55 protein-coding genes, 2 tRNA genes and 1 other RNA gene (1 of these 58 cut by a window edge) are annotated in these 54,619 nt (G+C 74.4%); 27 read left to right on the plus strand and 31 right to left on the minus strand.

What is annotated here, in order from left to right:
• Positions 1-285 precede the first annotated feature (285 nt).
• Positions 286-729, plus strand: coding sequence for an iron chaperone (locus tag ABD345_RS00005; RefSeq protein ID WP_344549529.1), 444 nt, complete (start codon positions 286-288; stop codon positions 727-729).
• 39 nt (positions 730-768) lie between these two features.
• Here the strand turns inward: ABD345_RS00005 and ABD345_RS00010 are convergent, their stop codons facing one another.
• Entirely contained in the window at positions 769-1,620 is an 852-nt protein-coding gene (locus ABD345_RS00010) for an isocitrate lyase/phosphoenolpyruvate mutase family protein (protein WP_344549530.1), read from the minus strand.
• A gap of 112 nt (positions 1,621-1,732) precedes the next feature.
• Between ABD345_RS00010 and ABD345_RS00015 the strand changes: the two genes are divergently transcribed.
• On the plus strand, positions 1,733-2,722 hold the full coding sequence (locus ABD345_RS00015) for an ArsR/SmtB family transcription factor (RefSeq protein ID WP_344549531.1): 990 nt from the start codon (positions 1,733-1,735) through the stop codon (positions 2,720-2,722).
• 3 nt (positions 2,723-2,725) lie between these two features.
• On the opposite strand, the gene ABD345_RS00020 is transcribed toward ABD345_RS00015, so the two are convergent.
• Complete coding sequence (locus ABD345_RS00020) at positions 2,726-3,637, minus strand: hypothetical protein (protein ID WP_344549532.1); 912 nt, start codon at positions 3,635-3,637, stop codon at positions 2,726-2,728.
• A 126-nt stretch (positions 3,638-3,763) separates the two neighbouring features.
• Here ABD345_RS00020 and ABD345_RS00025 point away from each other — a divergent pair, with 126 nt between their 5' ends.
• Both ABD345_RS00025 and ABD345_RS00030 read left to right on the plus strand, forming a co-directional pair.
• Positions 3,764-3,979 carry a DUF4287 domain-containing protein gene (locus ABD345_RS00025; protein WP_344549533.1) on the plus strand — a complete coding sequence of 72 codons (216 nt, stop codon included), beginning with the start codon at positions 3,764-3,766 and terminating at the stop codon, positions 3,977-3,979.
• 26 nt (positions 3,980-4,005) lie between these two features.
• The gene (locus ABD345_RS00030; protein ID WP_344549534.1) at positions 4,006-4,803 is read left to right on the plus strand and encodes an alpha/beta fold hydrolase; all 798 of its coding nucleotides are present in this window, start codon (positions 4,006-4,008) and stop codon (positions 4,801-4,803) included.
• A 54-nt stretch (positions 4,804-4,857) separates the two neighbouring features.
• On the opposite strand, the gene ABD345_RS00035 is transcribed toward ABD345_RS00030, so the two are convergent.
• Positions 4,858-5,313, minus strand: a complete 456-nt coding sequence (locus tag ABD345_RS00035; RefSeq protein WP_344549535.1) for a MarR family winged helix-turn-helix transcriptional regulator — start codon at positions 5,311-5,313, stop codon at positions 4,858-4,860.
• 61 nt (positions 5,314-5,374) lie between these two features.
• Entirely contained in the window at positions 5,375-5,797 is a 423-nt protein-coding gene (locus tag ABD345_RS00040; RefSeq protein WP_344549536.1) for an SRPBCC family protein, read from the minus strand.
• Positions 5,798-6,005: 208 nt separating this feature from the next.
• Between ABD345_RS00040 and serS the strand changes: the two genes are divergently transcribed.
• On the plus strand, positions 6,006-7,301 hold the full coding sequence (gene serS / locus ABD345_RS00045) for a serine--tRNA ligase (RefSeq protein WP_344549537.1): 1,296 nt from the start codon (positions 6,006-6,008) through the stop codon (positions 7,299-7,301).
• Positions 7,302-7,353: 52 nt separating this feature from the next.
• Here the strand turns inward: serS and ABD345_RS00050 are convergent, their stop codons facing one another.
• Positions 7,354-8,436, minus strand: coding sequence for a sensor histidine kinase (locus ABD345_RS00050; RefSeq protein WP_344549538.1), 1,083 nt, complete (start codon positions 8,434-8,436; stop codon positions 7,354-7,356).
• Complete coding sequence (locus ABD345_RS00055) at positions 8,433-9,089, minus strand: response regulator (protein ID WP_344549539.1); 657 nt, start codon at positions 9,087-9,089, stop codon at positions 8,433-8,435. Before ABD345_RS00055 ends, ABD345_RS00050 begins: the two co-directional genes overlap by 4 nt.
• Positions 9,090-9,157: 68 nt before the next feature.
• On the opposite strand from ABD345_RS00055, the gene ABD345_RS00060 reads away from it, so the two are divergent.
• Complete coding sequence (locus ABD345_RS00060; RefSeq protein WP_344549540.1) at positions 9,158-10,498, plus strand: diacylglycerol/lipid kinase family protein; 1,341 nt, start codon at positions 9,158-9,160, stop codon at positions 10,496-10,498.
• A gap of 17 nt (positions 10,499-10,515) precedes the next feature.
• Positions 10,516-11,073 carry a phosphatase PAP2 family protein gene (locus ABD345_RS00065; protein WP_380273867.1) on the plus strand — a complete coding sequence of 186 codons (558 nt, stop codon included), beginning with the start codon at positions 10,516-10,518 and terminating at the stop codon, positions 11,071-11,073.
• 238 nt (positions 11,074-11,311) lie between these two features.
• On the opposite strand, the gene ABD345_RS00070 is transcribed toward ABD345_RS00065, so the two are convergent.
• Positions 11,312-12,154, minus strand: coding sequence for an NAD-dependent protein deacetylase (locus ABD345_RS00070; protein WP_344549542.1), 843 nt, complete (start codon positions 12,152-12,154; stop codon positions 11,312-11,314).
• A gap of 411 nt (positions 12,155-12,565) precedes the next feature.
• Between ABD345_RS00070 and ABD345_RS00075 the strand changes: the two genes are divergently transcribed.
• Positions 12,566-13,759, plus strand: coding sequence for an amidohydrolase (locus ABD345_RS00075; RefSeq protein ID WP_344549543.1), 1,194 nt, complete (start codon positions 12,566-12,568; stop codon positions 13,757-13,759).
• Between the two features lie 63 nt (positions 13,760-13,822).
• On the opposite strand, the gene ABD345_RS00080 is transcribed toward ABD345_RS00075, so the two are convergent.
• Positions 13,823-15,310: an APC family permease gene (locus ABD345_RS00080; RefSeq protein WP_344549544.1), complete on the minus strand. Its 1,488-nt coding sequence runs from the start codon at positions 15,308-15,310 to the stop codon at positions 13,823-13,825.
• A 52-nt stretch (positions 15,311-15,362) separates the two neighbouring features.
• The gene (locus ABD345_RS00085) at positions 15,363-16,583 is read right to left on the minus strand and encodes an amidohydrolase family protein (protein WP_344549545.1); all 1,221 of its coding nucleotides are present in this window, start codon (positions 16,581-16,583) and stop codon (positions 15,363-15,365) included.
• A 144-nt stretch (positions 16,584-16,727) separates the two neighbouring features.
• On the opposite strand from ABD345_RS00085, the gene ABD345_RS00090 reads away from it, so the two are divergent.
• Both ABD345_RS00090 and ABD345_RS00095 read left to right on the plus strand, forming a co-directional pair.
• A complete protein-coding gene (locus ABD345_RS00090; RefSeq protein WP_344549546.1) occupies positions 16,728-17,384 on the plus strand; it encodes a GntR family transcriptional regulator in 657 nt (218 codons plus the stop codon).
• Positions 17,385-17,530: 146 nt separating this feature from the next.
• Positions 17,531-18,205: a Crp/Fnr family transcriptional regulator gene (locus ABD345_RS00095; protein WP_033220149.1), complete on the plus strand. Its 675-nt coding sequence runs from the start codon at positions 17,531-17,533 to the stop codon at positions 18,203-18,205.
• 172 nt (positions 18,206-18,377) lie between these two features.
• On the opposite strand, the gene ABD345_RS00100 is transcribed toward ABD345_RS00095, so the two are convergent.
• The 5 genes from ABD345_RS00100 to sp36 all read right to left on the minus strand — a co-directional run bounded on the left by ABD345_RS00100 (position 18,378) and on the right by sp36 (position 21,152).
• Complete coding sequence (locus ABD345_RS00100; RefSeq protein ID WP_344549547.1) at positions 18,378-19,208, minus strand: MBL fold metallo-hydrolase; 831 nt, start codon at positions 19,206-19,208, stop codon at positions 18,378-18,380.
• A 28-nt stretch (positions 19,209-19,236) separates the two neighbouring features.
• Positions 19,237-19,425, minus strand: a complete 189-nt coding sequence (locus tag ABD345_RS00105) for a hypothetical protein (RefSeq protein WP_344549548.1) — start codon at positions 19,423-19,425, stop codon at positions 19,237-19,239.
• Positions 19,426-19,547: 122 nt separating this feature from the next.
• Positions 19,548-20,390: an NUDIX hydrolase gene (locus ABD345_RS00110; protein WP_344549549.1), complete on the minus strand. Its 843-nt coding sequence runs from the start codon at positions 20,388-20,390 to the stop codon at positions 19,548-19,550.
• A gap of 138 nt (positions 20,391-20,528) precedes the next feature.
• Positions 20,529-20,993 (minus strand): RidA family protein, encoded by a 465-nt coding sequence (locus tag ABD345_RS00115; RefSeq protein ID WP_344549550.1) that lies wholly within the window; start codon positions 20,991-20,993, stop codon positions 20,529-20,531.
• 3 nt (positions 20,994-20,996) lie between these two features.
• A complete protein-coding gene (sp36, locus tag ABD345_RS00120) occupies positions 20,997-21,152 on the minus strand; it encodes a Sp36 family protein (RefSeq protein ID WP_014136749.1) in 156 nt (51 codons plus the stop codon).
• Positions 21,153-21,328: 176 nt separating this feature from the next.
• On the opposite strand from sp36, the gene bagA reads away from it, so the two are divergent.
• On the plus strand, positions 21,329-22,414 hold the full coding sequence (bagA, locus tag ABD345_RS00125) for an ATPase BagA (RefSeq protein WP_486327085.1): 1,086 nt from the start codon (positions 21,329-21,331) through the stop codon (positions 22,412-22,414).
• Between the two features lie 171 nt (positions 22,415-22,585).
• Positions 22,586-23,755, plus strand: coding sequence for an ATPase BagB (bagB, locus tag ABD345_RS00130; protein ID WP_344549551.1), 1,170 nt, complete (start codon positions 22,586-22,588; stop codon positions 23,753-23,755).
• A gap of 13 nt (positions 23,756-23,768) precedes the next feature.
• Here the strand turns inward: bagB and ABD345_RS00135 are convergent, their stop codons facing one another.
• Entirely contained in the window at positions 23,769-24,092 is a 324-nt protein-coding gene (locus tag ABD345_RS00135; protein ID WP_030919726.1) for a WhiB family transcriptional regulator, read from the minus strand.
• 429 nt (positions 24,093-24,521) lie between these two features.
• Here ABD345_RS00135 and ABD345_RS00140 point away from each other — a divergent pair, with 429 nt between their 5' ends.
• A complete protein-coding gene (locus ABD345_RS00140; RefSeq protein WP_344549552.1) occupies positions 24,522-26,756 on the plus strand; it encodes a transglycosylase domain-containing protein in 2,235 nt (744 codons plus the stop codon).
• A gap of 131 nt (positions 26,757-26,887) precedes the next feature.
• Here ABD345_RS00140 and ABD345_RS00145 read toward each other — a convergent pair whose 3' ends face one another.
• Positions 26,888-27,343, minus strand: a complete 456-nt coding sequence (locus ABD345_RS00145; RefSeq protein ID WP_344549553.1) for a GatB/YqeY domain-containing protein — start codon at positions 27,341-27,343, stop codon at positions 26,888-26,890.
• Positions 27,344-27,474: 131 nt separating this feature from the next.
• On the opposite strand from ABD345_RS00145, the gene ABD345_RS00150 reads away from it, so the two are divergent.
• From ABD345_RS00150 to ABD345_RS00180, 7 genes are all read left to right on the plus strand, one after another.
• Positions 27,475-28,419 (plus strand): metallophosphoesterase, encoded by a 945-nt coding sequence (locus ABD345_RS00150; RefSeq protein ID WP_344549554.1) that lies wholly within the window; start codon positions 27,475-27,477, stop codon positions 28,417-28,419.
• Between the two features lie 87 nt (positions 28,420-28,506).
• Positions 28,507-28,580, plus strand: a tRNA-Pro gene (locus tag ABD345_RS00155).
• Between the two features lie 131 nt (positions 28,581-28,711).
• Positions 28,712-30,097: a YDG/SRA domain-containing protein gene (locus ABD345_RS00160; protein ID WP_344549555.1), complete on the plus strand. Its 1,386-nt coding sequence runs from the start codon at positions 28,712-28,714 to the stop codon at positions 30,095-30,097.
• A 270-nt stretch (positions 30,098-30,367) separates the two neighbouring features.
• Positions 30,368-31,843, plus strand: a complete 1,476-nt coding sequence (gene gadC / locus ABD345_RS00165; protein ID WP_344549557.1) for a glutamate/gamma-aminobutyrate antiporter GadC — start codon at positions 30,368-30,370, stop codon at positions 31,841-31,843.
• A gap of 82 nt (positions 31,844-31,925) precedes the next feature.
• Entirely contained in the window at positions 31,926-32,360 is a 435-nt protein-coding gene (locus tag ABD345_RS00170; protein ID WP_344549558.1) for a hypothetical protein, read from the plus strand.
• A gap of 17 nt (positions 32,361-32,377) precedes the next feature.
• Positions 32,378-33,736 (plus strand): dipeptidase, encoded by a 1,359-nt coding sequence (locus ABD345_RS00175; RefSeq protein WP_344549559.1) that lies wholly within the window; start codon positions 32,378-32,380, stop codon positions 33,734-33,736.
• 15 nt (positions 33,737-33,751) lie between these two features.
• Positions 33,752-34,870 (plus strand): aminopeptidase P family protein, encoded by a 1,119-nt coding sequence (locus ABD345_RS00180; RefSeq protein WP_344549560.1) that lies wholly within the window; start codon positions 33,752-33,754, stop codon positions 34,868-34,870.
• A 48-nt stretch (positions 34,871-34,918) separates the two neighbouring features.
• On the opposite strand, the gene ABD345_RS00185 is transcribed toward ABD345_RS00180, so the two are convergent.
• Positions 34,919-35,800, minus strand: coding sequence for a LysR family transcriptional regulator (locus ABD345_RS00185; protein WP_344549561.1), 882 nt, complete (start codon positions 35,798-35,800; stop codon positions 34,919-34,921).
• Between the two features lie 98 nt (positions 35,801-35,898).
• Between ABD345_RS00185 and ABD345_RS00190 the strand changes: the two genes are divergently transcribed.
• Positions 35,899-36,270, plus strand: a complete 372-nt coding sequence (locus ABD345_RS00190) for a YybH family protein (RefSeq protein ID WP_344549562.1) — start codon at positions 35,899-35,901, stop codon at positions 36,268-36,270.
• Between the two features lie 223 nt (positions 36,271-36,493).
• On the plus strand, positions 36,494-37,705 hold the full coding sequence (locus tag ABD345_RS00195; protein WP_344549563.1) for a L,D-transpeptidase: 1,212 nt from the start codon (positions 36,494-36,496) through the stop codon (positions 37,703-37,705).
• A 27-nt stretch (positions 37,706-37,732) separates the two neighbouring features.
• Here the strand turns inward: ABD345_RS00195 and ABD345_RS00200 are convergent, their stop codons facing one another.
• The 3 genes from ABD345_RS00200 to ABD345_RS00210 form a co-directional block, all read right to left on the minus strand.
• Entirely contained in the window at positions 37,733-38,662 is a 930-nt protein-coding gene (locus ABD345_RS00200) for a GlxA family transcriptional regulator (protein WP_344549564.1), read from the minus strand.
• A 61-nt stretch (positions 38,663-38,723) separates the two neighbouring features.
• Positions 38,724-39,275 (minus strand): GNAT family N-acetyltransferase, encoded by a 552-nt coding sequence (locus ABD345_RS00205; protein WP_344549565.1) that lies wholly within the window; start codon positions 39,273-39,275, stop codon positions 38,724-38,726.
• Positions 39,272-39,847 (minus strand): helix-turn-helix domain-containing protein, encoded by a 576-nt coding sequence (locus ABD345_RS00210; RefSeq protein ID WP_344549567.1) that lies wholly within the window; start codon positions 39,845-39,847, stop codon positions 39,272-39,274. Before ABD345_RS00210 ends, ABD345_RS00205 begins: the two co-directional genes overlap by 4 nt.
• A gap of 91 nt (positions 39,848-39,938) precedes the next feature.
• Here ABD345_RS00210 and ABD345_RS00215 point away from each other — a divergent pair, with 91 nt between their 5' ends.
• On the plus strand, positions 39,939-40,721 hold the full coding sequence (locus tag ABD345_RS00215; protein WP_344549568.1) for an SURF1 family protein: 783 nt from the start codon (positions 39,939-39,941) through the stop codon (positions 40,719-40,721).
• 33 nt (positions 40,722-40,754) lie between these two features.
• On the opposite strand, the gene ABD345_RS00220 is transcribed toward ABD345_RS00215, so the two are convergent.
• Both ABD345_RS00220 and ABD345_RS00225 read right to left on the minus strand, forming a co-directional pair.
• The gene (locus ABD345_RS00220; RefSeq protein ID WP_344549569.1) at positions 40,755-41,477 is read right to left on the minus strand and encodes a hypothetical protein; all 723 of its coding nucleotides are present in this window, start codon (positions 41,475-41,477) and stop codon (positions 40,755-40,757) included.
• Between the two features lie 34 nt (positions 41,478-41,511).
• Complete coding sequence (locus tag ABD345_RS00225; RefSeq protein ID WP_344549570.1) at positions 41,512-43,335, minus strand: S9 family peptidase; 1,824 nt, start codon at positions 43,333-43,335, stop codon at positions 41,512-41,514.
• A 163-nt stretch (positions 43,336-43,498) separates the two neighbouring features.
• Between ABD345_RS00225 and ABD345_RS00230 the strand changes: the two genes are divergently transcribed.
• Complete coding sequence (locus ABD345_RS00230; RefSeq protein WP_344549571.1) at positions 43,499-44,044, plus strand: DUF6197 family protein; 546 nt, start codon at positions 43,499-43,501, stop codon at positions 44,042-44,044.
• Between the two features lie 25 nt (positions 44,045-44,069).
• On the opposite strand, the gene ABD345_RS00235 is transcribed toward ABD345_RS00230, so the two are convergent.
• Positions 44,070-44,885: a helix-turn-helix transcriptional regulator gene (locus ABD345_RS00235; protein ID WP_344549572.1), complete on the minus strand. Its 816-nt coding sequence runs from the start codon at positions 44,883-44,885 to the stop codon at positions 44,070-44,072.
• A gap of 144 nt (positions 44,886-45,029) precedes the next feature.
• Here ABD345_RS00235 and ABD345_RS00240 point away from each other — a divergent pair, with 144 nt between their 5' ends.
• Entirely contained in the window at positions 45,030-45,788 is a 759-nt protein-coding gene (locus ABD345_RS00240; protein ID WP_344549573.1) for an SDR family oxidoreductase, read from the plus strand.
• A 71-nt stretch (positions 45,789-45,859) separates the two neighbouring features.
• On the opposite strand, the gene ABD345_RS00245 is transcribed toward ABD345_RS00240, so the two are convergent.
• The 8 genes from ABD345_RS00245 to ffs all read right to left on the minus strand — a co-directional run bounded on the left by ABD345_RS00245 (position 45,860) and on the right by ffs (position 53,933).
• The gene (locus ABD345_RS00245; RefSeq protein ID WP_344549574.1) at positions 45,860-47,065 is read right to left on the minus strand and encodes a hypothetical protein; all 1,206 of its coding nucleotides are present in this window, start codon (positions 47,063-47,065) and stop codon (positions 45,860-45,862) included.
• Positions 47,058-47,585, minus strand: a complete 528-nt coding sequence (locus ABD345_RS00250) for a SigE family RNA polymerase sigma factor (RefSeq protein WP_344549819.1) — start codon at positions 47,583-47,585, stop codon at positions 47,058-47,060. The genes ABD345_RS00245 and ABD345_RS00250 overlap by 8 nt, the downstream gene beginning before the upstream one ends.
• 289 nt (positions 47,586-47,874) lie before the next feature.
• Positions 47,875-49,158, minus strand: a complete 1,284-nt coding sequence (locus tag ABD345_RS00255) for an aspartate kinase (RefSeq protein ID WP_344549575.1) — start codon at positions 49,156-49,158, stop codon at positions 47,875-47,877.
• Between the two features lie 324 nt (positions 49,159-49,482).
• Entirely contained in the window at positions 49,483-50,148 is a 666-nt protein-coding gene (locus tag ABD345_RS00260; RefSeq protein ID WP_344549576.1) for a DUF5063 domain-containing protein, read from the minus strand.
• Positions 50,141-50,740: a recombination mediator RecR gene (gene recR / locus ABD345_RS00265; RefSeq protein WP_344549577.1), complete on the minus strand. Its 600-nt coding sequence runs from the start codon at positions 50,738-50,740 to the stop codon at positions 50,141-50,143. Before recR ends, ABD345_RS00260 begins: the two co-directional genes overlap by 8 nt.
• A 238-nt stretch (positions 50,741-50,978) precedes the next feature.
• Positions 50,979-51,296, minus strand: coding sequence for a YbaB/EbfC family nucleoid-associated protein (locus ABD345_RS00270; RefSeq protein ID WP_380276388.1), 318 nt, complete (start codon positions 51,294-51,296; stop codon positions 50,979-50,981).
• Positions 51,297-51,504: 208 nt separating this feature from the next.
• A complete protein-coding gene (locus ABD345_RS00275; protein WP_344549579.1) occupies positions 51,505-53,763 on the minus strand; it encodes a DNA polymerase III subunit gamma and tau in 2,259 nt (752 codons plus the stop codon).
• A gap of 73 nt (positions 53,764-53,836) precedes the next feature.
• Positions 53,837-53,933, minus strand: an RNA gene (gene ffs / locus ABD345_RS00280) — signal recognition particle sRNA small type.
• A 129-nt stretch (positions 53,934-54,062) separates the two neighbouring features.
• On the opposite strand from ffs, the gene ABD345_RS00285 reads away from it, so the two are divergent.
• Together ABD345_RS00285 and ABD345_RS00290 are read left to right on the plus strand one after the other, a co-directional pair.
• A tRNA-Ser gene (locus tag ABD345_RS00285) sits at positions 54,063-54,147 on the plus strand.
• A 330-nt stretch (positions 54,148-54,477) separates the two neighbouring features.
• Positions 54,478-54,619, plus strand: partial view of a prevent-host-death family protein gene (locus ABD345_RS00290; protein WP_344549580.1) — the beginning only. The gene runs 320 nt beyond the window's last position; the window shows 142 of its 462 coding nt (coding positions 1-142); it begins with the start codon at positions 54,478-54,480; the stop codon falls past the right edge of the window.

Consider the following 54,619-nt stretch of genomic DNA (forward strand, 5'->3'; position numbering starts at 1 on the left):
CCTTCGCCTACAACGTCGCCGCCCTGCCCCTGGCCGCCACCGGACTCCTCAACCCCATGATCGCCGGCGCCGCCATGGCCTTCTCCTCGGTCTTCGTGGTCGGCAACAGCCTGCGGCTGCGGAGCTTCAAGGCCCGCTGAGCCGCTGCCCGAACGGACCGGTCCGGCCCGGGGAACCTCCTCCCCCGGGCCGGACCGGTCAGTTTCCGAGAAGCCGCCGCAGCCGCTCCGTTCCTAGGATTGGGGACGTCAGCAGGGAGCGGGAACGGAAACGGGAGGACCGGTCATGGCGGAGAAGCACGAGGGTTTCACGGCGGACGAGCGCGCGGCGATGAAGGAGCGCGCCAAGGAGCTGAAGGCGGAGTCCAAGCGGGCGTCGGCGGCGGCGAAGGCGGCCGAGGCGGAGAAGGACCTGCTGGAGAAGATCGCCGAGATGCCGGAGGAGGACCGGGTGCTGGCCCAGCGCTTCCACGAGATCGTCACCGAGGTCGCGCCGCAGCTGGCCCCGAAGACCTGGTACGGCATGCCCGCGTACAACAACGCGGACGGCAAGCCGGTGTGCTTCTTCCAGAGCGCCGCCAAGTTCAAGTCCCGGTACGCGATGATCGGCTTCAGCGACAACGCCAAGCTGGACGACGGCGCGATGTGGCCCACCTACTTCGCGCTCGCCGGCCTGGGCGAGGCGGAGGCGGCCCGGGTCGCCGACCTGGTGAAGCGCGCGGCCTCCTGAGCCGCGACCGACCGGCCGACTGCCGGGCTTGAGTGGCGGTCAGCGCCCGGCGAGCAGCCCGTTGAGGGTGCCGTAGTCGAGCGAGTCGGCCAGCGCGCCGTACGTGCCGGGGCCGAGCAGTTCGGCGGCGGCCCGGTGCGCGGCGGTGTACGCGGCCTGGGCGAGCGCGGTGCCCAGGCTGATCCGGCGGACCCCGGCGGCGGCGAGTTCCGCGACGGTCGGGCCGCCCGGGACGGCCATCGCGTTGACCGGCAGCGGGGACGCGGCGGTCAGCTCCGCCAGCGCGGCGAGGTCGAGCAGGCCGGGGACGAACAGCGAATCGGCCCCGGCCGCCGCGTACGCCTCGGCGCGGCGCAGCACCTCCGCCGGGCGGCCGTCCGCCGGACCGATCCCGAACAGGTGAACATCGGTACGGGCGTTGACCAGCAGCCCGGGCAGGCCGGCCTCGGCCGCGGCCGTCCGGGCGGCGCGCAGCCGGGCGGACTGCTCGGCGACGGTGAACAGCGGCCCGCCGGGGGCGGCCGAGTCCTCCAGGTTGACGCCGACCGCGCCCGCCGCGACCACCGCCCGGACGGTCTCCGCCACGTCCGCCGGGTCCGGCCCGTAGCCGCCCTCGACGTCGGCGGTCACCGGGACGTCCACGGCGGCGGCGATCCGGCGCACCAGCTCGGCCATCGCCGCCCGGTCCAGGCCCTGCCCGTCGGCGCGCCCCGCCGACCAGGAGACGCCGCCGCTGGTGGTGGCGATCGCGGACGCCCCGGCCGCGGCGACCACCGCCGCGCTGCCCGCGTCCCAGGCGTTCGGGAGCAGCAGCGGCGCGTCGGCGGCGGCCAGCGCGCGCAGGGCGGCGGCGTGCTCGGCGGAACGGGCGGGGAGGGTGCGGTGCGACATGCGGGGCTCGCTTCCGGTGCGGTGCTCGGGAGGGACGCGTCCATCCTGGCGGACCCGATCGCGCCGGGCCGACCGATTAAGCTGGGGCCGAATCGACCGAGGGGGTGGTGGGGTGCGGACCGGTCTGCCGCTGTCGGTGGGCGACCTGGCGCTGACCAGGTTCGCGCTCTCGCCGATGTGGGAGGTGGTCGCCGCCTTCCGCGCGCTGGCCGCCGACCCGGTGCCCGCGCCGCACCGCCGCTGGGCCGCGCAGGTCCGGCCGCGGCTGGCCGCCGCCGGACTGGACCGGGGGTGGCTGGCCGAACTGGTCCCGCCGCACGGGCACCTGCCGGACTTCCTCAACCCCGTCCCCGGCGAGCCGGTCGCCGACCTGGCGACCGAACTGGCCACCGTCCGGGCCACCGGCCCCGAACTGCTCCGGCACGACCTGGACTGCCTGCGCGCCGACCGGAACGGGCGGGCCGGCGCCCGGCTGCGCGTGCTGGAACGCGCGCCGGAGCAGGCGCTGCGGCGGATCACCGCCGAGGTCGAGGCGTTCTGGCAGCTCGCCCTGGCCCCGTACTGGTCGCGGATCCGCGCGGTGCTGGAGGCGGACGTCCTGCGGCGGGCCCGGACGGCCGCCGAGCGGGGCAGCGCGGCGATGCTCGGCGAACTGCACGGGACGGTGCGCTGGGCGGACGGCACCCTGCACCTGTCCGAACGGCACTGCGCCGTCACCCGGATCGCGACCGGCGCCGGACTGCTGCTGGTGCCCTCGGTGTTCGCCTGGCCCCGGCTGCTGACCCGCACCGTCGCCCCCGACCCGCCGCAGCTCTGCTACCCCGCGCTGGCCGCCGCGACCGTCTGGGAGCACCGCCCCGGTCCGCGCGCCGAGGCGCTCGCACCGGTGCTCGGCCGCACCCGCACCCTGCTGCTGGCCGAGCTCGACGTCCCCGCCTCCACCACCGAACTCGCCGCCCGCTGCGGCCTGTCCGCCCCGGCGGTCTCCCAGCACCTCACCGCGCTGCGCACCGCCGGCCTGGTCTCCTCGCACCGGGCCGGGCGCTGCGTGCTGTACGCCCGGACGGCGGTCGCGGACGGCTGGCTGGGCTCCCTGCCCTGAGCGCTAACTCCCCTCGTACGCGCGGAGGGTGAGCAGGGCGGACAGGGTGACGCCCGGGCGGGCCTCGTTCTCGGTGGCGGCGGACCAGCGGGCCCAGTTGATCGGCCAGCCGCCGTCCGGGAGTCGGCGGGCGGCGAGGTGGTCGAGGCCGCGCTCGACCTCCGCGTCGGTGAACCAGGCGCGGGCCAGGCTGTCCGGGCGGGGCGCGTAGTCGTGCGGGAGGTGGAACTCGCCGGGCGCGTAGCCGGGGGCGAGGCGGACCTGCTCGGGGCGCTCCGGGTCGAGCAGAACCAACTGCTGGCCACGCACCAACTCGCCGATCCTGGCGGCCTGTTCGGCGGCCCAGCCGCGGTCGGGCACGGCGTCCAGGAAGCCGACGGCGGTGATCACCTCGTACGGGTGGGTCACCTCGATCGCCTCGATCGCGCGGCGGCAGAACGCCTCCGCGCCGGTCAGCCAGGGGTGCTGCAGCCCGGCCCGGAGCAGCGGGGCGGCGATCTGGCCGGTGGAGAGCAGTTCGGCCGGAGGGTCGTCGGCGATCGGCAGGAAGGGCGGGTGCGGGTAGCGGCGCAGGCTGGGCAGGACGGCCGGGACGCCGCCGTCCTCGGTGGTCAACGTGGCGGCCCAGTCGCAGAGTTCGGTGCCGCGCGGGCCGTTCAGGGCGCCGGCCTCGGCGAGGACCCGGGCGGCGGCGCCGGCCGCCAGCGGCTGGGCGGCGGGGCCCCGGACGTCCGGCTCCAGGCCGTAGGCCCAGCCGCCGTCCGGGGCGCGGTAGGCGTCCAGGGCGGCCAGGACGCCCGCCGGGTCGGGGGCGGGGCCGAAGAGGTGGGCGAAGCGCCGCTGTTCGAGGACCCGGCCCGCCGTCCACAGGTAGTCGGCTGCCCGCTCGATCGTGCTGTCGTCGATGCGTGCCATGGCCCGACCGTACGGGCCGGGAAGAACTTTCGCGAGGACCGATGAGTTGCGCCCGGGCGGTCCGTCTTCTCCTGTGACAGCATCGCGCAGCACCCGCAGGGCGCGTGGAACGGACGGAGTCGCCAGATGAGCACCGAGCAGAAGGTCATGGGACCGGCCAGCTACTTCCCCTCGATCGAGAAGAAGTACGGCCGCCCGATCGCCGAGTGGCAGCAGCTGATCACCGACTCGCCGCTCACCCGGCACATGGAGCTGGTGAGCTGGCTGAAGTCCGAGTACGGACTGGGGCACGGCCACGCCAACGCGCTGGTCGCGCACACCCTCGCCACCGCGGCCAAGTGACCACCGACCTGCACCGGGGAGCCCGCATGACCGAGTACGTGACCTCCGCCGACGGCACCCGCATCGCCTACCAGGTGGCGGGTGACGGCGGACCGGCCGTGGTGATCGTGGACGGCGCGATGTGCCACCGCGCGTTCGGCCCCTCCGGCGGGCTGGCCGACGAACTGGCCGGGGCGCACCGGGTGTTCAGCTACGACCGGCGCGGGCGCGGCGGGAGCGGCGCGGGCGGGCCGTACGCCGTGCAGCAGGAGGTGGAGGACCTGGCGGCGGTGGTCGCGGCGGCGGGCGGCCGGGCGACGCTGCTCGGCCTGTCCTCCGGCGCGGCGCTGGCGCTGCGGGCGGCGGGCGCGGGCATCGGGGTGGAGCGGGTGGTGGCGTACGAGCCGCCGTTCAGCACCGACGACGAGCAGCGGGCCCGGTTCGCGGAGTACCGGGCGGGCGTCGAACGGGACGTCCTGGCCGGTGAGCCGGGCGAGGCGGTGGCCCGGTTCATGGCCTTCGTCGGCTCCCCCGCGCCGGTGGTCGCGCAGCTGCGCGAGTCGCCGGCGTGGCCGGCCTTCCTGGCGGTGGCACCGACCCTGGTCAACGACGCCGAGGTGCTGGACGGCGCGGAGGGCGCGCCGGTGCCGACCGCCCTGCTGGCCGGACTGCCGGTGCCGGTGCTGGTGGCCGACGGCGAGCTGAGCCCGGCCCTGCTGCGCGACGCGGCCGCCGCGACGGCCGCCGCCGCGGGCGCGGAGCACCGCACCCTGGCGGGGCAGACCCACGAGGTCGCGCCGGACGTGCTGGGGCCGGTGGTGGCCGGGTTCGTCGCCCGGGGCTGAGCGGCCCGGGGCTGAGCGGCCCGGGGCTGAGCGGCGCGAGCATCCGGGCGGGCGTCAGGGTGCGTCGACCAGGCGGCGCAGCAGGCGGCTGAGTTCGTCTCCGTCGAGGGCGGGCGAGCCGTGGGCGGCGGGGGCGAAGAAGGCCCGGTCGACGGCCTCGACCGCCGGGATGGCGGCGCGGGCGAGGGCGACGCCGCGCGAGGTGATGCGCAGGCGGCGGGCTCGGGTGTCGTCCGGGTCGGTGGTGCGGTCGAGCAGGCCCTTGGCCTCCAGCTTCCGGACCACCTGGGAGGTGGTCCGGACGTCGGTGCCCGCCTGGGCGGAGAGCTCCTGCTGGTTGGGGGTCTCGCCCCGCTCGTTGAGCCACCAGGCGCAGGAGAGCAGCACGAACTGCGGGTGCGTCAGGTCGTGCGGGGCCAGGGCGGCGGCGACCTCGCGCTGCCAGCGCAGGGTGGTGTGCCACAGCCAGAAGCCGGGGCTGTTCGCCGGGCCCTCGACCAGTCCGTCCATGCCGCTCTCTCCTTCGTCCTGCTGCCGCGTGCGCTTCGTCGTTCCGGCCGGGCGGCCGTGGTCAGGCGGTCCGTTCGGCGCGGGCGAGCAGGGCGGCCATCGCCTCCGGGAAGTCCTCGGTGATCATCGGGCCGAGCTCGGGGCCGAGCCGCCCGGCGTCCGGGCCGGTGATCTCCAGGCGGTGGACCACCCGGGTGCCGCCGCCGGGGAGGGCGGTGAGGGTGTGCGAGAAGTCCAGCACGGCACCACCGAACTCGGTGCGGTCGGCGTAGGCGCGGCCGGGCTCGATCCGGGTGATGACGGAGACGATCGGGTCCTGCCCGACCGGGGTCATCGTGACCGTGCCGCCGACCTCGAACGGGCCGTCCAGGGCGACGGCCTCCATCGAGGTGTCCCAGTCCGTCCAGTTGTCCAGGTCGCCGAGCACGGCCCAGACGGCGTGCGGGGCGGCGGCGGTCTCGGCGGTGCACTCGTGCTGCCACATGGCGGTTCCCCCTCGTTCGGCGTGCTGCCGACTCGTCTCCCGACTTCATCTGTGCGGAGATTATCCCTGCAGGGATCATCTCCGCAAGGGAGCGGCGCGCACGGCGGGCAGCGGCCCGGAAAGGCACTGCACCGGTTTCCCCCGCCCTGCTACGGTCGGGACGAATCCGCCCCGCCCGAACCGTTGCGACCGAGGAGAACCGACTCCGATGCATGATGCCCGCGTCCTGATCGACCTGGGGGACGAAGCCGTCCGGCTCCTGGCACGTCGTGGCTACCAGCTCGACCTGTCCGCGCTGGAGGCGCTGCAGTCCCGCCGCAACAGCGGCATCCAGGCCGGTGACGAGCTGCGGGCCCGCTCGAAGCAGGTGGCCCAGGAGGTGCAGCGCACCGCCAAGCAGGGCGGGGACGTCGGCGAGCTGAAGGAGACCGCCCGGGCGCTCAAGGAGCAGGTCCAGCAGAACGAGGCGGAGCTGGAGCAGGTCCAGCAGGAGCTCACCGACCTGCTGCTGACCATCCCCAACCTGCCCGACGACGAGGCCCCCGACGGCTTCTCCGACGCGGACGCCCGCGAGCTGCGCCGGGTCGGCGAGCCGCCGCGCTTCGACTTCGCCCCCAAGGACCACGTCGACCTCGGCGAGGCCATGGGCATCCTGGACTTCGGCCGGGCCGCCAAGCTCTCCGGTTCGCGCTTCAGCGTGCTGCGCGGCGCCGGTGCCGCCCTGGAGCGGGCCATCTCGTCCCTGCTGCTGGACGTGCACACCCGCCGGCACGGGTACGTCGAGCACGCCGTGCCGTACCTGGTGAACCGGCGCACCATGACCGGCACCGGTCAGCTGCCGAAGTTCGAGGAGGACCTGTTCAAGACCGGCGTCGCCGACCGGGACCTGTTCCTGATCCCGACCGCCGAGGTCCCGCTGACCAACCTGTACGCGGACGAGATCGTCCCGCCGGCCGAGCTGCCGCTGGCGCTCACCGCGTACACCCCGTGCTTCCGCTCGGAGGCCGGCTCCTACGGGCGGGACACCCGCGGGCTGATCCGGATGCACCAGTTCTCGAAGGTCGAGATGGTGCGGATCTGCGCCGCCGAGCAGGCCCGCGAGCAGATGCAGCTGATGGTCTCGCACGCCGAAGCCTGCCTGCAGGAGCTCGAACTCGCCTACCGCGTCGTCGCGCTGGCGGCCGGCGACACCGGCTTCTCCGCGCGGCTGACGTACGACCTGGAGGTGTGGCTGCCCGGGCAGGAGACCTACCGGGAGATCTCCTCGGTGTCGGACTTCGGCACCTTCCAGGGCCGCCGGGCCGGCATCCGCACCCGGGACGAGAAGGGCAAGCCGACCCCGGCCGCCACCATCAACGGCTCGGGCCTGCCGCTGGCCCGCACCATCGCGGCGGTGCTGGAGCAGCACCAGCAGGCGGACGGCTCGGTGCTGCTGCCCAAGGCCCTGCACCCCTACCTGGGCTTCGCCCGGATCGGCGCGGACGGCACGCCCGCCGCGGAGTAGCGGAACGGACGACCGGGCCGGGAGCGCCGGCGGCGCTCCCGGCCCGTGACGTTCACTCCCCGGTGGGGATCCGGGCGGTCACCCGCCAGCCCGGCCCGTCCGGACCGGCCGTCAGTTCGCCGCCGAGCGCGGCGATCCGCTCGCGCAGCGCGTCGAGGCCGGTGCCGCCGCCCGGGCGCGGGTGCGGGTGGGCGGGGCCGCCGTCGGTGACGGTGGCGGTGAGGCCGGTGCCGGGGGCGTGGGCGAGCAGCACGGCGACCCGCCGGGCGGCGGGGGCGTGCCGGCGGACGTTGGTGAGCGCCTCCAGCACCGCCCGGTAGCCGGCGTCCTCGACGGCGGGCGGCAGCGCGGGCAGTCCGGCCAGGCCGTGCAGTTCCGGCGGGGTCGGGAAGTGGCCCAGCAGTTCCGGAAGTTCGGCCAGGGCGTGGTGGCGGGGCGCGGCGCCGCCGGGGTCCCGCAGGGCGTCCAGGGTGTGGTCCATCGAGGCCAGGGCGCGCTGCCCGGCGGCCTCCAGCCGGGCCAGCAGCCGGGCGTTCTCGGCCGGGTCGTAGCCGCCGCCGAACCGCGCGGCCTGCACCTCCAGCAGGATGCCGGTCAGCTCGTGGGCGACGTAGTCGTGCAGGTCCCGGGCGACGGCCAGCCGCTGTTCGCGGCGGGCGTCGTCGACCGCGCGGGCCCGGCGCTCGTCCTGCCGCCGCAGGTACAGGCCGGTGCCGACGGCGGCGGCGACCGGGGCGGCGGCGAGGAACACCCCGGCGACCGAGGCGTCCAGCGGGGCCGGCTGCCGGAGCGCGAACCGCAGCGGCAGCAGCAGGGCCGCGCCCGCCCCCAGCCCGCCGCCCCACCAGGCCCGGCGGCCCGGCAGGGCGCGGACCGCGCGGACGGTGAGCGCCAGCAGCGCCGCGTACTCGACCGGCATCCAGAGCAGGGTCAGCCCGTTCCGGCCGACGTACGCCAGGTCGACGGCGAGCGACAGCCCGGCGGCGCCGAACACCGCCCGCGGGCGGCCCAGGACGGCGAGGGCGAGCACGGCGGCGGCGGTCAGCGCCGGGATCCAGGCCGGCCACGGTCCGAACGGCGCGGGCGCGAGCAGCAGCGGCACGGCGACGGCGAGCAGCGCCCGGCGGGTGGTCACGGCAGGTCCGTCAGGTAGCCCAGTTCGAAGGCCCGCATCGCCACGCCGACCCGGTTGCGGACGCCCAGCTTGCGCTGCACGTGCGCGACGTGCGTCTTCACCGTGCCCGCCGAGATGAACAGCGCGGCCGCGATGTCGGCGTTGGTGCGGCCCCCGGCGACCTCCCGGACGATCTCGATCTCGCGCGGGGTGAGCGGCTCCGGCAGCGGCTCGGCGTCCGGGCGGCGGCCGGTGACGTGGCGCAGCAGCCGGACCGTCACGGACGGGCTGATCAGGCTGTCCCCCGCCACCGCGGCGCGCACCGCCTCGACCAGCAGGGCCGGTCCGGAGCGCTTGAGCAGGAAGCCGGACGCGCCGCCGCGCAGCGCCGGGTACACGTACTCGTCCAGGTCGAAGGTGGTCACCACGACCACCCTGACCTGCGGGTCGGCGCCCGGCCCGCACAGCTGCCGGACCACCTCCAGGCCGTCCATCCGGGGCATCCGGACGTCGACCAGGGCGACGTCGGGGCGCAGCGCCCGGGCGGCCTCGACGGTGGCGACGCCGTCGCCCGCCTCGCCGACCACTTCCAGGTCGGGCTGGGTCTCCAGGATCCGCCGCAGGCCCCGCCGCACCATCTCCTGGTCGTCGGCGATCAGCACCCGGATGGTCACCCGGCGGATTCTGCCACAGGGATGCGGCGCGCCGGGCGGGGTAGCTGACAGGGCGTTAACGTCGACGGATGGGAGAGGCGGCGACGGTGGAGCAGCCGGCGAGGACGGTGTGGCTGGCGCGGGCGGCGATCGGCTGCGGGGTGGCGGCGGTGCTGCTGCTGGCGGCGGGGGCCGGCCTGCGCGGGGCGCTGGTGGTGGCGGTCGGGGTGGCCGCGCTGGCGCTGATGGCGGTCGGCGGGTGGTGGGCGCTGTCGCGGCGCGGGCCGCTGCGCTGGCTGGGGGCGCTGCTGGCGGTGGCGGCCCCGGCGGGCGCGGTGGTGCTGTACGTCGGCGGCGGGACGTGGCCGTGGGTGCTGGGCGCGGTGGCGCTGTGGGCGGTCGGGCTGTGGCTGGGCCGGCTGGCGCTGCGCTCGGCGCAGCGGACCAGGCGGGTGCCGGAGCGGGAGGTCGATCCGCCGCGCAAGGCCGTCCTGATCATGAACCCGAAGTCCGGCGGCGGGAAGGTCGAGGAGTTCCGGCTGGCGGAGCGGGCCCGGGAGCTCGGCGCGGAGGTCGTGCTGCTGGACCCGGACGCCCACCAGGACGTGGTGGAACTGGCCGAGCGGGCCGTCGCGGACGGCGCGGACCTGCTGGGCGTGGCGGGCGGCGACGGCACCCAGGCGCTGGTCGCCCAGGTCGCGGCCCGGCACGGGCTGCCGTTCCTGGTGGTCTCGGCGGGCACCCGCAACCACTTCGCGCTCGACCTCGGCCTGGACCGCGACGACCCGGCCCGCTGCCTGGACGCGCTGACCGACGGCGTGGAACTGCGGGTCGACCTGGGCGAGGTCGCGGGCCGGGCCTTCGTCAACAACGTGTCGTTCGGCACCTACGCGGAGATCGTCCAGAACCCCGAGTACCGGGACGCCAAGACCGCCACCGTCCTGGCCATGCTGCCCGACCTGCTGGTCGGCTACGCGGGCGCGCGGTTGAGCGCCGAGGCGGGCGGCGAACGGCTGGAGCACCCGCAGGCCGTCCTGGTCAGCAACAACCCGTACGACGCGGGTGACCTGCTCGACCCCGGGCGGCGCTCCCGGATGGACCGCGGGTGCCTGGGCGTGCTGGGCGTGCGGGTGGACGGCGCGGCGCAGGCCGCGGACCTGGCGCTGCGTGGTACGAGTGCGGAGGCGGTGACGGTGCTGGTCGGCCGCGAGGTGCTGGTCACGGCGGACGTGGCGAGCATCCCGGTCGCGGTGGACGGCGAGGCCCTGGAGCTCGACGTGCCGGTGCGCTGCGTCATCCGGCCCGGCGCGCTGCGGGTGCGGGTCCCGCGCGACCGGCCGGGCACGGTGGCCCCGGCCCCGAACCTGAAATGGAGTCGCCTGGCGCACCTCGCGTCGGGCCGGACGGAGACGAACGGCGGTGCGCGGTGAGGACGTTGACGCGGTGGGTGCTGGCTGGACAGCGCGTGGTCGCGGACCTGTCGGCGGTGGACGAGGCGGTGTACGTCGCGGTGGCCGCGACCCCGACGCCGACCCTGGACCTGCGGCTGCGGCAGCTCTCCACCGCCGCGAACAACTCGAAGATCTCGATCGCGGTGGCCTGCGGGCTCGCCCTCGTCCCGGGACGCCCGCGGCGGGCCGCGCTGGTCGGGCTGGCCTCGGTGGCGACGGCCTCGGCGACGGCGAACCTGCTCGGCAAGTCGCTGGCCCGGCGCCAGCGGCCGGACCGGATCGCGGGCAAGGTGCCCGAGGCCCGGCACGTGCCGATGCCGGAGTCGGCGTCCTTCCCCTCCGGGCACACCGCGTCCGCCTTCGCCTTCGCCACCGGGGTCGCCTCCCGGCTGCCGTGGGCCGCGGCACCGCTGGGCCTGCTGGCCGCCTCGGTCGGCTACTCCCGGGTCCACACCGGCGTCCACTACCCGGGCGACGTGGTCGCGGGGGCGCTGCTGGGGACGGTCGCGGGGAGCGTGGTCGCGGGCATCGACGAGTGGTGGCCGGGGCCCTGAGCACGGGGCGAGAACGGCGGGAGGCGAAATCAGGGGCCCGGGGAACCGTCGGCAGACGAGCATGCACCACCAGGGGCCCGGGGAACGGCGGGGCCGTGCTGCTGGCGGCCGGAGCCCATCGAAGGTCCGTGCTGCTGCGTGTCTTGAACAGAACCAGAAGCAGATGCGCTGGGCGACAGTGAACCGTCAGCAGACTGGGCCTCGCCGTTCCCCGAGCCCCTGGTTTTGCCTCTCGCCGCTACCCGGTGAAGGGCGCGGCCAGGGCGGTCAGGGTCTCGCCGAGGGGGCGGTCGAGGCGGACGGCGGCCAGGTCGTCGGCGCGGGTGGTGCCGCGGGTGACGATGGCGACCGGCTTGCCGGTCTTCGCGGCGTGCCGGACGAAGCGCAGGCCGGACAGCACGGCGAGCGAGGAGCCGAGGACGAGCAGGGCCCGGCCCTCGTCCACCAGGCGGTAGCACCGCTCGACCCGGTCCTTGGGGACGTTCTCGCCGAAGAACACCACGTCGGGCTTGAGGACGCCGCCGCAGGCGGTGCAGGAGGCGACCACGAACGAGGCGACCAGGGAGTCCGGGAGTTCGACGTCGCCGTCCGGGTTGATCCGCGAACCGGCGTCCCGGAAGGACGGGTTGAGGGCGGCGAGGCGTTCGTCGAGGGCGCTGCGCGGGGTGACGGCGGCGCAGTCCAGGCAGACCACCCGGTCGAGGCCGCCGTGCAGTTCGACGGCGTCGGCGGTGCCGGCGGCCCGGTGCAAGCCGTCCACGTTCTGGGTGATCACGGCGCTGATCCGGCCCGCGTCGCGCAGCCGGGCCACCGCGAGGTGCCCGGCGTTCGGGCGGGCCCGGGAGATCACCGACCGGCCGGCGTGGCTGCGCGCCCAGTAGCGGCGGCGGGCCGCCTCGCCCGCGACGAACTCCTGGTACGTCATCGGGGCCCGGTTGCGGCGCACGCCGTCCGGCCCGCGGTAGTCCGGGATGCCGGACTCGGTGGACAGCCCGGCCCCGCTCAGCACCACCACTCCGCCGCCCGCCAGCAGCCGGCCCACCTCGGGGAGTCCGTCCTCGTGCACGCTCATGCCGTCCATTGTGGAACGCCCGGAACGCGAACGGGGCACCCGCACGGGAACCCGGCGGCCCAGGCAGTACCCCCACGCACCGCCCGGGCCGCCCCGGGTGCGGACGCTCCGGCCCCCACAGCCCGAACTTCCGCTGCCTCCTTTGTACTTCCATTCACCACCTGCGCAGAAGACGCCTACGGACCTTTCTTGGGAGCGCTTCCACGCGGCCACCGCGCGCCGGGCGGGCGCCACCGCCCCGCGACCGCCCCGGCCGCCCCGAGCACCCCTGCCGGACGCCCCCGAGAACGCCTCCTCCCGGGCAGCACGAATCACCAACTCACTTGATGAACAAGCGAGTTGACTGCTCGACCGGAAGCGGTTCGAATGGTTCCGGAACTTGTCAGACCGAGCCCTCAGCACCGCCCCGGGAGCGACACCATGCACGTCACGCTGTTCCGCCAGGTCCGCCCGCTCGGCGGCCCGGTCACCGACCTGGTCGCCGTCGACGGCGTCCTGGCGGCCGGACTCCCGCCGGGCGCCGAACCGTCCGCCGTCGTCGAGGGCGGCGGACGGATCGCGCTGCCGACGCTGGTGGACGCGCACGTCCACCCGGACAAGACCACCTGGGGCGAGCCCTGGTACAGCCGCCGTCCGGCGCACGACCTGCCGGAGTACGTGGCCGCCGACGTCGAGCTGTACGAGCACCAGCGCGCCCCGATCGGCGAGCGCGCCCACCGCCTGCTGGCGCACGCGGTGACCCGCGGCACCCGGGCGGTGCGCGCGCACGTGGACGTCGCCCCCGCGTACGGCCTGGCCGGGGTCACCGGCCTGCGCGAGGCCGCCGAGCGGCTGGCCGGGAAGCTGGACGTGCAGTCGGTGGCGTTCCCGCAGCACGGCGTGGTGCGCACCCCCGGCGCGGCCGAGCTGCTCACCGAGGCGGCCCGGACGGGCCTGGTGGACGCGGTCGGCGGCATCGACCCGGCCGGGTTCGACGGCGGCGGCCCGGACGGCCGCGAGCAGCTCGACCTGCTGTTCGGCCTGGCCGAGCGGTACGGCGTGCTGCTGGACGTGCACCTGCACGACCGCGGCCCGGCCGGGCTGGGCCCGCTGCGCGAACTGGCCGCCCGGACGGTCGCGGCCGGGCTGCAGGGCCGGGTGACGGCCAGCCACGCGTTCTGCCTGCCCGAGCTGCCCGCCGCCGCGCTCGGCGCCACCGCGGACGTGCTGGCGGCGGCCGGGATCGCGCTGACCACCGTCGCCCCGTCCGCGCACCAGGTGCTGCCGTTCCGCGAGCTGCGCGCCCGCGGCGTGCGGGTCGGCCTCGGCTCGGACGGCGTCCGGGACTCCTGGAGCCCGTACGGCAACGCCGACATGCTGCACCGGGCCCACCTGCTCGGCTGGACCACCGACGCCCGCACCGACGCCGAACTGACCGACTGCCTGGAGCTGGCCGCGCACGGCGGCGCCGAGCTGCTCGGCCTGCCGAGGGCCGACCTGGTGCCCGGCGCGCCCGCCGACTTCCAACTGGTGGACGGCGAGTGCGTGCCGCAGGTGGTGGTGGACCTGCCGCCGCGCGAGCTGGTGGTGAAGGCCGGCCGGGTGGTCGCCGAGCACGGGAGACTGCTGGACTGAGACGCGCCGCAGCGGCGGCGGCCGCCCTTCGCCGGGGCCGACCGCCGCCGTCCGCGCGCCCGCTCAGTCGCGTTCGACGTCGACCTCGGTCAGCCGGGCGAACCGCTCCGGGTCGGTGCGCCGGATCCGCCGGGCGACCTGCCAGCCGGCCGCCGCGACCACCGGCAGCGGCACCAGCAGCAGCCAGTTCACCAGGCCGGTGCGCCCGGTCAGCAGGTCGAAGTTGAACAGCGCGAGCACGGCCAGGACGGCCAGTCCGGCGGCGGCCAGCAGCGGCGCCCAGACCACCCGGAAGGCCGACATGCCGCGCCGGTCCTTGCGGAAGAACGCGAACACCGCGACCGCCGCCAGCGCCTGCATCACCATGATGCCGAGCACGCCGACGCTGTTGGACCAGAGCAGCACCACCAGGTACGGGTCGACCGCGAGCACCGCGCCCAGGCCGATCACCAGCGCGTTGAACGCCGACTGCGTCAGCACCGCCCGGCCGGGGGAGCCCGTCCGCGGCGACACCCGGCCGAGCCCGCGCGGCAGCAGGCCCTCCCGGCCCAGCGCGTACAGGTAGCGGGCGGCGGCGTTGTGGAAGGCCAGCGCGGAGGCGAACGCCGACACGATGATCAGCACGTGCATGGTGTCCGACAGCCACAGCCCGACGAACCGCTCGGCGGCCCGGAAGGTCAGGTCGGGGCCGCCGTCGGCGCGGGCCTGTGCGACCGCCTCGTCGGTGCCGTAGGCACCCATCACGATCCAGGTGCCCAGGGCGTAGAACACCGCCAGGAAGCCGATCGCGACGAAGGTGGCGCGCGGCACGCTGCGGGCCGGGTCGCGGGCCTCCTCGGCGTAGATCGCGGTCGCCTCGAAGCCGGTGAACGCGCCGATGACCAGGACGAACATGCCCGCCACCCCGGCCTGGGTGAGCAGCGAGGGGTCGAAGGAGACCGGGTCGAGCGCGGCCGTCCCCCGGTCCGCCAGCACCCCGCCCTCCATCAGCAGCAGCGACAGCACCTCCAGCACCAGCGCCACGCCGAGCACCTTCGCCGACAGCGTGACCTTCAGCCAGCCGAGCACGCCGACCACGACCACGCACAACCCGGACAACAGCCACCAGGGCACGTGCGCGCCGGTGCGCTGCTCGATGTGGTCGGCCGCGAAGTAGCCGAACGCGGCGGCCACGCCGGGAGTGATCAGGTTGTAGCTGACCACCGCCACGTAGGCGGTGACCACGCCGAGGGTCCGCCCCAGCCCGCGCGCCACGTACGCGTAGAACGCGCCGGCGTTGCGCACGTACCGGCTCATCGCGGTGAACCCGGCGGCGAACAGCACCAGCAGCGCGCCCGAGATCAGGTACGCGGCCGGGGCGGAGGCCCCGCCGACGCCGATCGCGAACGGGGCGATCCCGGCCAGCACGGTCAGCGGCGCGGCCGCGGCGACCACGAAGAACACCAGGTCGGTGGTGCCGATCAGGCCCTTGGCCAGCCGGCCCGGGGCGGCGGACGGGTCGGGCGGTCCGGCCGGGGCGGCGGCCCGGTCCGCGGAGGGGGTGAGGGTCACGGTGGGGGTCCTTCCGGGGGTGCTGCGGATGTGCGTGGGGGGGGGAACTTCGCTACTGCGCAAGGCCGTTGACGCGGTCCAGCACGGTGCGGCCGCGGTGCAGCACCAGCAGCCGCTCGGGGTGCGCGGCGACGGCTTCGGGCACCGAGCCCGCGGCGACGGCGACCAGGTTCGCGGGCCGCCCGACGGCGATCCCGTACTCCTCGACGCCGAGCGCCCGGGCGGCGTGCCCGGTGGCCAACTCGGCTGCCAGCAGCAGTTCCTGATCAGTCATCAGTTCGCCCTGCAGCCCGATGACCGTGGTCCGCTCCAGCATGTCGCCGGTGCCGTACGGCCACCACGCGTCGCGGATGTTGTCGGAGCCCGCGAACACCAGCACGCCCAGCTCGTGCAGCAGCTTCACCGGCGGCATCGTCCGGGCCGGGCCGTTGGTCATCACGGCCACTCCGGCCGACGCCAACGCCGATGCGGTGCGGGTGAGTTCGGTCCCGGCCAGCTGTCCGAGGCAGTACGCGTGGCTGACCGCGACCTTCCCGCCCAGGCCCAGCGCGGCGGTCCGCTCGGCGATCGCCCGCAGCTGCACCGCGCCGACCTCGCCGCCGTCGTGCAGGTGGATGTCGATGCCCGCGCCGTGCCGCTCGGCCAGGCCGAAGATGACGTCCAGCTGGCCGTCCACGTCGTTGTCGAAGCCGAACGGGTCCAGCCCGCCGATCAGTTCGGCGCCCTCGCGCAGCGCCGCGTCCAGCAGGTCGGCCACCCCGGGCTCGGCGACCACGCCGCTCTGCGGGAACGCCACCAGCTGCACGTCGATCAGTTCCCGGACCCGCTCGCGCGCCTCCAGCACCGCGTGCAGGTGGTCCAGCCCGGTGTCCGGGTCGACGTCCACGTGCGAGCGGACGAAGCCGGTGCCCAGCGCGGCCATCCGGCGGGCCAGCGCCTCCGCCCGGTCGGCCACCGGGGTGTGCGCGGCGACCTCGCGGCGCAGCGTCCGCTCGGAGGCGATCTGCTCGCGCAGCCCGCCGGTGGCGCGGTGCGGCTGCCAGGGCGCGCCGAGGAAGGTCTTGTCGAGGTGGGCGTGCCCGTCGACCAGCGCGGGCAGCAGCAGCGCCCCGTCCAGCACGGCCCGGCCGGGACCCGGCTCGGGACGCTCGCGGCCGGCCGGGGCGGGGGCGATCTGCGCGATCCGGCCGTCGGCGATCCGCAGGTCGGCCCGGGAGCCGTCCGGGAGGGTGGCGTCCAGCAGGAGGTGCGGGCCTGGCGGGAGGGCGGTCACGGGCGGGCTCCGGTGCTCGTGGGGGCGGGTGAGCCGCCAAGGTATCTGGTATACCGAATACCAGACAAGGGGACGGCCCGCACCGATCTGGAATGATCTGATCTACTGCCCGCGCCTCCGCCCGCTGCCGCCTGGAGCCACCCGATGACCGACACCCTCGGCGACGCCCACCAGTCGCTGGCGGACCTCGTCTACGTCCAGCTGCGCGAGCGGATCATCGAGGGCGAGTACCCCGCCGGGCAGCGCCTGGTCGAGCGCGAACTCGCCGACGGCATGGGCGTCTCCCGGATCCCGGTCCGGGAGGCCATGCAGCGCCTCGAACGCGAGGGCTTCCTCACCGTCCAGGCCCGCCGCGGCGCCGTCGTCGCCGACTTCGGCCCCGAGGAGGCCGAGCACTTCTTCGCGGTCCGCGAGTCCCTGGAGGCGCTCGCCGCCAGCCTCGCCGCCCGGAACGCCACCCCCGCCGGCGTCCGCGGCCTCGAACGCGTCCTGGCCCGCACCCGCAGGGCAGCCGAGGCCGGCCGGCTGCGCGAGACCGTCAGCCTGAACGCCGACTTCCACCGCGAGATCGTCGAACTCTCCGGCAACCCGCTGCTGCGCGACATGATGGCCCCGCTCGACGGCCGCCTGCGCCGACTGTTCCGGCTCACCTCCGACGCCGAGACCAGCCTCCCGATGTGCACCGAGCACCAGCAGCTGCTCGACGCCATCCGGGCCCGCGACCCGGAGACCGCCGCCGCCCTCGCCCGCCACCACGTCGCCGGCACCCGCGCCTTCGCCCGGCAGGCCCTCGGCGGGTAGTCCCCGGGGCCCGCGACGCCCACCCGAACTGCGCGAATGGCCGCGTAGTCCCCACCTCGGCACACCCCCTCCTCATATGATCGGAGCGACATGCGTCATCCTTGGTGGTGAGTAGCACTGCCCATGACACCAGCAGGAGGAAGCTCGTGGACGACGTTCTGCGGCGCGCCGCGCTGTTCGCGGCACTCGACGACGACCAGGCTGCCGAGCTCCGCGCTTCCATGACCGAGGTGACGCTCGCCCGCGGTGAGTCGCTGTTCCACGAGGGCGACCCGGGCGACCGGCTCTACGTCGTGGTCGAGGGCAAGGTCAAGCTGCACCGGGCCTCCCCCGACGGCCGCGAGAACATGCTCGCCGTGCTCGGCCCCTCCGAGATGATCGGCGAACTCTCCCTCTTCGACCCGGGCCCGCGCACCGCCACCGCCACCGCCCTCACCGAGGTCAAGCTCCTCGGCCTCGGCCACGGCGACCTGCTCCCGCTGCTGCACGCCCGCCCCGAGGTCTCGATCGCCCTGCTGCGGGCCATCGCCCGCCGCCTGCGCCGCACCAACGACGTGATGTCCGACCTGGTCTTCTCCGACGTGCCCGGCCGCGTCGCCAAGGCCCTGCTCGACCTCTCCCGCCGCTTCGGCGTCCCCTCCGACGAGGGCATCCACGTCGCCCACGACCTCACCCAGGAGGAGCTCGCCCAGCTGGTCGGCGCCTCCCGCGAGACGGTCAACAAGGCCCTCGCCGACTTCGCCGGCCGCGGCTGGCTCAAGCTGGAGGCCCGCGCGGTCGTCCTGCTCGACGTCGAACGGCTCTCCCGCCGCTCCCGCTAGCGCGCAGCCGCGGGGCGCGGGCAACCCGCGCGCACGAGCACGAACGCACCGCGAGGTCGCGAGGAACGGCGAACCACTGCCGTCGTCGCGGCCTCGTCGGCGTTCCGCCCCCGCCGCGCGCGGTTCCCCGCGCGTTCCGCCCCCGCTGCGCGGGGTTCCCCGCGCCCCGGTCTCACGCCTCCGGGATCAGGCCCCGGTCGGCCAGGTACGTGAGCTGGGCCCGGACCGAGAGCTCCGCCGCGGGCCACAGCGCCGGGTCGACGTCCGCGTAGACCCGGGCGACCACCTCGGCGGCGGTGCGGCAGCCGGCCTCGACCGCCGTCTCGACCTGGGCGAGCCGGGCCGCGCGGTGGGCCAGGTAGTAGTCGACGGCGCCGAGCGCGTCCGCCAGGACGGGCCCGTGGCCGGGCAGGACGGTGCGCACGCCGTGCTCGGCGGCCATCGCGTGCAGCCGGCGCAGCGAGTCGAGGTAGTCGCCCAGGCGGCCGTCGGGGTGGGCGACCATCGTGGTGCCGCGGCCCAGGACGGTGTCGCCGGTGAGGATCGCGCCGTCCGCGGGCAGGTGGAAGGTCAGCGAGTCGGAGGTGTGCCCGGGGGTGGCGACCACCCGCAGGTCGAGGCCGCCGACGTCCAGGCGCTGCCCGCCGTGCAGGCCCTCCTCGCCGAGCCGCAGCGCCGGGTCGAGGGCGCGGACGGGGGTGCCGGTGAGTTCGGCGAACCGGGCGGCGCCCTCGGCGTGGTCGGCGTGGCCGTGGGTGAGCAGGGTGAGGGCGATCCGCTTGCCCTGCCGTTCGGCGGTGTCGACGATCCGGCGCAGGTGGGCCTCGTCGAGCGGGCCGGGGTCGACCACGGCGGCGAGGTCGGAGCCGGGTTCGGAGAGCAGCCAGGTGTTGGTGCCGTCCAGCGTCATCGGGGACGGGTTGGGGGCGAGCAGGCACTGGGCGCGCGGGGTGGCGACCCCGCCGACGGTGTCGGCGGGGTCGCCCGGAAGCGGGCCGCTCACGCGGTGCCCGCCGTACTGCGGCTGCCGGTCACACCGCGTCCCGTTCGGCGCGGCTGAGGCTGCGCAGCGGGAGCGGGCGGACCAGGGGACGACCGGGCAGGTCGCGGGTCAGCAGGCGGACGGTCTCCCGGGGCGCGGCCTCGTCGCAGGCGGCGGCGCGGGTGACGGTGCGGGCGGGCGTGGCCGAGGTCCGGCGAGCCACGTCGTTGTGGGCCATCGGAGTCTCCTTCCGAGGTCAGGACGGTCGGTGCGGTTGTTCGGTCAACGGTACGGGCCGACGCGGGCCCGTCCCGGAACGGGTGGTCCGGCGGGGCCGGTGATCGTTCCGGGGGAAGGTTCTCACGCCGGGAACACTCCGTCGATAGTCAGCTCGTCATACCCGCTCCAGCGCACCGTCATGCGGTCCCCGGAGACCTCCGCCCGCCCCAGCACCGGCACCACCGCGCGGGCCGCCGCCGCGGCGGGCAGCCCGGCCGCGGAGCGCAGCGGCAGCAGCTCGCGCAGCACCGAGACGGTCGGCGGCAGCATCCCGAACCCGCCCGACTCGAACCCGGCCACCGCCTCGGCGGGGGTGAGCCAGGCGACCCGGTCGGCCTCCCCGACGGTGTCCGCGGCGCTCTGCCCGGGCGGCAGCACCGCCGCGAAGAACCAGGTGTCGAAGCGCCGCTCCTCGAACTCCGGGGTGATCCAGCGGGCCCAGGGCACCAGCAGGTCGCTGCGCAGCACCAGCCGGTGCTCGGTCAGGAACTCGGCCAGCGACACCTCGTGCCGCTCCAGCGCGCCCCGCTCGGCCGCCCAGTCCCGGGGCTCCACCAGGGTGTCCGGGCCCGGCCCGGCCAGCAGCACCCCGGCCTCCTCGAAGGTCTCCCGGACGGCCGCGCACAGCACCGCGCACGCGGTCGGCTCGTCCACCCCCAGCCGCCCGGCCCACTCGGCGGGCGACGGCCCGGCCCACGGCGGGCGCACCTCCCGGTCGCGCGGGTCCACGCCGCCGCCGGGGTAGGCGTACATGCCCCCGGCGAAGGCCATCGTGGTGCGCCGCCGCAGCAGGTACGCCTCGGGGCCGGCCGCGCCCTCGCGCAGCAGCACCACGGTGGCGGACGGCTTGGGCGGCACGGGGGTGAGCTCCCCGGCGGCCAGGGCGCGGATTCGGGCGGGCCAGGACGGCGGCATCTCCAGCATGTTCACGGATGTTAACCGCAGCCGCCGCCGCAGCCGCCGCCCGGGGACGGCCCGGCCACCGCCACCGCCGGGCCGGCGCGCACGCGAGGGGCCCGCCACCGCGAACGGCGACGGGCCCCGTGCGTCAGGGGGTCCGGGTCAGTCCCGGACCCGCACCGTCAACTCGACCTCGACCGGCGCGTCCAGCGGCAGCACCGCCACGCCGACGGCGCTGCGGGCGTGCACGCCCTGCTCGCCGAACACCTTGCCCAGCAGCTCGCTGGCGCCGTTGACCACACCGGGCTGGCCGGTGAAGTCGGGGGCGGAGGCCACGAAGCCCACCACCTTGACGACCTGCTCGACCCGGTCCAGGTCGCCGAGCACCGACTTGACCGCGGCCAGCGCGTTCAGCGCGCAGACCTGCGCCAGCTCCTTGGCGTCCTCGGCGGTGACCTCGGCGCCGACCTTGCCGGTCACCGGGAGCTTCCCGCCGACGAACGGCAGCTGACCCGAGGTCAGCACGTGCGCGCCGTCGCGCACCGCGGGGACGTACGCGGCGACCGGGGCGGCGACCTCGGGCAGCGTCAGCCCGAGCTCGGCGAGCCTCTGCTCGACCTGGCCCATGCCCTACTCCTTCTCGCGCTTGAGGTACGCGACCAGCTGCTCCGGGTTCGGCCCGGGGACGACCTGGACGAGCTCCCAGCCGTCCTGGCCCCAGGTGTCGAGGATCTGCTTGGTGGCGTGCACGAGCAGCGGCACGGTGACGTATTCCCACTTGGTCATGGGGGTGACTCTAGCCGCCCGGGCCGGTGTGAGGTGGGACACAAAGCGGGCATGATTCACCGGGGTCGCCGGGGTGCTCCCGGCATCCGGTCCCCGCGCTGGTTACCCTCGCGGTGGGGGCAGCCCCGGACCGACCGCCGGGGACGGCGACGGACAGCGACGGACGGAGAGCGGGCGTGGCGGGCACCAGCGGCACTGCGGGGCCGACCGAGCAGGCACCGCCGCGGGAACCCGACTGGGAGGGCGTCCGGCTGCACGTGGTCAGCGGGAAGGGCGGCACCGGCAAGACCACGCTGGCCGCCGCGCTGGCCCTGGCGCTGGCCGCCGACGGCCGCCGCACCCTGCTGATCGAGGTGGAGGGCCGGCAGGGCATCGCCGAGCTGTTCCAGATCGCCGCGCTGCCGTACGAGGAGCGCCGGATCGCCACCGTGACGCCCGCCCAGCTCGGCCTGCCCGGCAAGGGCCACGGCGAGGTGCACGCGCTGGCGATCGACACCGAGCAGGCGCTGCTGGAGTACCTGGAGATGTTCTACAAGCTGGGCCGGGCCGGGAAGGCCCTGCAGAAGGTCGGCTTCGTGGACTTCGCCACCACCGTCGCCCCGGGCGTGCGCGACGTGCTGCTCACCGGCAAGGCGTGCGAGGCGGCCCGCCGCAAGGGCCCGGACGGCCGCCGCCGCTACGACGCGGTGGTGATGGACGCCCCGCCCACCGGCCGGCTGACCCGCTTCCTGAACGTCAACTCCGAGGTCGCCGGCCTGGCCCGGATAGGGCCGATCCACTCCCAGGCGCAGGCGGTGATGCGGGTGCTGCGCTCCCCGGAGACGGCGGTGCACTTCACCACCCTGCTGGAGGAGATGCCGGTGCAGGAGACCGTGGACGGCGTCGCCGACCTGCGCGAGTCCGGCCTGCCGGTGGGCGGCGTGCTGGTCAACCTGGTGCGCCCGCCGATACTGGACGCGGCGGCGGTGGCGGCGGCCGACGGCGACCACCGCGAGGAGGTGGCGCTGGCCCTCGGCGAGGCCGGCCTGGGCGGGCGCTCGCGCAAGCCGGAGACCGTCCGGGCGAACGTGGAACCGCTGCTCGACCCGCTGCTGGAACAGGCCCGGGAGCACGCCGAGCGGGTCGAGCTGGAACGCGCCCAGCGCGTCGAGATCCAGCAACTCAAGCTGCCCACCTACGAGTTGCCGCTGATCAGCGAGGGCATGGACCTGGCCGGGCTGTACCGGCTGGCGGGCGAGCTGAAACGGCAGGGAGCGGCGTGAGCGCGGGCGAGCTGGAACGGCAGGGAGCGGCGTGAGCGCGGACGGGCTGGAACGGCAGGGAGCGGCATGAGCGCGGACGGGCTGGAACGGCGGGGAGCGGCATGAGCGCGGACGGGCTGGAACGGCGGGGAGCGGCATGAGCGCGGACGGGCTGGAACGGCGGGGAGCGGCATGACCGGGCTGGACATCGACACCCTGATCGACGACCCGGCGACCCGGATCGTGGTCTGCTGCGGCTCCGGCGGCGTCGGCAAGACCACCACCGCCGCGGCGATCGGCCTGCGCGCCGCCGAGCGCGGCCGCCGCGTGGTGGTGCTGACCATCGACCCGGCCCGCCGGCTGGCCCAGTCGATGGGCCTGAGCGAGCTGGACAACACCCCGCGAGTGGTCGGGGGCACCCGCGGCGAGGGCGAGCTCCAGGCCATGATGCTGGACATGAAGCGGACCTTCGACGAGGTCGTGCTGGCCCACGCGGAGCCCGACCGGGCCAAGGCGATCATGGAGAACCCGTTCTACCAGTCGCTCTCGGCCGGTTTCGCGGGCACCCAGGAGTACATGGCGATGGAGAAGCTCGGCCAGCTCCGCGCCGAGGACCGCTGGGACCTGATCGTGGTCGACACCCCGCCGTCCCGCTCCGCGCTGGACTTCCTGGACGCGCCCAGCCGCCTCGGGTCGTTCCTGGACGGCCGGGTGATCCGGCTGCTGACCGCCCCCGCCAAGGTCGGCGGCCGCTCCGCGATGAAGTTCCTCAACGTCGGCATGGGGTTGCTCACCGGCACCCTCGGCAAGATCTTCGGCGCCCAACTGCTCAGCGACATCCAGACGTTCGTCTCCGCGACCGACTCGATGTTCGGCGGCTTCCGGGAGCGCGCCGACCGCACCTACCAGCTGCTCAAGGCCGAGGGCACCGCGTTCCTGGTGGTCGCCGCCCCGGAGCGGGACGCCCTGCGCGAGGCCGCCTACTTCGTCGACCGGCTCGCCGCCGACGACATGCCGCTGGCCGGCCTGGTGCTCAACCGGGTCCACACCACCGGCGCCCCGCAGCTCACCGCCGAACGCGCGCTGGCCGCCGCCGAGGCCCTGGAGGAGAACGGCACCCCGCACGCCACCGTCGAGGCCGAGACCCTGGCCGCCGGGCTGCTGCGGCTGCACGCCGAACGGGTGCAGATCATGACGAGGGAGCGGCGCACCCGCAACCGCTTCGCCTCGGTCTACCCGGACGTGCCGATCGTCGAAGTGGCCGCCCTCCCCGGCGACGTCCACGACCTGGACGGCCTGCGGGCCGTCGGGGACCGGCTCGGCTCCCCCACCGACCGCCCCGACGACCCGTCCGGCACGTGATCCTGACGAGCCGTCAGACCGCCTGGGCGTAGTCCCGCAGGACCACCCCGGTCGCCAGCGACTCCTCGTACTCGGTGCGCGCGGTCTCCAGCAGCCGGCGCCAGGAGTCCACGGTCGGCCGACGGCGCAGCAGCGCCCGCCGCTCGCGCTCCGTCATCCCGCCCCAGACGCCGAACTCGACCCGGTTGTCGAGCGCGTCCGCGAGGCACTCGGTGCGCACCGGGCACCCGCTGCACACCGCCTTGGCGCGGTTCTGCGCCGCCCCCTGCACGAACAGTTCATCCGGATCGCTCGTGCGGCACGCCGCCTGCGCGCTCCAGTCGTCCACCCAGCCCATCCCGGCGCCGTCCTCTCCCGATTCGGGGCTCCCCCACGGCGGCAACGGCATATTCACCGTTGCCAGTTGAGGACGTTACGGAAGAACGGGACGACGCAACAGCCCCTGTGTGCCCAATTCGCATGACCCGATCGGACTATGGGTGTCCGGCAGCTCACTCGTTGGAGTGACCGCAGGTCGGGGGCCTTGCCGAGGCCGGAAGGGGCGCTTTCGTCACGGTGCGCGACAGCAGTCCGCTTTACACCCGTCCGGATCACGGACATAGCGCCACGAATCGGACAAAGCTCATCACTCACAAGAGTGATGACGATGAACAGAGCGAAGCTGTCGCAGTTCTGTGACAAGCGTAGGCGAACACCTGCCCCCCTGTACGGGATTCCGCGACGTAGGGTTCTCCCCATGGCACCTTCGCGATCCACTGGCTCCCTCATGGACAAGGCAGGGCACGGCGTCAAGTTCCTGGGCGGCTCGGTCCTGGCCGGCGTCCTGGTCGCCGGAATGGCGCTGCCCGCGGTCGGGGCCTTCGGCCTGACCGCCAAGGACACCGCGGAGTCGTTCGACAACATCCCCGACGACTTCAAGCAGCCCACCCTGTCCCAGGCGTCGATGATCTACGACGCCAAGGGCGGCCTGATCGCCAAGGTGTACGACCGCGACCGCACCATCCTCACCGCCGAGCAGATGGCCCCGGTGATGCGCCAGGCCCAGGTCGACATCGAGGACGCCCGCTTCTACGAGCACGGCGCCATCGACCTCAAGGGCGTGCTCCGCGCCGCCACCAAGAACGCCGAGTCCGGCACCACCGCGCAGGGCGCCTCCACGCTCACCCAGCAGTACGTGAAGAACGTCTTCGTCGAGCAGGCCGGCGACGACCAGGCCGCCTTCCTCGAAGCCACCAAGAAGAGCCTGGGCCGCAAGATCCAGGAGCTCAAGTACGCCATCAAGCTGGAAGAGGACCTGACCAAGGACCAGATCCTCACCAACTACCTGAACATCACCTTCTACGGCCACCAGGCGTACGGCGTCGAGGCCGCCGCCAACCGGTACTTCAGCAAGAGCGCCAAGGACCTCACCGTCCCCGAGGCCGCGATGCTGGCCGGCCTGGTCCAGAACCCCACGGCGTACGACCCGATCGCCCACCCGCAGGCCGCGCAGACCCGCCGCAACACGGTGATCAACAAGCTGCTGGAGTACAAGCACATCACCCCCGAGCAGGCCAAGGCCGCGCTCGACGCCCCGCTCGGCATCAAGTACTCCGAACCGCAGAACGGCTGCATCACCGCGCAGAACGGCATGGGCTTCTTCTGCGACTACGTGCGCCACGTGATCAAGCAGGACCCGGCGTTCGGCGCGACCGCGGCGGACCGCCAGAAGCTCTGGGCGCAGGGCGGGTTGAAGATCAACACCACCATCGACCCGGACAAGCAGGCCGCCATGTACAACGCGGTCACCAAGAAGGTCTACGTGACCGACCCGGTGTCCGCCGCCGGCAGCATGGTCGAACCCGGCACCGGCAAGATCCTCGCCATGGCGCAGACCCGCCCGTACGGCCTGGACACCTCGAAGAACCAGACCGTGCTGAACCTCAACGTCGGCGCGTCGATGGGCGGCGGCAGCGGCTTCTCCCCCGGCTCGACCTTCAAGCCGGTCGTGGCCGCGGCCGCCCTGGAGTCCGGCATCCCGATCAGCCAGGAATTCCCCTCGCCCAACGAGATGGTCTACCCCAAGATGACCACCTGCGACGGCACCACCAGCAACCCGAAGGGCGAGAAGCTGGCCAACGAGTCGACCAGCGAGGTCGGCCCGTACAGCCTCCAGGTCGCCATGCAGAAGTCGGTCAACACCTACTTCATCCAGCTCGAAGAGCAGATGGGCCTCTGCCCGGTCAAGCAGATGACCGACAAGCTCGGCCTGAGCACCCTGGCCAACGGCACCCAGATCCAGCAGATCGCCTCGATGACGCTCGGCACCCAGGAGGTCAGCCCGCTCCAGATGGCGAGCGCCTACGCGGCCTTCGCGGCCCGCGGCCTCTACTGCTCCCCGACCGCGATCACCGCGGTCACCGCCTCCGACGGCAAGCAGCTGAAGGTCCCCGACGCCAACTGCAACCAGGCGATGTCCCAGACCACCGCCGACGGCATCAACACCCTGCTGCTCGGCGTCACCGAGAAGGGCACCGGCTCCGCCCTCGGCCTCGACGACGGCCGCCAGATCGCCGGCAAGACCGGCACCACCGACGAGCGGTTCGCGGCCTGGTTCACCGGCTACACCCCCGACCTGGCCACCTCGGTCTGGCTCGGCGGCGTCGGCGGCAACGTCTCGATGAAGAAGATCCGCATCGGCGGCCTCTACCGCCCCGCGGTCTACGGCGCCGACGGCCCCGGCCCGATCTGGCAGCAGGCCATGAACGACGCCCTCAGCGGCAGCGCCCCGGTCAGCTTCCAGCGGGTCGACATCCCGCAGCCCACCCAGTCCCCCACCCCCGGCGACAGCCCCTCCACCCCCTCCGGCGACAACGCCCAGGGCGGCAACAACGGCACGCCCAACGGCGGCAACAACGGCTGGCCGAACGGCGGCACCACCGACGGCGGCCTGGTCAACGGCGGCATCACCCTCCCGCCGGGCACCGTCGCCGGCAACACCGGCAAGCCGGGCCGCCACTGACCCCGGCCCCCGGTCACCCGGCCGCACGGCCGCACGCGCACGGAGCCGCCCGGGCGGAGGACCTCTCCTCCGCCCGGGCGGCTCCGTCTTCGCGGTCTTCGCGCGGTGGCTGGCGCGGCGGCCGACCGGCCTCAGCCCGCCAACGCGGCCTTCACGGCGGCGGCCACCCGGCCGCCGTCCGCCTTCCCCTCCACCTGCGGACGGACCAGCTTCATCACGGCCCCCATGCCCTGCGGACCGCTCGCCCCGGACTCGGCGACCGCGGCGGCGACGATCGACGCCAGCTCCTCGTCCGTCAGCGGCTTCGGCAGGAACCCCGCCAGCACCTCGCCCTCGGCCCGCTCCCGGGCCGCCTGCTCGACCCGGCCCGCGCCCTCGAAGGCGTCCGCCGCCTCCCGGCGCTTCTTCGCCTCCTTGCCGATCACCTGCAGCACCTCGGCGTCGGACAGCTCCTTCTTCTGCTTGCCCGCCACCTCCGCACTGGTGACCGCGGACAGCGTCAGCCGGAGGGTGGACGAGCGCAGCTCGTCCCGTGCCTTGATCGCAGCCGTGAGGTCCTCCTGCAGCTGCTCCTTGAGCGTCGTCATGCCGCCGATTCTGGCACCTGCCCCGCCCCGCCGCCGCCCCATTTACCCGCCGTCCGCCCCTGACGCCGCGTCAGCACCTCCGTTCCCCGGGCGCCCGTCGGGCCGTTCACCCCGTCTGCGACCATGGACCGATGCGACCGCTGCACTCCGTCCCGCTCGGCATCGCCGCCACCGGCGCCGCCTGTCTCGTCTACGCCGCCGGGTACGAGGTCCGCTCGTTCCGCCTGCGCCGCGTCGAGGTCCCGATCCTGCCCGCCGGCGCCCGGCCGGTCCGAATCCTCCAGGTCTCCGACATCCACATGGTCAACGGCCAGGACAAGAAGCAGCGCTGGCTGAAGAGCCTCGCCGGACTCCGCCCCGACCTGGTGGTCAACACCGGGGACAACCTCTCCGACCCGCTCGGCGTCCCCGCCGCGCTGGACGCCCTCGGCCCGCTGATGGACTTCCCCGGCGTCTATGTCTTCGGCTCCAACGACTACTACGGCCCCGCCCGCAAGAGCCCCACCCGCTACCTCAAGGCCCTGCGCAGCGGCGCCCACGGCACCAACAACCCCGACGGCACCGGCCGCCGCGGCATCAGCGGCGCCGTCCACAACCCCTGGCAGAAGCTCCGCGACGGCTTCGACCAGGCGGGCTGGCTCAACCTCAACAACGCCCGCGGCCGCCTCGCCGTCGCCGGCCTCGACATCGAGTTCGCCGGCCTCGACGACCCGCACATCCGCCACGACGACTACACCGCCGTCGCCGGCGGCCCCTCCCCCGACGCCGACCTCTCCCTCGCCGTCGTCCACGCCCCTTACCTCCGCACCCTCGACGCCTTCACCGCCGACGGCTACCCCCTGATCCTGGCCGGCCACACCCACGGCGGCCAGCTCTGCATCCCCTTCTACGGCGCCCTCGTCACCAACTGCGACCTCGACACCGACCGCGTCAAGGGCCTCTCCACCCACACCACCCCCCACCACCGCTCCTACCTCCACGTCTCCGCCGGCTGCGGCACCAACCGCTACACCCCCGTCCGCTTCGCCTGCCCCCCCGAAGCCACCCTCCTCACCCTCACCCCCGCCCCACGCTGACCAGCCCTAAACCGGATTTCGTCTCTGGCCCCACCTCCTGTAGAGTTCTACTCGTTGCGCCGGACACGGAAGGCAACAACGCAGGACCGGGGTATAGCGCAGCTTGGTAGCGCGCTTCGTTCGGGACGAAGAGGCCGTGGGTTCAAATCCCGCTACCCCGACTTCGTAGTAGCAGGAAGGGCCCTGCCGGAGAAATCCGGCAGGGCCCTTCCTCGTGGTGCGCGCCCACCTGGACGGCTCGTGCTCCGGGTGGCGCCCACCTTGGGGGGACCATGAGGGGACGCGATACCTGATGACGAAGCACCTAGACGATATCCGCTCGGCCGTGGCCGGTCTCCATGTCGACCGGTCCTCCGGTCAGCCCGCTCGGCACCAGCCGATCACCCTGCTCTGGGCGATGGGTCGGGCAGCAACAGGGCGGGCGCGGCTGCTGCCGTGGAAGGACGCCAGACCCGACCTGAAGCGACTCCTGAAGGAGTACGGTCGCCCCGGGTCCGACCCGGCGCCGCAGTACCCGTTCGTGGCCCTGCAGGACTCGGGCCTGTGGCAACTCGACGGCGTCATGGGCGAAGTGCCGGTGGCACGGGGCTCGAAGCTGCTGCCCTGGCTGAACTCCCAGAACCCCCGAGGCGGTCTGGAGGGCTGGGTGTACGACCTCCTCGCCGATGACCCGGAAGCACGGCGTCTGGTGACCGACGATCTGGTGTCCCGGTTCTTCGAGGGCGAGGCACCACACGGCCTGCTGCGGGACGCCCTGCTGCTGGGCCCAGTGTTCGACGGCTTCGGACCGGTCCCCGGTGTCAAGGCGGGCACCGTCTTCGCCAACCGTGCGGCGCTCCACCGCGCCCAGGTGCACCGGCCGCTCCAAGGCGGCATCTGCGGGACCAGGGAGAACGGTGCCGAGTCCATCGTCGTGTCGGGTGGGTACGAGGACGACGAGGACCTCGGCGACACGATCATCTACACGGGCCAGGGCGGCCGTGACGAGCGCACCGGGCAACAGGCGTCCGACCAGCAACTCACCCTGGGCAACGCGGCCCTCGTCACCAGCAGGACGGCGGGACGACCCGTACGCGTCGTCCGCGGGGCGAGCGGCGATCCACAGCACTCCCCTGCGTCCGGGTACAGGTATGACGGGCTCTACCTCGTCGACGACTACTGGTCCGAACGCGGGCAGTCCGGTCACCTGGTCTGGCGTTACAGACTGGTCAAACTGCCCAACGAACCGCTCCTGCCCGTTCCGTCCCTCGCCGTTCCGACCCAACCCGCTCCGACCCTCCCCGTGCCGGCCGGCCAGGAGACGTTGACGCGCGTCGAGGCGTCGTTCATGCGCATCGTCCGGAGCAGCGCCGTCGCGAACTACGTGAAGCGGGCCCATGATTTCTCCTGCCAGGTGTGCGGCATCCGCTTGGGGACACCGACCGGCGCCTACGCGGAGGCCGCGCACATCCAGGGACTGGGGCGACCGCACAACGGTCCCGACATCGCCTCGAACGTCCTGTGCCTGTGCCCCAACCACCACAAGCTCTTCGACTTCGGCATGCTGGTCATCGCCGACGACCTGGCGATCACCGACCGGTCCACCGAACAGGTCATCGGCCGGTTGCGCGAGATCCCTGCCCACCAGATCGAGCGGCGTTTCTTGGCTTACCACCGTGAGCATCACGCCCCGGTCTGAAACCGTTCGCCGACGGGTGAGACCGCAGTAGGGCGTGAACGGCCGAGGGGCCCGTCCGGATGACCGGGTGGGCCCCTCCGCCCGTTGAGCGGGTCTTCTCCACAGGGTGTGGACAGTGCGGGCGGGTGAGGGGGTGTCAGGGGGTGGCGTTGGGCTGTTCCGGTGAGGGGGGTGGGGGTGGTGACGGGTTTTCGGATGCGGGGTGGGGGTGGGGGCCGGAGGGTGGAGGGGCGGGCTCCGGTGGGCGGGGCCGCTGCGAGGAGGCGGTGGATGAGCGCGGCGGATGTGCCGGTCCCGGAGGGGACGGCTGCGGTGGCGGCGAAACGGGTGAAGACGGTGGCGGTGCCCAGGATGACCTGGGTGACGCTGGCGCTGATGACGACCAGTTCGGTGGCGAGTCTGCGGTCCGCGCCGACGATGGCGGTGTACGGGCTGGCGTGCGTGTTCCTGTACGTGGTGCCGGCGATCGTGTTCCTGCTGCCGACGGCGCTGGTCTCGGCGGAGCTGGCCTCGGGCTGGGAAGGCGGCGTGTACAACTGGGTGGCCCAGGGGCTGTCGAAGCCGCTGGGGTTCCTGGCGGTGTGGTGCCAGTTCGCGATGACGATCTTCTACTACCCGAGCCTGCTGGCGTACGTGGCGAGCACGATCGCGTACGTGGTGGATCCGAGCCTGGCCAGCAACGGCCTGTACACGGCGATCGTGATCATGGTGCTGTACTGGACCGGCGTGTGGGTGTCCTCGCGCGGGACGGGCGCGGTGGCGGGCCTGGCGTCCTGGGGGCTGATCATCGGGACGCTGGTCCCGGGCGCGCTGCTGGTGGTGCTGGGCTTCGTGTTCCTGGGGCAGGGGAACGCCTCGGCGGCGCCGATGTCGGCTGACCACCTGCTGCCGGCCTGGACGGGCCTGGCGAGCCTGGTGCTGATCGTCAACAACTTCCTGAGCTACTCGGGCATGGAGATGAACGCGGTGCACGTCTCCTCGCTGAAGAACCCGGGCAAGGAGTTCCCGCGCTCGATGTTCCTCGCGGTCGGGATGGTGCTGCTGATCTTCATCCTGCCCGCGCTGGCGATCAGCTGGGTGGTGCCGGCCGACCAGCTGTCGCTGACGGCGGGCGTGATGCAGGCGTTCGACGCGTTCTTCCAGTACTTCCACATCGGCTGGCTGACCCCGCTGATCGCGGTGGGCCTGGTCGCCGCCTCGCTGGGCGGCATGCTGACCTGGCTGGCCGGGCCGTCCAAGGGCCTGCTGATGATCTCCCGGCAGGAGGGCTACCTGCCGCCGTCGCTGCAGAAGCTCAACAAGCACGGCATCCAGCAGAACATCCTGGTCGCGCAGGGCGTGGTGACCACGGCCATCGCGCTGATGTACGCGTTCATCCCGAACGTCTCCAGCGTGTACTGGATCTTCTCGGTGATCACCACGCAGGTGTACCTGATCGTCTACCTGCTGATGTTCGCGGCGGCGATCCGGCTGCGCAGGCTCCAGCCGGACCACCCGCGCGGCTACCGCGCCCCGGCCCTGGTGGTGCTGTGCGTGGTGGGGCTGCTGGCGTCGGCGGCGGCGATGGTGATCGGGTTCGTGCCGTCCTCGCAGTTCGGCGGCGGCAGCGTGTGGGCGTACATCGGGATCATCGGCGGCGGTCTGCTGCTGCTGGGCGTGATCATCCCGTTCGGCTTCCTGAAGGCCAGCAAGCCGGAGTGGCGCGACCCCGCGGCGGCGGCGGCCATCGAGGAGGAGGCGGCATGAGCGAGCGGAGCGAGCGGATCATCAGGAGCGGCGCACGGGCGAATGCCCCCGCCGAGCGGAGCGAGCGCAGCGAGGTGGGCGCATGAGCACCCGGATGGCTTCGCAGCACAAGTGGATCTACGTCGGCGCGATCGTGCTGCTGGTCGCGATGGTCGTGGTCGGCCTGCTGACGTTCACCCAGCAGCACGCCACCAACGAGTCGTTCCGGAAGGCCGACGAGCTGATCTCCAAGCTGCAGGCGGACGGCTACCCGACGCCGGACCGGGAGCAGGTGGCCCGGACGCTGGGGACGGACGGCGGCGCGGTGTGCGAGGACCCGGCGAGTTCGCTGAAGACCGGTCTGCAGCGGGTGCAGATGTCCAACGGGGCGGCCGGCCCCGGGCAGCGGCCGGTCATCGTGGCCGCCCGGACGGTGCAGGCGGAGGCGTTGGTGCTGAGCGTCTACTGCCCGGACCAGCTGGACGACTACCAGGAGAAGATCGAGGACATCAAGACCGATGACACGGTCAGGAACTGAGGGGTGAGGGAGAGCCGATGACCACGGACACCGAGCTGGCCGCGCGCATCGCGGCGTTGATGCCCCGGGCCGAGCGGGACCTGGCCGAGCTGGTCGCCATCCCCTCGGTCGCCGACCCGCGGCAGCAGCCGCCGGAGAAGTGCCGGCAGGCCGCCGAGTGGGTGGCCGCCGCGTTCACCGAGGCCGGCCTGCAGGACGTCCGGCTGGCGGAGACCCCGGACGGCAGCCACGCCGTGCTGGGGCACCGCCCGCCGCCGCCGGGCGCGCCGACCGTGCTGCTGTACTGCCACTACGACGTGCAGCCGCCGCTGGACGACGCCGCCTGGACCACTCCCCCGTTCGAGCTGACCGAGCGGGACGGGCGCTGGTACGGGCGCGGCGCCGCGGACTGCAAGGGCAACATCGTCATGCACCTCACCGCGCTGCGGGCGCTCGGCGACGACCTGCCGGTGGGGATCAAGCTGGTCGCCGAGGGCTCGGAGGAGCAGGGCACCGGCGGCCTGGAGGCGTACGTCCCGCAGCACCCCGAGGACCTGCACGCGGACGTGCTGCTGGTCTGCGACACCGGCAACGCGGCGGTCGGGGTGCCGACCGCGACCACCTCGCTGCGCGGCCTGGCGAACGTCGTGGTGACGGTGCGGACGCTGGCGTCGGACGTGCACTCCGGCATGTTCGGCGGCCCCGCGCCGGACGCGCTGGCCGCGCTGGTCCGGATCCTGGACTCGCTGCGCGACGCCGAGGGCGGCACCCGGATCGACGGGCTGGACGACGGCGGGACCTGGGAGGGCGTCGGCTACGACGAGCAGCAGTTCCGGGCGGACGCGGGCGTGCTGGAGGGCGTCGGCCTGACCGGTTCCGGGACGGTCGCGGACCGGCTGTGGGCCCGCCCGGCGGTGACGGTGCTGGGCATCGACTGCGCGCCGGTGGTCGGTTCGGCCGCGGCGGTCCCCGGCACCGCCCGGGCCCGGGTCAGCCTGCGGGTGCCGCCCGGCATGGACCCCGGGACCGCGCAGGACGCGCTGACCGCGCACCTGGTGGCGGCCGCGCCGTGGGGCGCGCGGGTCACCGTGGAGCCGGAGTCGAAGGGCTCGCCGTTCCGGGCCGCCACCGACGGCCCGGCGTACGGGGCGCTGGACGCGGCCGCGCGGGAGGTCTACGGGAAGCCGCTGTCCTTCCTCGGGCAGGGCGGGTCGATCCCGCTGTGCAACGTGCTGGCGGCGCAGTACCCGGAGTCGGAGATCATCCTGATGGGCGTGGAGGAGCCGCGCTGCCTGATCCACGCGCCGAACGAGAGCGTGGACCCGTCCGAGATCGAGCACATGGCCACCGTGGAGGCGCTGTTCCTGCGCCACTACGCGGCCGCCGCCCACCGCTGATTCGAGAGGGAGAGCATGCCCGCGCCGTTCACCACCGCCGACTTCCAGGCCCGGATGGCCCGCGCCGCGACCGCCGCCGCGGACGCCGGGCTGGCCGGACTGGTCGTCACCCCCGGCCCCGACCTGACCTACCTGACGGGCTACCAGCCGACCGCGATGACCGAGCGGCTGACCGCCCTGGTGCTCGCGGCCGGCGCCGAACCGGTGCTGCTGGTCCCGAAGCTGGAACGCCCGGACGCCGAGCAGGCGCCGGGTGCGGAGGCCGTCCGGATGGCCGACTGGACGGACGGCACCGACCCGTACGCGGTGCTGGCGCCGAACCTGGACGGCGGCGGCCGGTACGGGATCTCCGACAACGCCTGGGCGATGCACCTGCTCGGGCTGCAGCAGGCGCTGCCGGGCAGCTCGTACGCGGCGCTGACCGCGGTGCTGCCGATGCTGCGGGCGGTGAAGGACCACGACGAGCTGGAGCGGCTGGCCGCGGCCGGGGCGGCGGCGGACCTGGCGTACGGGGAGATCCTGGGCGTCGACTTCGCCGGGCGGACCGAGAACCAGGTGGCCGCCGACCTGGCCGCGCTGCTCACGAAGCACGGGCACAGCCAGGTCGACTTCACCGTGGTCGGCTCCGGGCCGAACGGGGCGAACCCGCACCACGAGGCCGGGGACCGGGTGATCCGGCGCGGCGACACCGTGGTGCTGGACTTCGGCGGGCTGAAGGACGGCTACGGCTCCGACACCACCCGCACCGTGTTCGTCGGCACCGAGCCGCCGGCGGAGGTGCTCGCCGTCCACGACCTGGTGCGGCGCGCCCAGCAGGCCGCGTTCGACGCCGTCGCGCCCGGGGTGACCTGCCAGGACATCGACCGGGTCGCCCGGAAGGTGATCACCGACGGCGGGTACGGCGAGTACTTCATCCACCGGGTCGGCCACGGCATCGGGCTCACCACTCACGAGCCGCCGTACATGGTCGAGGGCGAGACCCAGCCGCTGGTGCCCGGCATGTGCTTCTCGATCGAGCCGGGGATCTACCTGCCGGGGCGGTTCGGCGTCCGGATCGAGGACATCGTGACCGTCACCGAGGACGGCGGGCTGCGGTTCAACGGGACGCCGCACGAACTGGCCTTCGTGAACTGAGGGGCGGCGCTCCGCGGAAGGGCCGCCGGTGTTCCGGCGGCCCTTCCGTCAGGTCGGGAGCCGGAAGGCCCGGCGCAGGGCGGTGAGCAGGGCGCGCAGGGCCGGGGGCGGGGACGGGCGGTTGACCAGGGCGAGCAGGGCCGGGGTGGTCAGGCCCGCGACGGGGACGGGGACGAGCGCCGGGAAGGACCCGGTCATCGAGCGGCTGAGCACGGCCGCGCCGAGGCCGCGGGCGGCCAGGTCGGCGATCGCGGCGGCGGCGGTGGCCTCCAGGGCGACGTGCGGGGTGAGGCCGTGGGCGGCGCAGTCGCGGTCCAGGACGGCGCGCAGGCCGGTGCCGCGCGGCATGCAGACCAGCGGGTGGGCGAGCAGGTCGGCGAGGGCGGGGCGGGGGACGTCCAGCAGCGGGTGGCCGGGCGGGACGGCGGCCAGCACGGGTTCGCTGACCAGCACGTGCGCGTCCAGCCCGTCGGGGGCGGGGGCGGGGCGGCCGATCAGGGCGAGGTCGAGGGCGCCGGTGCGGACGTCCTCGGTGAGGCGCTCGGAGTCGGCCTCCAGCAGGGCGAGTTCGACGCCGGGGTGGGCCCGGTGGAAGGCGGCCAGGCCGTCGAACAGCGGGGCCAGGGTGCAGCCCGCGACCATGCCCAGCCGCAGGCTGCCGCGCACCAGGTCGGTGACCTCGCCGACCGCCTGGCCGACCGCGCGGGCGGCGGCCAGCGCCTGCCGGGCGTGCTCCAGGGCGGCCTTGCCCGCGACGGTCAGCGTCACGGTGCGGGCCGCGCGGTCGAACAGCTCGGCGCCCAACTCCCGTTCCAGCTGCCGGACCTGGGCGCTCACTCCGGACTGGCTGATGTGCACCCGCTCGGCGGCGCGGGTGAAGTTGCGCTCCTCGGCGACCGCGACGAAGTACTCCAGCTGCCTCAGTTCCATGACTCCTGATTCTAGTTTGGAGCACAACCAGCTGTTGGACTTCTGGAACGGGGCGGGAGGAGGCTGGAGGAAGGACAGGACGACGAGGAGGAACGGCGATGGGCGAGTACGAGAAGGCGATGCGGCCGGAGGACCTGACCCGGCTGTTCGTGGAACGTTCCAACGCGGGCGACGCCGCCGGGGTCGCGGCGCTGTACGAGGAGAACGCGGTGCTGGCGTACCCGCCCGGGCGGTTGACGGTCGGCCGGGCCGCGATCCAGGAGCTGTGGGCGCAGGTGCTGGCCCACCGGCCGCGGTTCACGCCCGAACCGCCGCTGCCCACGCTGGCCGCGGACGGCATCGCGCTGACCGCCACCCCGCCGAAGGACGGCGCCGGGGCCCGCGCCCAGGTGGTGCGGCAGCAGCCGGACGGCAGCTGGCTGCGGCTGCTGGACCAGCCGGAGTTCCAGCGCCCGGACGGGGCCGCGTAGGCCGCCAGGCCGACAGGGGACGGGCCGTCGGGCGGTCGGGAAGCGGGCCGGTTCGGCGGCGGCGGCGCCCGGGTCGTCCAGCACGGCGTGCTGCCCGCGGCCCGGGACGGGCACGTCGTCGCACGGCCGTGCGAAACCGTGACACTTCTCCGGGGCCCCGGCCGTAACCCGGGCCTCCCCCGGAGCGTGTACCTCTTCCGGAAAGACCGGATGGAGGGGCGTCGTGCGACGGACAACGATGATGGGCGCGATTCTGGGCGGAACGCTGCTGCTGACCGCGTGCAGTGGCGGGGGCGGGGGCGCCGGTGGCACTGGCGGCACCGGCGGTGCGGCGGGTGGGGGCGCGGCGAGCACGCCGGCGCGGGCGAAGGCGTCCGCCGCGGTGCTGTCGATCGAGCCGGGCGACGGCGCGAAGGACGTGGCCCCGGGCGCGGTCAAGGTCTCGGTGGCGTCCGGCAAGCTGTCCGAGGTCACCGTCACCGACCAGGACGGCAAGGCGGTCGAGGGCGCCCTCGCCGCTGACAACCTCACCTGGACCCCGGCCCCCGGCGGCCTCTCGGTCGGCACCACCTACCGGGTGAACGCCAGGGCCGCCGACACCGACGGCGTGGCCACCACCGCCACCAGCACCTTCAGCACGCTCGTCCCGCAGCGGACCGCCAAGGTCGAGGACAACGTGGTGACCGGCCAGGACTTCGGCGTCGGCATGATCATCTCGGTGAACTTCGGCGGCGTGAAGGTCAAGAACAAGGAGGCCGTCGAGCGGGCCATCGTGGTCGAGAGCTCGGACGGCCGCGAGGTCAAGGGCCACTGGTTCGAGAACGACACCCGGCTCGACCTGCGCCCCGCCGAGTACTGGACCCCCGGCACCACCGTCCAGGTCCACCTGCGTACCAAGAGCGTGGAGTTGGCGCCCGGCGTGTACGGCGCGACCGAGCGCGACGAGCACTTCACCATCGCCCGCTCCCGGATCAGCGAGGTCGACGCCCGCACCCACCAGATGGTGGTCAAGGAGGACGGCAAGCCCGACCAGACCATCCCGATCGTCGCGGGCACCGACGACAACCCGTCCTGGAACGGCACTATGGTCATCTCCGCCAAGAGCCGGATGGAGCCGATGAGTTCCGAGGGCCAGACCGACCTCAAGGGGCCCGGCTACAAGACGATAGACCCGCACGCGCTGCGGCTGACCAACTCCGGCACCTACCTGCACGGCAACCCGGACGCCTGGACGGCGGCCGGCCGGACGAACATCAGCCACGGCTGCATCGGCCTGCCCGACACCCCGGCGGGCAGCGACGACACCCCCGGCGGCAAGGTCTACAACGCCTCGAAGATCGGCGACGTGGTGATCGTCCGGAACTCGGTCAAGAAGAAGCCGCTGGACCCCGCCAACGGCCTGAGCGGCTGGAACCTGACCTGGTCGCAGTGGTGAGCGGGGCAGCGGTGAGCTGAGCCCGCGTCAGCGGGTGCGGCGGCGGTAGTCGGCCGGGGTGGTGGCCAGGGTGCGGGCGAAGGCCCGGCGCATCGCCTCGGCCGAGCCGTACCCGCAGGAGCGGGCCACCTGCTCGATGCCGTCCCGGCTGTCCTCCAGCCGGCGGCGGGCCGCCTCCAGCCGGGCCCCGGCCACGTACCGACCGGGGGTCATGCCGACGTCCGCGGCGAAGACCCGGGCGAACTGGCGCGGCGACAGCGAGGCCCGGCGGGCCAGCGACTCCACCGACAGGTCCTCCTCCGGGTGCTCGGTGATCCAGCGCTGCACCTCGCGCACCGAGTCCCGTTCGGCGAACTGCGCCGACAGCTGGGCGGAGAACTGGGCCTGGCCGCCGGGGCGGCGCAGGAACACCACCAGGTTGCGGGCGACCGCCAGCGCGACCTCCCGCCCCAGGTCCTCCTCGACCAGGTGCAGCGCCAGGTCGATGCCCGCGGTGACGCCCGCCGAGGACAGGAACCGGCCGTCCCGGACGTAGATCGGCTCCGGGTCGACGGTCAGCTCCGGGTACCGGGCGGCCAGCAGCGCGCAGTGCCGCCAGTGGGTGGTGACCCGGCGGCCCGCCAGCAGGCCCGCCGCGGCGAGCAGGAAAGTGCCGGTGCAGACCGAGACGACCCGCTCGGCCCCGGCCGCCAGGTCGGCGATCCGGTCGGTCAGTCCGGGCGCGACCTCGCCGCGGGTGCCGGCCCCGCCCGGGACGAGCAGGGTGTGCGCGGGCCCGGCCAGGTCGAGGTCGAGGTCGGGCAGCAGGGTCAGGCCGCTGCTGCTGCGCACCGGCCGGCCGCCCGGCGAGGCGGTGGTGACGGGGTAGCCGGCGCCGTGGAACGCCTCCAGCGGGCCGGTGACGTCGAGGCTCTGCACTCCGTCGAACAGGACGATCAGCACGCTGCGGGTCGGCATGCTCCCAGGGTGGCGGACCGGCCGGGTGGCAGCAAGGACGCGTACCCCACCTTTCCTGCCGTCAGGCGGCCAGCCGCTTGTAGTAGTAGGTGGTGTCGGCGAGCACGCCGTCCGGGGTGGCGGAGTGGTCGGGGACGGTGCCGAAGGCCGTCCAGCCGGCCGTGCGGTAGAGGTGCTCGGCCGGGCTGCCGGTCTGGGTGTCGAGCAGCAGCAGGGTGGTGCCGCAGGCCCGGGCGGCGTCCTCGGCGTGCCGCAGCAGGCGGCGGCCCAGGCCCGCGCCGCGGGCGTCGCGGTGCACCAGCAGCTTGGCGACCTCGGCGCGGTGGCGGCCGTTCGGCTTCTCCTCGCGGACCAGCGAGACGGTGCCCAGGGCCCGCCCGGCGGCGTCCTCGGCGATCCAGAGCAGGCGCGTCCCGGCGGCGACGGACGGGCGCAGGCCGTCCCACCAGGCGGCGGCCTCGCGGTGGTCCGTCCCGGCCAGGAAGCCGACCGAGGCGCCGTCGGCCACCGCGTCCAGCAGCAGGTCGGCGAGGGCGTCCCGGCGGGCGTCCAGGGCGTCGGGGGTGAGCGGGCGGACCGTCGGGTCCACGGACGGGTTCACGGACGGGTTCACGGCAGCACCAGCGCGATCAGGTAGCGGACGGGGTCGGGGCCGGGGTTGTGGAACCCGGAACTGCCGTGCAGCCGGTAGCGGAGGCAGTCGCCCGCGCCGAGCCGGTGCGCGGCGCCGTCCAGTTCCAGCGCCAACTCGCCGTCCAGCACCCACAGGTGGTGCTCCAGGCCGGGGACGGGCGGGGCGGCGTAGCGGACCTCCGCGCCGGGCGGGAGGGTGCCCTCGACCAGTTCGGCGCGCAGTCCCGGGTGCGGGGGCGAGACGGAGCGGCGGGCGAAGCCGGTGGCCGGGTCGTGCCAGCGCGGCTGGTCGGCGGCCCGCAGCAGGCCGGGCGGGTCCGCCTCGACCTCGGCCAGCAGCCGGGAGACGGTGCGGCCGTGCGCGGTGCACAGCCGGCCGAGCTGGGCGGCGGTCGGGCTGAGTTCGGCGCGCTCCAGCCGGGAGAGCGTGGAGCGGCTGACGCCGCTGCGGCGGGCGAGCTCGTCCAGCGACCAGCCGCGTCCGGCGCGCAGTGCGGCGAGGCGGGCGGCGAGGCGGCGGCCCTCCTCGTCCGGGGGTTCGTCCTGTCCCATATCCAGGATGTTATCCCGGATCCGGGACACTCCGGGAGCGGGCCGCCGACCCGCGGTCATCCGGGATGTCAGGAATGGTTACCGTGGTGGGGTGTACCGGTTCCTGCTCAGCCCGCGGTGGCTCGTCGGCACGGTCGTCGCGGTGGCGGCGATCGTGGTCTGCCTGATGCTGGGCACCTGGCAGCTGGACCGCTTCGAGTCCCGGGTGTCGACCCACCAGGAGAACGGCAAGGCGGCGGCCGCGTCCGCGCTGGCCGAGGCGCAGCCGCTGACGGCGGTGCTGCCGGACCGCGCGGCGAAGGTCGGCACCGACACCGTCGGCCGGACCGTGCGGGTCACCGGCTCGTACGACGACGCGCACCAACTGCTGGTCCCGGGCCGGACGGTGGACGGGCGCCAGGGCTACTACGTGCTCACCCCGCTGCTCACCGACGGCGGCCCAGCGGTGGCCGTGGTGCGCGGCTGGGCGGCGGGCGAACCCGGCACCGCGCCACGGGCCCCGGGCGGGCAGGTCAGCGTGACGGGCCGGCTGCAGGCCCCGGAGAACAGCGGCAGCGGCGGCGCGGTGGCGGGTGGCCTGCCCGCCGGGCAGCTGGGCACGATCAGCCCGGCCACCCTGGTGAACGCACTGCCGTACCCGGTGTACGACGGCTGGGTCGCGGCGGACGACGTCCCGGCCGGGCTGACCGCGGTGCCCACGGTGCAGCCGCAGGGCGGCGACGGGCTGAGCCTGCGGGCGTTCCAGAACCTCGGGTACACCCTGGAGTGGTTCGTCTTCGCCGGGTTCGTGGTGTTCATGTGGTTCCGGCTGGTCCGCCGCGAGGCGGAGGCCGTCCAGGACCGGTCCCTCGGACTGGAACCGGCCCTGGACTGACCCGCTGGGGTCAACGGGCCTGACCCGCGGGGGTCAGCGGGCCTTCGAGGCGGCCCCGGACGGCGACGGCAGGCCCGTCGGCCGGCCGCCCGGGCTCGCGCCGCCGCAGGGCACCGGTGGGGCCGCGGCACCCGCCCCGGCGCCGGTCGCCCGCGCCGAGGGCGTGCCGGTGACCGACCCGGCCCCGGGCAGCGCGGTCGGGACGGCGCAGTCGGCGCCGACGGCGCCCGGCGCGGGCGACGGGTTCCCGCAGTCGTCGACGTAGTCGTCGCTGCGGGTGGAGCCGGAGGTGCGGTGGTGGTAGTGGTGCACCACCGTGCGGTTGCTGCCGCTGGAACCGCTCGAACCGCTGCTGCCGGAGCCGCTGGAGCCGTGCGACCCGCTGGAGCCGGAGCCGCTCGAACCGCTGGAGCCGGAGCCGCTCGACCCGCTGGTCCCGTGCGACCCGCTGGAGCCGGAGCCGGTCGAACCGCTGCTGCCGGAACCGCCCTTGGAGGTCCGGCTGCCGCTGGAGCCGCCCTTGGACGTCCGGCTGCCGCTCTTGGCCTGCACCACCGCGCCGGCGTCGCCGCCGGTCCCGGCCCGCACGACCGGGCCGGTGTCCGCGCCGCTCCCGGCCGCCACCAGGCCGGTGTCGGCGCCGGGGGCGGCCGCGGCCCGGTAGCAGTCGTGGCTCCCGCTGTCCGTCGAGCAGCCGGCCGCGGTCAGCAGGACGGCGCCGACCGCGACGACGGCCAGCGCGGCGCGTCCACCCATCAGTTCTCCCCCTCGTCGCCCGGTCCTGCGCAGCTCAGCGGACCGTGCCGGGTGCCAGGTGGCGCCGGACGAAGTCGATCTCCAGTCGGAGCTGCTTGATCCGCTCGTCGACGACCAGCGAACCGTGCCCGGCATCGTAGCGGTACACCTCGTGGACCTTGCCGAGCTCCTCCAGCCGCCGGACGTAGTTGTCGACCTGCCGGATCGGGCAGCGCGGGTCGTTGACGCCCGCGCTGATGTAGACCGGCGCCTTGACCCGCTCGACGTGGGTCAGCGGGGAGGACGCCCGCCAGCGCTCCGGGACCTCCTCGGGGGTGCCGCCGAACAGCGTGCGGTCCAGCGACTTGAGCGCCTCCATCTCGTCCTCGTACGCGGCCAGGTAGTCGCCGACCGGGACGGCGGCCAGGCCGAGCGTCCAGTAGTCGGGCTGGGTGCCGAGGCCGAGCAGGGTGAGGTAGCCGCCCCAGGAGCCGCCGGAGAGCACCAGCCGGTCCGGGTCGGCCAGGCCGGAGGCCACCGCCCAGTCGCGGACGGCGCCGATGTCCTCCAGCTCGATCAGGCCGACGCGTTCGGTGAGGGCGTCGGTCCACGCCTGCCCGTAGCCGGTGGAGCCGCGGTAGTTGACCCGGACGACGGCGAAGCCGTGGTCGAGCCAGGCGGCGGGCCCGGCCGCGAAGGAGTCGCTGTCGTGGTGGGTCGGGCCGCCGTGCACCTCGAACACCGTGGGGTGCGGGCCCTCGCCCGCCGGGCGCTGCACCAGCGCGTGCACCCGGCCGCCGGGGCCGTCCACCCAGACGTCCTCGACCGGCACCGAGCCGGGCGGGACCGGGCCGGGGGCGCGCAGCACCACCGCGCCGGAGGTGGAGCGCACCGCGGACGGCTCGGCGGCCGAGGACCACAGGAACTCCACCGTGCCGTCGGGGCGGGCGGTGGCCCCGGCGACGGTGCCGCGCGGGGTGTCCAGCCGGGTCAGCTCGGCGGTGTCCAGGTCATAGGAGAACAGCTCGGAGCGGGCCTCGTACTCGTGCTCGATCAGCAGCGAGCGGGCGTCCGGGCGCCACTGGGCGGACAGGTCGCCGGGGAACGGGCGGCCCTGCTCGTCGCGCAGGACCAGCTCGGTCTCGGTGCCGGCCTCGACGTCCCACAGCATCGGCTCCCAGCGGCCGGTGCGCTGGTGGGCGACCAACAGCCGGGGGTCGCCGTCGACGGGCGCGAAGCCCAGGCAGGCCACGCCGCGCGGCTCGTCCCGGCCGGTGACCTCGTCGAGCTCGGCGAGGGCGGCGCCGTCGGCGAGGCGCAGCACCCGGATCGCCGAGTGCATGGCGTCGCCGTGCTCGGTGTGGTCGACGGCCAGCAGGGTGCCGTCGTGCGAGAGGTCGCCGACGCCGCCGTACTCGGCGTGCCGGTAGACCACCTCGGGGCCGGCCGCGCCCGGGCGGCGCAGGTACAGGGTGGTGCCCTCGTCGTCGGTGGAGGTGCCGACCACCACGGTGCCGTCGTGGCCGAGCGCCAGGCCCGCCGAGTAGGCGGCGGGCACGCCCGGGACGGCCTCCTCGTCCGGGCCGCCGGCGAAGGGCTGGCGGCGCCAGACGCCGAACTCGTCGCCGTCGGTGTCGTCGAACCACCAGATCCACTGCCCGTCGGGGGACAGCTCGGCGTCGGTGGTGCCGTTGGGGCGGTCGGTGACCCGGCGGTGCTCGTCGGTGGAGCGGTCCCACGCGTACACCTCGTAGGTGCCGGTCGCGTTGGACACGTACAGCGCCCGGTCGGGTGCCTCGTCCGCCCAGTCCGGCAGGGAAACCCGCGCCGCCCGGAACCGCTGCTCCCACGCCGGGACGGCGTTCGTCTGCTCGTTCATGCCCTCATCCAACCCGATGCCGGGGGGTGATCGGAACGGGCCGAACGGGAGCGGGGCGGGGGCGCGGGGTCGGTGCGGACACGGAGCTGATGCGGTGCGGCCGCTGACGGGCTATCAACGGTACCGTAACAAATACTGACATAATGACCGGAGGAGTTCTGCCGTGACCGTCCCCGCGCCCCCCTTCGACCGGCTCGACGCACACGAACTCGCCCAGGCCCTCGGCCTGGTCGAGGAGATCGAGCAGTACCTGGCCGGACTGCCCGCCCCCACCGCACCGGCTCCCGCCGCCGCGCCGGTCGATCACGGCAGCGTCCGGCAACCCTGGAACCACGACCACCCGCTGCCCCGCCGCACGCTGCTGGACCTGCTGGCCCGCCGCCCGGCCCGCCCGGTGCAGGTCAGCGTCGCCGGGCACCTGCGGCTGACCTCCCGCTACCTCGCCGAGGCCGGCTGGACGCAGGGCGCGCTCTGGGACGCCCGCGGCCGGGTCTGCCTGCTGGGCGCGCAGGCCGCCGTCCTCGCGCACGGCTACGGCACCGCGTACACCGTGCGCCGGGCCCGCACCCAGGTGATGGAGGTGCTGCACGCCACCGGCCGCCCGGTGCCCTCCCCCGACGTGTGGAACGACCGCCCGGGCCGCCGCCAGGCCGAGGTGCACGCGCTGCTGGAACGGGCCCGGGCCCGGGCGCACTTCCTGGGCATCTGACCGGCCCGGGCGGTCAACGGCCGCGTCAGGCCGGGACGGCGGCCGTCAGCGCCGCCAGCCGGGCGGCGGTCACCGAGCCCGGCTCGGCGGTGTACACCACCAGTTGCAGCCCCGGCTCGCCGGGCGGGACCAGCGTCTCGTAGCCGAGGTCCAGTTCGCCGACCTCCGGGTGCAGCAGCCGCTTGCGCCCGGAAGCCTTCTCCCGGACGCCGTGCCGGGCCCAGAGTTCGGCGAACAGCGGGCTGCCGGCGGTCAGGTCGGCCACCAGCGCGGCCAGGTCGGGGTCGTCGGGGTGCCGGGCCGCGTCCAGCCGCAGGTGGGCGACGGTCTCGGCGGCGACCCGCTCGAACTCCGGGTACAGCCGGGCGCCGCGCTCGCCGAGGAAGGCGTGCCGGGCCATGTTCCGTTCGCCGGGCGGCAGTTCGGAGAACCCGATCACCGCGTCGGCCGGGGCGTTCCAGGCCAGCACGTCCATGCACCGGCCGAGCGCGAACACCGGCAGCGCCATCGCGTCCAGCACCAGCCGCAGCCCCGGCCCGACCTGCTGCGGGGCGCGCCGCTGGGTGCCGCGCGGCGGGCGGGCCAGGTCGTGCAGGTGGCCGCGCTCGGTGCCGTCCAGCCGCAGCACCCGGGCCACCGCGTCCAGCACCTCCACGGAGACGCCGTCACCCCGCCCCTGTTCGAGCCGCACGTAGTAGTCGACGCTCACCCCGGCCAGCTGCGCGACCTCCTCCCGCCGCAGCCCGGGCACCCGGCGGCGGCGCCCCAGCTCGGGCAGGCCCACGTCGGACGGCTGGATCCGGGCGCGGCGCTGCCGCAGGAACTCCCCCAGTTCGCTCATGCGGACGACGATACGGCGACCGCCGCGAAGGTGGTTCCCGCGGTCCCAGGAAAAGCTCGGCCCTGGGTGGCGCCGCCGCCGCGGAACAGACTCGTACCCGTCAGCCGGACCCCGGCCGCCACACCTGCGAGGAGAGCGATTCCCATGGGCCACCCCACCCTGAACGGCCGGACCGCCGTCGTCACCGGCGCCGCCAGCGGCATGGGCGAGGCCGTCGCCCGGCAGCTGGTCGCGGACGGCGCCCGGGTCGCGCTGCTGGCCCGCCGGGCCGACCGGCTCGCCGCACTGGCCGCCGAACTCGGCCCGAACGCCCTCGCGGTGCCCGCCGACGTCACCGACCAGCCCTCCGTCGACGCCGCGCGGCGGCTCGTCCACGCGACCTTCGGCCGGGTCGACCTGCTGGTCAACTCGGCCGGCGTGATGCTGCCCAACCCGGTCGACGACGGCCGGATCGACGAGTGGTCCCGCATGATCGACACCAACCTGACCGGCGCGCTGCGGATGATCCGCGCCTTCGGCCCCGACCTGGTCGCCGCCGCCGCGACCGGCGCCACCGCCGACCTGGTCGACGTCTCCTCGATCGGCGCGGACGTGGTCTTCCCCAACTACGCGGTGTACGGCGCCACCAAGGCCGCGCTGACCCAGCTCTCGGCCGCGCTGCGCAGCGAGTACGGCCCGCGCGACGTCCGGGTCACCAACATCGAGCCCGGCCTGACCGACACCGAGCTCGGCACCCACATCGACAACCCGGCGCTCGGTCCGGACGGCCAGCTCGGCGCCATGTTCGACGCGATCGGCCCGCTGGCCGCCGCCGACGTCGCCGACCTGGTCGCCTACGCGGTCAGCCGCCCCCGGCACGTGAACCTGCGCCAGCTGGTGGTGCTGCCGACCCGGCAGGTCTGAACCGGAACCGGCACCGGCACCGGGCTCCTGGTCGGGGACGGCGCGGGAGCGGGGAGGGGGCCAGGGGCGGGTCAGGGCGTGGCGGTCGGGGTGGCCTGGCCCGAGGGCGACGGGTCGGGCTCCGGGCCGGTCCAGTAGACGGTGCCGCCGCAGCCGACCGGCAGCGTGGTGCCGACCGGGGCCCCGGTGGCGGCCGGATCGGGCGCGTAGCCGAGCGTGAAGGTGGCGGCGTCCTGGCTGCCGGCGCTCGCGCCCGGGCTCGGGTCGGGGCTCGGGGTCGGGTCGGCGGCCGCGACCGCCGCGGTCGGCCCGGCGGCGGCGCCGGTGTCGGCGGCGGGCAGCGCGGCAACGCTGGCCCCCGCGGTGGGCTGCTGCGGCCCGCTCGGCGCGGTGGGCGACTCGGAGGCGGACGGGCAGCGCGCGGGCACCCAGGCGAACCGCACCACGTACGAGCCGCCCGGGGCGAGCAGCACCTCGGTGGGCAGCGCCGCCGGGTCGGGCAGCGAGCCGGCCGGGTCGCCCACGCCGTGCGCGAGCACCTGGACGCCGCTCGCCCCGGCGCCCGGGACGAGGGTGCCGGCCCCGGCGAGGCGGCAGGCGTGCGGGCCGGTGTTGGTCAGCCGGAACCAGCCGTAGACCTTGCCGTCGGCCGGATCCGCGGCGGCCTGCCGGGCGTCGCCCCGGCCGAGGTCGGTGCGGGCGCAGAGCGGGGCGGCGGTGGGCGAGACGCCCGGGCTGCCGGTCGCGGAGGGGCTCGCGGACGCCTCCGGGCCCGGGCTCGTGGCACCGGCGGGCGGCACCGCGGCCGAGCTGTGCGGGTGCCCGGGGTGGCTGCCGGGGGTCTTCACCGGGCTGCTGCCCGCCCCGGGGGCGGCCTGCCCACCGGTCGGGTCCCCGGACAGGTCGAACGGCCCGGTGACGTTCACCACCGGCAGCGCGGCGATCGCGGCGGCCAGCACCACGGCCCCGCCCAGCGCCCGCCGGCGGACGGCGCGTCGGCGCGGCACGGCGGCGCGCAGCCGGGGCAGCGCGCCGGGTTCGGGTTCGAGGGCGGCGACGGCGCGGTGCAGCCGGGCGCGCAGCAACTCCTCGGTCAGCGCGCCCGCGATCGGTGCGCCCGGGCTCGGCGCGCCCGGGCTCGGCGCGTCCGGGCTCGGCGCGTCCGCGACGGCGTCGGCCCGTCCGCCACCGGACGGCCCGTCACCGGACGGACCGTCACCTACCGGCCCGTCGCCTGCCGCTCTCCCGCCGGGGTGGGAAGGTCGGCCCTCAGTCATCGCCGTGCTCCATCCGCGCCCGCAGGGCGGCGATCCCGCGCGACCCGTACGCCTTCACCGAGCCGAGGGAAATGCCGAGCACCTCCGCGACCTGTGCCTCCGTCAGATCGGCGTAGTAGCGCAGCACCAGCACCTCCCGCTGACGGCGTTGCAACCCCCGGAGCGCGGCCTTGAGTTCGTCGCGCTCCAGCGCATCGTAAGCCCCCTCTTCTGCACTGGCCATGTCAGGCATGGGCTTGGGCAGCAGGCGGAGGCCGAGCAGGCGGCGGCGCAGCGTGGACCGGGACAGGTTGACCACGGTCTGCCGCAGGTAGGCGAGGGTCTTCTCGGGGTCGCGGACCCGGCGCCGGGCGGCGTGCACCCGGATGAACGCCTCCTGGACGACGTCCTCGCAGGAGGAGAGGTCGTCCAGCAGGAGCGCGGCGAGCCGCAACAGGGAACGGTAGTGGGCCCGGTAGGCGTCGGTGAGCTGGTCGACGCTGGCCCCGGTCGCGTCCGCTGCCGCCGCAGCAAAGCCCATCCGACTACCGGCCCGCCGGGCCGCCCCGGGCAGGACGACCGCCACCGCCGCCCCCGTCACGTTCCTCACGATGGTTGGACACACGATCCCCTGTCCTGGTTGCCCCGGCCGGGGGCGTTGTTGCGCGGGAAGAAGGAATCCCCCTCCCGAGCGCACTGGCTCCGAAGGGGGATTCTGGCAGACCCGGCGGACGGGCCGGGTCCGCTTCACCCCTCCCGCACACAACCGTTGCGGTGTGGGTATCCGGGGCGGGCCCGGACGCGTGTCGTCCGGCGCCGACGGCGGCGGCTCAGCGGCCGGTGCCGCCGTAGACGACCGCCTCGTCGCTCTCGCTGTCCAGGCCGAACGCGCTGTGCACGGCGCGGACCGCCTCCGGCACGTCCTCCGCGCGGGTGACCACCGAGATCCGGATCTCCGAGGTGGAGATCAGCTCGATGTTCACGCCCGCCTCGGAGAGCGCCTCGAAGAAGGTCGCCGTGACGCCCGGGTTGGAGCGCATGCCGGCGCCGACCAGCGAGATCTTGCCGATCGCGTCGTCGAAGCGCAGCGACTCGAAGCCGATGCCCTCCTTGACCCGGTTCAGCGCGTCCAGCGCCTTCTGGCCCTCGTTGGTGGGCAGCGTGAAGGAGATGTCGGTCAGACCGGTGGCCGCGGCCGACACGTTCTGCACGACCATGTCGATGTTGACCTCGGCATCCGCGATCGCGCGGAAGATCCGGGCCGCCTCGCCCGGCTTGTCGGGCACGCCGACGACGGTGACCTTGGCCTCCGACGTGTCGTGGGCGACTCCGGAGATGATGGCCTGCTCCATCTCGCCCCCTTCGGGCTTCTGGTTCGGGTTGGTGCCGCTGACGATCGTCCCCGGCAGACCGGAGAACGACGATCGTACGTGAATCGGGATGTTGTAGCGCCGTGCGTACTCCACACAGCGGTCGAGCAGCACCTTCGAGCCGGACGAGGCCAGCTCCAGCATGTCCTCGAAGGCGATCCAGTCGATCTTGCGGGCCTTCTTGACCACCCGCGGGTCGGCGGTGAACACGCCGTCCACGTCGGTGTAGATCTCGCAGACCTCGGCCCCCAGCGCGGCCGCCAGCGCCACCGCGGTGGTGTCCGAGCCGCCGCGGCCCAGCGTGGTGATGTCCTTGGAGACCTGCGACACGCCCTGGAAACCGGCCACGATCGCGATGTTGCCCTCGTCCAGGGCGGCGCGGATCCGACCCGGCGTCACGTCGATGATGCGCGCCTTGTTGTGGGTCGAGTCGGTGATCACACCGGCCTGGCTGCCGGTGAACGACTGGGCGTCGAAGCCCAGCGTCCGGATCGCCATGGCCAGCAGCGCCATCGAGATGCGCTCTCCGGCGGTCAGCAGCATGTCGAACTCACGGCCGGACGGAATAGGGGTCACCTGTTCCGCGAGCTCGATGAGTTCGTCCGTGGTGTCACCCATCGCGGAGACCACGACGACGACCTCGTGGCCGGCCTTCTTGGTGTCCACGATGCGGCGGGCGACGCGCTTGATGCCTTCGGCATCCGCGACGGATGAGCCGCCGTACTTCTGCACGACAAGGCCCACGGGGGCTCCTCGACTTGGGGTGGTAGGTCGTCCTCAGTCTAACGAGCAGGGGTTCTCCGGCTGACGCCTTTCACATGCTGAGATACGAATATCGAACTCTGGTCACCGCCGACCGGCAGGTCTGCGGGCGCCGGCCGCCCGCTCCGAAGAATCGCCGCCCGAGCCCGGCCCGGCTCCCGGAATCTTCGCTTCCGGGCGGCCGGTGACTGTTGCGTCACATCCGGACTCTTCCGGACGCTTCCGATCGTTTTCGGTCGGCCGTGGTCGGTTTCCGGCCGGACCCGAGCCGCGCCGGGGGCTGCTTCCAACCCCACCGGGGAACGGCTACAGGCCGAGCTCGGCCGCCATCAGGTCGCCCGCCTGCTGCTCCAACTGCTCGTCCGTCAGCCCGTCGTCGTCGGTGTCCGCCCCGTCCGGGACCGCGCCGAGCGGCGAGTCCAGCCGGACGTGCGCGATCAGCGACTGCAGCGCGCGCAGCACCGCCGTGCAGGTCGAGCCCCAGTTGGACAGGTACGAGAACTGCCACCACCACAGCGCCTCGGAGACCCGGCCCTCGCGGTAGTGCGTCAGCCCGTGGTTCAGCTCGCTGACCACGCCCGCCAGGTCGTCCGAGATCCGGAACGCGCTCGGCTTCTCCGGCGGCCCGTACGGGTCGAACACCTCGTGGTAGACGTCGATCGGCGCCAGCAGCTCGGCGAGCCGCTCGCGCAGCTCCACCCCGTCCGGCTCCGGCCCGGCGTCCGGCTCGAAGCGGTCCTCGGGCAGCACGTCCTCGATCGCGCCCAGTCGGCCGCCCGCCAGCAGCAGCTGGGAGACCTCCAGCAGCAGCAGCGAGATCGCGCTGCCCGGCTCGTCGCCCTTGGCCACCTCGGTGACGGCCAGCACGAAGCTCTCCACCGAGTCGGAGATCTGCACCGCGAAGTCGTCCGGGGCCCCGGTCCGCCCCAGCGGGCCCGGCGTTTCGGTGGTGGTGTCGGTTCGGTCAGACATCGAGCAGTCGTCTCCCTTCGAACGCCCGTCCGAGGGTGACCTCGTCGGCGTACTCCAAGTCCCCGCCGACGGGCAGTCCGCTCGCCAGCCGGGTGACCTTGAGGCCCATCGGCTTGCACAGCCGGGCCAGGTAGGTCGCGGTCGCCTCCCCCTCCAGGTTGGGGTCGGTGGCCAGGATCAGCTCGGTGACCGTGCCGTCCGCGAGCCGGGTCATCAGCTCACGGATCCGCAGGTCGTCCGGACCGACCCCCTCGATCGGGCTGATCGCCCCGCCCAGCACGTGGTAGCGGCCGCGGAACTCGCGCGTCCGCTCGATCGCCACCACGTCCTTGGACTCCTCCACCACGCAGATCACCGCGAGGTCGCGGCGCGGATCCAGGCAGACCCGGCAGTGCTCGGCCTCCGCGACGTTGCCGCAGACCGCGCAGAACCGGACCTTCTCCTTGACCTGCTGCAGTGCGTGCGCCAGCCGGCGCACGTCCACCGGATCGGCTTGCAGGATGTGGAAGGCGATCCGCTGGGCGCTCTTCGGACCGACCCCGGGCAGCCTGCCCAGCTCGTCGATCAGGTCCTGCACCACGCCCTCGTACACCTGCCACGCCTTCCTTCGAACCGGAGTCCGCCCCGGTGCCGTACCGGAGTCCGCTCCGGTGCCATCATCCAACGAATCGGGCGCCGGACACACCGCCCGACGCCCTACTGGCCCATAAATCACACAACTTGTCACTGCGGGTTCCGCCGCCTGCACCGGGTGTGCCCGGAGCCGCCGATGCCTGGGCCTGGGCCTGGGCCTGAACCTGGGCCGGGATCGGACGGGATCGGCGGTCAGGTCAGAACGGCAGGCCCGGGATGCCGCTGCCGCCGCCCAGGCCCTGGGTCAGCGGGCCCATCCGCTCGGCCTGCAGCTTCTGCGCGGCCGCGGCGGCGTCGCGCACCGCGGCCACCACCAGGTCGGCCAGGGTCTCGGTGTCCTCCGGGTCGACCGCCGCCGGGGCGATGGTCAGCGCGAGCAGCTCGCCCGCACCCGTCACCGTCGCCTCCACCAGGCCGCCGCCCGCGGAACCGGACACCCTCGCCTCGGCCAGCTCCTGCTGGGCCCGGGCGAGGTCCTCCTGCATCTTCTGCGCCTGCTTGAGCAGCTGCTGCATGTTCGGCTGGCCACCAGGGAACACGGGACTCTCCTCGATCCGTCGACACTCCACACACGACTGCGCGGCACCGGTGCGCCCGGCCGGAACCGCCCGCACCCGCCCCTCGCCCCCGAGCCTACGCGGCCGCCCGTGAACCCCACGTCAGTCACGGGACCGGGGACGGTTCCGGGACCGGGCCGGGCCGGGGCCGGGGCCGGCCGGGCCGTCAGCTGCCCGGGCGGTGGTGGATCTCCTCCAGCACCGTGGCGCCCAACTCTCGGACGATCAACTCCTGGGCGGAGAACACGTCCTCGACCAGATCCGGGTCGTCCTCCTCCGGGACGTCGTCCTCCGGCGCCACCACCGGCTGGGACTGCACCGGCTGCGGGTTCGACCGGACCGGCGGCGCGGACGGGGCCCGGTGCGGCGGCGCCGACGCCTGCGGCTGCTGCTGCGCGGGCGGGGACGCCGGGACGGGCGCCTGCTGCACCGGAGCCGGCCCGACCGCCTGCGGGGCGGGCGCGGGGGCCTGCTGCACCGGGGCCGGTTGAACGGGACGGGGCGCCTGCGGGGCGCCCCAGCCACCGGCCGCCGGAGCGGGCGGCGCCGCGGACACCGCCGACGGCGCGCTGGTCGCACCCGACGGGTCGACGATGCACTCCACCCGCCAGTCCACGCCCAGCGCGTCCGTGAGCGCCTGCCGCAGCACCTCGTCGCTGTGGCTGCCGACGAAGCTGTCCCGGGCGCCCGCGTTCACGAACGACACCTGCAGCGTGCTGCCGTCGAACCCGGCCACCTGGCCGTTCTGGCTCAGCAGGATCCAGGTGAACCGGCGGCGGTTCTTCACCGCTTCGAGGATCTGCGGCCACATCTGCCGGATCTGCGCCGCACCCTGCTGCGCCGCCGCCGAGGGCTGCGCACCGGCGGGCGGCTGGACCGGAACCGGGACGGGCGGCTGAACGGGCGCCGGGGCCTGGGCCGGTGCCGCTGCCGGGGTTGAGGCCGGGGTCGGAACCGGGGCCGGGGCCGGGGCCTCCGGGGCGGTGGCCGCGGCCGGGGGCTGCTGGCCGCCGGGCGGGAAGCTGCGCGGGATCGGCCAGGCACCCGGGGCGGGGCCGGCCGGAGCGGGCGACTGCGGGGCGGGCGGCTGCGGGGCGGGCGCGAGGGCCTGCGGCGCGGGAGCCTGCGGCACGGGCGCGGGCGGGAAGGACGCCGGCTGGACGGGGGCGGGATGGACCGGGCCGGGTGCCGGGGCTTGCGGTGCGGGGAATCCGGGGGCGGCCGGCGCCACCGGCTGGAAGGCCACCGGCGCGGCGAACCCGCCCGTCGCCGCCCGCCGTTCCAGCTTGTCCAGCCGGGCCTGCACCGAGAGCTCGTCCCCGTACGCGCCCGGCAGCATCACCCGGGCGCAGATCAGCTCCAACTGCAGCCGGGGCGCGGCGTTCCCGCGCATCTCGGTCAGCCCGGTGTTCACCAGGTCCGCGGCGCGGCTCAGCTCGGCCGGGCCGAAGCGGTCGGCCTGCGCCTGCATCACCGCGATCCGGTCGGCCGGGGCGTCGATCAGGCTCTTCTCCCCAGCGTCCGGCACGGTGGCCAGGATCACCAGGTCGCGCAGCCGCTCCAGCAGGTCCGTCACGAACCGGCGCGGGTCGTGCCCGCCCTCGACCACCCGGTCGACCACCTGGAACACCGTCGCGCCGTCCTGCGCGGCGAAGGCGTCCACCACCTCGTCCAGCAGCGCCGCGTCGGTGTACCCCAGCAGCGCCGTCGCCATCTGGTACGTCACGCCGGCCTCGCCGGCGCCCGCCAGCAGCTGGTCCATCACCGACATCGAGTCACGCACCGAACCGGCGCCGGACCGCACCACCAGCGGGAACACCGCGTCCTCGACCTGGATGCCCTCCCGGCCGCAGACCTGCGTCAGGTAGTCGCGCAGCGTGCCCGGCGGGACCAGTCGGAACGGGTAGTGGTGGGTGCGGGACCGGATCGTCCCGATCACCTTCTCCGGCTCGGTGGTCGCGAAGATGAACTTCAGGTGCTCCGGCGGCTCCTCCACCACCTTCAGCAGCGCGTTGAAGCCGGCCGAGGTCACCATGTGCGCCTCGTCCAGGATGAAGATCTTGTACCGGCTGTGCACCGGCGCGAAGAACGCCCGCTCGCGCAGCTCGCGCGCGTCGTCCACACCACCGTGCGAGGCGGCGTCGATCTCGATCACGTCGATCGAACCGGGGCCGCCGGTCGCCAAGTCCCGGCAGGACTGGCACTCCCCGCACGGATCGGGGGTCGGGCCCTGCTCACAGTTCAGGCAGCGGGCCAGGATGCGGGCGCTCGTCGTCTTCCCGCACCCGCGCGGCCCGCTGAACAGGTACGCGTGGTTGACCCTGTTGTTGCGCAGGGCCTGCTGGAGCGGGGCGGTCACGTGCTCCTGCCCGATGACCTCCGCGAAGGTCTCGGGGCGGTAGCGGCGGTACAGGGCTAGGGACACACCCCCGAAGATATCGGGCCCAACCGACAAACGCGGCCGCCCACCCGCACTCTCCCCACGCTCCCCCCGGAAACGCAAGGACCCCCCGTGCACCCGCCAGAGCCCACTTACCCTTGCTGCCTTCCGGCCCTGGGGGGGTTCAGCGAGATAGCGCCACACGAGGGGCTGCCCCAAGAGTAGCGGATCCCAGCCCCCGTTCCCCCCACCCACCCCACCCCGATCCACCGACCGCACACCCCGCCACCCACCTGCGAGAGCGTGGTCGCAACCACCCCTCGACATGTACTAAGCTCTCCCACGGAGGATTCGCCTAGAGGCCTAGGGCGCACGCTTGGAAAGCGTGTTGGGGGCAACCCCTCACGAGTTCGAATCTCGTATCCTCCGCCTGATCGAAGGCCCGGACCGCAACTGCGGTCCGGGCCTTCGACGTTTCCTGGCGGTCGATCAGAACGACTCAAGAGGGCATGTCGGAGATCGCGCCAGGAGCGCCCCACGTCAGCCGCCAGCCGCAGGACCGCCCTCGTCGATCGGAGCAGTGCGGCGGCGAACGCCATGAACCCGAGCACTGCACCACCCCCTACTGCTGCGGATCTCCATACGTCAGGGCCCTCCAGGCGTTCCCGCCATGCTCTCGAACCACGACGCGGAAGTCCGTACCCAGCTAGGTGCATTCGCCCATTGACTTCGGAACTTATTCCGAAGTAGCGTAACCGCATGTCCACTCTCACCGTGTCGTTCTCCGACCTATCGAAGAACTCGAAGCGCGTCGCGGAAACCGTCGAGCAGGCACAGCGCGTCCACGTCACCAGGCGCGACGGCGAGGACCTGTACCTCACCACCGAGCGTCACGACCGCC

This window comes from Kitasatospora saccharophila (assembly GCF_039529925.1).
GTDB lineage: Bacteria > Actinomycetota > Actinomycetes > Streptomycetales > Streptomycetaceae > Kitasatospora > Kitasatospora saccharophila.

What these genes read in the sequence shown, in the direction of transcription:
- ABD345_RS00005 (WP_344549529.1), top strand. Translation starts at nt 286, where the DNA reads ATGGCGGAGAAGCACGAGGGTTTCACGGCGGACGAGCGCGCGGCGATG.
- ABD345_RS00010 (WP_344549530.1), bottom strand. Translation starts at nt 1,620, where the DNA reads ATGTCGCACCGCACCCTCCCCGCCCGTTCCGCCGAGCACGCCGCCGCC.
- ABD345_RS00020 (WP_344549532.1), bottom strand. Translation starts at nt 3,637, where the DNA reads ATGGCACGCATCGACGACAGCACGATCGAGCGGGCAGCCGACTACCTG.
- ABD345_RS00025 (WP_344549533.1), top strand. Translation starts at nt 3,764, where the DNA reads ATGAGCACCGAGCAGAAGGTCATGGGACCGGCCAGCTACTTCCCCTCG.
- ABD345_RS00030 (WP_344549534.1), top strand. Translation starts at nt 4,006, where the DNA reads ATGACCGAGTACGTGACCTCCGCCGACGGCACCCGCATCGCCTACCAG.
- ABD345_RS00035 (WP_344549535.1), bottom strand. Translation starts at nt 5,313, where the DNA reads ATGGACGGACTGGTCGAGGGCCCGGCGAACAGCCCCGGCTTCTGGCTG.
- ABD345_RS00040 (WP_344549536.1), bottom strand. Translation starts at nt 5,797, where the DNA reads ATGTGGCAGCACGAGTGCACCGCCGAGACCGCCGCCGCCCCGCACGCC.
- serS (WP_344549537.1), top strand. Translation starts at nt 6,006, where the DNA reads ATGCATGATGCCCGCGTCCTGATCGACCTGGGGGACGAAGCCGTCCGG.
- ABD345_RS00060 (WP_344549540.1), top strand. Translation starts at nt 9,158, where the DNA reads ATGGGAGAGGCGGCGACGGTGGAGCAGCCGGCGAGGACGGTGTGGCTG.
- ABD345_RS00070 (WP_344549542.1), bottom strand. Translation starts at nt 12,154, where the DNA reads ATGGACGGCATGAGCGTGCACGAGGACGGACTCCCCGAGGTGGGCCGG.
- ABD345_RS00075 (WP_344549543.1), top strand. Translation starts at nt 12,566, where the DNA reads ATGCACGTCACGCTGTTCCGCCAGGTCCGCCCGCTCGGCGGCCCGGTC.
- ABD345_RS00090 (WP_344549546.1), top strand. Translation starts at nt 16,728, where the DNA reads ATGACCGACACCCTCGGCGACGCCCACCAGTCGCTGGCGGACCTCGTC.
- ABD345_RS00105 (WP_344549548.1), bottom strand. Translation starts at nt 19,425, where the DNA reads ATGGCCCACAACGACGTGGCTCGCCGGACCTCGGCCACGCCCGCCCGC.
- ABD345_RS00110 (WP_344549549.1), bottom strand. Translation starts at nt 20,390, where the DNA reads ATGCTGGAGATGCCGCCGTCCTGGCCCGCCCGAATCCGCGCCCTGGCC.
- ABD345_RS00115 (WP_344549550.1), bottom strand. Translation starts at nt 20,993, where the DNA reads ATGGGCCAGGTCGAGCAGAGGCTCGCCGAGCTCGGGCTGACGCTGCCC.
- sp36 (WP_014136749.1), bottom strand. Translation starts at nt 21,152, where the DNA reads ATGACCAAGTGGGAATACGTCACCGTGCCGCTGCTCGTGCACGCCACC.
- bagB (WP_344549551.1), top strand. Translation starts at nt 22,586, where the DNA reads ATGACCGGGCTGGACATCGACACCCTGATCGACGACCCGGCGACCCGG.
- ABD345_RS00135 (WP_030919726.1), bottom strand. Translation starts at nt 24,092, where the DNA reads ATGGGCTGGGTGGACGACTGGAGCGCGCAGGCGGCGTGCCGCACGAGC.
- ABD345_RS00140 (WP_344549552.1), top strand. Translation starts at nt 24,522, where the DNA reads ATGGACAAGGCAGGGCACGGCGTCAAGTTCCTGGGCGGCTCGGTCCTG.
- ABD345_RS00145 (WP_344549553.1), bottom strand. Translation starts at nt 27,343, where the DNA reads ATGACGACGCTCAAGGAGCAGCTGCAGGAGGACCTCACGGCTGCGATC.
- ABD345_RS00150 (WP_344549554.1), top strand. Translation starts at nt 27,475, where the DNA reads ATGCGACCGCTGCACTCCGTCCCGCTCGGCATCGCCGCCACCGGCGCC.
- ABD345_RS00160 (WP_344549555.1), top strand. Translation starts at nt 28,712, where the DNA reads ATGACGAAGCACCTAGACGATATCCGCTCGGCCGTGGCCGGTCTCCAT.
- gadC (WP_344549557.1), top strand. Translation starts at nt 30,368, where the DNA reads ATGAGCGCGGCGGATGTGCCGGTCCCGGAGGGGACGGCTGCGGTGGCG.
- ABD345_RS00170 (WP_344549558.1), top strand. Translation starts at nt 31,926, where the DNA reads ATGAGCACCCGGATGGCTTCGCAGCACAAGTGGATCTACGTCGGCGCG.
- ABD345_RS00175 (WP_344549559.1), top strand. Translation starts at nt 32,378, where the DNA reads ATGACCACGGACACCGAGCTGGCCGCGCGCATCGCGGCGTTGATGCCC.
- ABD345_RS00180 (WP_344549560.1), top strand. Translation starts at nt 33,752, where the DNA reads ATGCCCGCGCCGTTCACCACCGCCGACTTCCAGGCCCGGATGGCCCGC.
- ABD345_RS00185 (WP_344549561.1), bottom strand. Translation starts at nt 35,800, where the DNA reads ATGGAACTGAGGCAGCTGGAGTACTTCGTCGCGGTCGCCGAGGAGCGC.
- ABD345_RS00190 (WP_344549562.1), top strand. Translation starts at nt 35,899, where the DNA reads ATGGGCGAGTACGAGAAGGCGATGCGGCCGGAGGACCTGACCCGGCTG.
- ABD345_RS00200 (WP_344549564.1), bottom strand. Translation starts at nt 38,662, where the DNA reads ATGCCGACCCGCAGCGTGCTGATCGTCCTGTTCGACGGAGTGCAGAGC.
- ABD345_RS00210 (WP_344549567.1), bottom strand. Translation starts at nt 39,847, where the DNA reads ATGGGACAGGACGAACCCCCGGACGAGGAGGGCCGCCGCCTCGCCGCC.
- ABD345_RS00220 (WP_344549569.1), bottom strand. Translation starts at nt 41,477, where the DNA reads ATGGGTGGACGCGCCGCGCTGGCCGTCGTCGCGGTCGGCGCCGTCCTG.
- ABD345_RS00225 (WP_344549570.1), bottom strand. Translation starts at nt 43,335, where the DNA reads ATGAACGAGCAGACGAACGCCGTCCCGGCGTGGGAGCAGCGGTTCCGG.
- ABD345_RS00235 (WP_344549572.1), bottom strand. Translation starts at nt 44,885, where the DNA reads ATGAGCGAACTGGGGGAGTTCCTGCGGCAGCGCCGCGCCCGGATCCAG.
- ABD345_RS00240 (WP_344549573.1), top strand. Translation starts at nt 45,030, where the DNA reads ATGGGCCACCCCACCCTGAACGGCCGGACCGCCGTCGTCACCGGCGCC.
- ABD345_RS00245 (WP_344549574.1), bottom strand. Translation starts at nt 47,065, where the DNA reads ATGACTGAGGGCCGACCTTCCCACCCCGGCGGGAGAGCGGCAGGCGAC.
- ABD345_RS00250 (WP_344549819.1), bottom strand. Translation starts at nt 47,585, where the DNA reads ATGGGCTTTGCTGCGGCGGCAGCGGACGCGACCGGGGCCAGCGTCGAC.
- ABD345_RS00260 (WP_344549576.1), bottom strand. Translation starts at nt 50,148, where the DNA reads ATGTCTGACCGAACCGACACCACCACCGAAACGCCGGGCCCGCTGGGG.
- ABD345_RS00270 (WP_380276388.1), bottom strand. Translation starts at nt 51,296, where the DNA reads ATGCAGCAGCTGCTCAAGCAGGCGCAGAAGATGCAGGAGGACCTCGCC.